General features: G+C 61.0%; 48 protein-coding genes, 1 pseudogene and 2 riboswitches. Of the genes and pseudogenes, 20 read left to right on the top strand and 29 right to left on the bottom strand.

Annotated features, from left to right (window positions below):
- From JJ869_RS02625 to miaB, 12 genes are all read right to left on the bottom strand, one after another.
- Positions 1-369 (bottom strand): S1 RNA-binding domain-containing protein (locus JJ869_RS02625; protein ID WP_292264420.1); only part of this gene is annotated, 369 nt, incomplete at its 3' end.
- A gap of 271 nt (positions 370-640) precedes the next feature.
- A complete protein-coding gene (gene cmk, locus JJ869_RS02620) occupies positions 641-1255 on the bottom strand; it encodes a (d)CMP kinase (protein ID WP_292264422.1) in 615 nt (204 codons plus the stop codon).
- Positions 1255-1971 carry a tRNA (guanine(46)-N(7))-methyltransferase TrmB gene (locus tag JJ869_RS02615; protein ID WP_292264419.1) on the bottom strand — a complete coding sequence of 239 codons (717 nt, stop codon included), beginning with the start codon at positions 1969-1971 and terminating at the stop codon, positions 1255-1257. Before JJ869_RS02615 ends, cmk begins: the two co-directional genes overlap by 1 nt.
- 60 nt (positions 1972-2031) lie before the next feature.
- Positions 2032-2571, bottom strand: a complete 540-nt coding sequence (locus JJ869_RS02610; protein ID WP_292264418.1) for a histidine phosphatase family protein — start codon at positions 2569-2571, stop codon at positions 2032-2034.
- Between the two features lie 91 nt (positions 2572-2662).
- Entirely contained in the window at positions 2663-3844 is a 1182-nt protein-coding gene (gene metK / locus JJ869_RS02605) for a methionine adenosyltransferase (RefSeq protein WP_292264417.1), read from the bottom strand.
- A gap of 3 nt (positions 3845-3847) precedes the next feature.
- Positions 3848-3895, bottom strand: a riboswitch (SAM-SAH riboswitch).
- Between the two features lie 12 nt (positions 3896-3907).
- Positions 3908-5395, bottom strand: coding sequence for an apolipoprotein N-acyltransferase (gene lnt / locus JJ869_RS02600; protein ID WP_292264416.1), 1488 nt, complete (start codon positions 5393-5395; stop codon positions 3908-3910).
- 4 nt (positions 5396-5399) lie between these two features.
- Positions 5400-6341 carry a hemolysin family protein gene (locus tag JJ869_RS02595; RefSeq protein WP_292264415.1) on the bottom strand — a complete coding sequence of 314 codons (942 nt, stop codon included), beginning with the start codon at positions 6339-6341 and terminating at the stop codon, positions 5400-5402.
- Between the two features lie 35 nt (positions 6342-6376).
- On the bottom strand, positions 6377-6886 hold the full coding sequence (gene ybeY, locus JJ869_RS02590; protein WP_292264414.1) for an rRNA maturation RNase YbeY: 510 nt from the start codon (positions 6884-6886) through the stop codon (positions 6377-6379).
- A gap of 59 nt (positions 6887-6945) precedes the next feature.
- Positions 6946-7923 carry a PhoH family protein gene (locus JJ869_RS02585; protein ID WP_292264413.1) on the bottom strand — a complete coding sequence of 326 codons (978 nt, stop codon included), beginning with the start codon at positions 7921-7923 and terminating at the stop codon, positions 6946-6948.
- Positions 7924-7998: 75 nt separating this feature from the next.
- Positions 7999-8295 (bottom strand): hypothetical protein, encoded by a 297-nt coding sequence (locus JJ869_RS02580; RefSeq protein ID WP_292264412.1) that lies wholly within the window; start codon positions 8293-8295, stop codon positions 7999-8001.
- Between the two features lie 11 nt (positions 8296-8306).
- Positions 8307-8837, bottom strand: a complete 531-nt coding sequence (locus JJ869_RS02575) for an OmpA family protein (protein WP_292264411.1) — start codon at positions 8835-8837, stop codon at positions 8307-8309.
- Positions 8838-8966: 129 nt separating this feature from the next.
- Positions 8967-10307, bottom strand: a complete 1341-nt coding sequence (gene miaB / locus JJ869_RS02570) for a tRNA (N6-isopentenyl adenosine(37)-C2)-methylthiotransferase MiaB (RefSeq protein WP_292264421.1) — start codon at positions 10305-10307, stop codon at positions 8967-8969.
- A gap of 113 nt (positions 10308-10420) precedes the next feature.
- On the opposite strand from miaB, the gene JJ869_RS02565 reads away from it, so the two are divergent.
- Entirely contained in the window at positions 10421-11287 is an 867-nt protein-coding gene (locus tag JJ869_RS02565) for a hypothetical protein (protein ID WP_292264410.1), read from the top strand.
- A gap of 6 nt (positions 11288-11293) precedes the next feature.
- On the opposite strand, the gene JJ869_RS02560 is transcribed toward JJ869_RS02565, so the two are convergent.
- The 4 genes from JJ869_RS02560 to JJ869_RS02545 form a co-directional block, all read right to left on the bottom strand.
- Positions 11294-12304 (bottom strand): PAS domain-containing protein, encoded by a 1011-nt coding sequence (locus JJ869_RS02560; RefSeq protein ID WP_292264409.1) that lies wholly within the window; start codon positions 12302-12304, stop codon positions 11294-11296.
- 115 nt (positions 12305-12419) lie between these two features.
- A complete protein-coding gene (locus JJ869_RS02555) occupies positions 12420-13094 on the bottom strand; it encodes an FAD-binding oxidoreductase (RefSeq protein ID WP_292264408.1) in 675 nt (224 codons plus the stop codon).
- A 58-nt stretch (positions 13095-13152) separates the two neighbouring features.
- Positions 13153-13944 carry an enoyl-ACP reductase gene (locus JJ869_RS02550; RefSeq protein WP_292264407.1) on the bottom strand — a complete coding sequence of 264 codons (792 nt, stop codon included), beginning with the start codon at positions 13942-13944 and terminating at the stop codon, positions 13153-13155.
- A 2-nt stretch (positions 13945-13946) separates the two neighbouring features.
- A complete protein-coding gene (locus JJ869_RS02545) occupies positions 13947-15176 on the bottom strand; it encodes a beta-ketoacyl synthase N-terminal-like domain-containing protein (RefSeq protein ID WP_292264406.1) in 1230 nt (409 codons plus the stop codon).
- 272 nt (positions 15177-15448) lie between these two features.
- Between JJ869_RS02545 and JJ869_RS02540 the strand changes: the two genes are divergently transcribed.
- A complete protein-coding gene (locus JJ869_RS02540) occupies positions 15449-16111 on the top strand; it encodes a dimethylsulfonioproprionate lyase family protein (RefSeq protein WP_292264405.1) in 663 nt (220 codons plus the stop codon).
- A 26-nt stretch (positions 16112-16137) separates the two neighbouring features.
- Here JJ869_RS02540 and fabA read toward each other — a convergent pair whose 3' ends face one another.
- On the bottom strand, positions 16138-16647 hold the full coding sequence (fabA, locus tag JJ869_RS02535; RefSeq protein WP_292264404.1) for a bifunctional 3-hydroxydecanoyl-ACP dehydratase/trans-2-decenoyl-ACP isomerase: 510 nt from the start codon (positions 16645-16647) through the stop codon (positions 16138-16140).
- Positions 16648-16820: 173 nt separating this feature from the next.
- Between fabA and irrA the strand changes: the two genes are divergently transcribed.
- The 3 genes from irrA (at position 16821) to JJ869_RS02520 (ending at position 22007) form a co-directional block, all read left to right on the top strand.
- Positions 16821-17237: an iron response transcriptional regulator IrrA gene (gene irrA, locus JJ869_RS02530; protein ID WP_292264403.1), complete on the top strand. Its 417-nt coding sequence runs from the start codon at positions 16821-16823 to the stop codon at positions 17235-17237.
- Positions 17238-17567: 330 nt separating this feature from the next.
- Entirely contained in the window at positions 17568-21176 is a 3609-nt protein-coding gene (locus JJ869_RS02525) for a DUF4214 domain-containing protein (protein ID WP_292264402.1), read from the top strand.
- Positions 21177-21409: 233 nt separating this feature from the next.
- A riboswitch (cobalamin riboswitch) is annotated at positions 21410-21604 on the top strand.
- Between the two features lie 100 nt (positions 21605-21704).
- On the top strand, positions 21705-22007 hold the full coding sequence (locus tag JJ869_RS02520; protein WP_292264401.1) for a hypothetical protein: 303 nt from the start codon (positions 21705-21707) through the stop codon (positions 22005-22007).
- Here JJ869_RS02520 and JJ869_RS02515 read toward each other — a convergent pair.
- The 12 genes from JJ869_RS02515 to JJ869_RS02460 form a co-directional block, all read right to left on the bottom strand.
- On the bottom strand, positions 22002-22661 hold the full coding sequence (locus JJ869_RS02515) for a transaldolase family protein (protein WP_292264400.1): 660 nt from the start codon (positions 22659-22661) through the stop codon (positions 22002-22004). The genes JJ869_RS02520 and JJ869_RS02515 overlap by 6 nt on opposite strands.
- 4 nt (positions 22662-22665) lie before the next feature.
- Complete coding sequence (locus JJ869_RS02510) at positions 22666-23619, bottom strand: carbohydrate kinase (protein WP_292264399.1); 954 nt, start codon at positions 23617-23619, stop codon at positions 22666-22668.
- 23 nt (positions 23620-23642) lie between these two features.
- A complete protein-coding gene (locus JJ869_RS02505; protein ID WP_292264398.1) occupies positions 23643-24365 on the bottom strand; it encodes a peptidase in 723 nt (240 codons plus the stop codon).
- 31 nt (positions 24366-24396) lie between these two features.
- Positions 24397-25194, bottom strand: a complete 798-nt coding sequence (locus JJ869_RS02500) for a transglutaminase family protein (RefSeq protein WP_292264397.1) — start codon at positions 25192-25194, stop codon at positions 24397-24399.
- Positions 25195-25215: 21 nt separating this feature from the next.
- Positions 25216-26157: an alpha-E domain-containing protein gene (locus JJ869_RS02495; RefSeq protein WP_292264396.1), complete on the bottom strand. Its 942-nt coding sequence runs from the start codon at positions 26155-26157 to the stop codon at positions 25216-25218.
- 4 nt (positions 26158-26161) lie between these two features.
- Complete coding sequence (locus JJ869_RS02490) at positions 26162-27586, bottom strand: circularly permuted type 2 ATP-grasp protein (protein WP_292264395.1); 1425 nt, start codon at positions 27584-27586, stop codon at positions 26162-26164.
- 218 nt (positions 27587-27804) lie between these two features.
- Positions 27805-29115, bottom strand: a complete 1311-nt coding sequence (locus JJ869_RS02485; protein WP_292264394.1) for a TRAP transporter large permease — start codon at positions 29113-29115, stop codon at positions 27805-27807.
- Positions 29115-29621, bottom strand: coding sequence for a TRAP transporter small permease (locus tag JJ869_RS02480; RefSeq protein ID WP_292264393.1), 507 nt, complete (start codon positions 29619-29621; stop codon positions 29115-29117). The genes JJ869_RS02485 and JJ869_RS02480 overlap by 1 nt, the downstream gene beginning before the upstream one ends.
- 56 nt (positions 29622-29677) lie before the next feature.
- Positions 29678-30691 carry a TRAP transporter substrate-binding protein DctP gene (gene dctP / locus JJ869_RS02475; protein WP_292264392.1) on the bottom strand — a complete coding sequence of 338 codons (1014 nt, stop codon included), beginning with the start codon at positions 30689-30691 and terminating at the stop codon, positions 29678-29680.
- 41 nt (positions 30692-30732) lie between these two features.
- Positions 30733-31380: a 3-isopropylmalate dehydratase small subunit gene (gene leuD / locus JJ869_RS02470; protein WP_292264391.1), complete on the bottom strand. Its 648-nt coding sequence runs from the start codon at positions 31378-31380 to the stop codon at positions 30733-30735.
- A complete protein-coding gene (gene leuC / locus JJ869_RS02465) occupies positions 31377-32777 on the bottom strand; it encodes a 3-isopropylmalate dehydratase large subunit (RefSeq protein WP_292264390.1) in 1401 nt (466 codons plus the stop codon). The genes leuD and leuC overlap by 4 nt, the downstream gene beginning before the upstream one ends.
- Complete coding sequence (locus JJ869_RS02460; RefSeq protein WP_292264389.1) at positions 32774-33634, bottom strand: GntR family transcriptional regulator; 861 nt, start codon at positions 33632-33634, stop codon at positions 32774-32776. Before JJ869_RS02460 ends, leuC begins: the two co-directional genes overlap by 4 nt.
- 63 nt (positions 33635-33697) lie before the next feature.
- Here JJ869_RS02460 and JJ869_RS02455 point away from each other — a divergent pair, with 63 nt between their 5' ends.
- The 15 genes and pseudogenes from JJ869_RS02455 to JJ869_RS02385 all read left to right on the top strand — a co-directional run.
- Positions 33698-34258, top strand: a complete 561-nt coding sequence (locus JJ869_RS02455; protein WP_292264388.1) for a tautomerase family protein — start codon at positions 33698-33700, stop codon at positions 34256-34258.
- A complete protein-coding gene (locus JJ869_RS02450; RefSeq protein WP_292264387.1) occupies positions 34255-35949 on the top strand; it encodes a hydantoinase B/oxoprolinase family protein in 1695 nt (564 codons plus the stop codon). The genes JJ869_RS02455 and JJ869_RS02450 overlap by 4 nt, the downstream gene beginning before the upstream one ends.
- Positions 35946-38003, top strand: a complete 2058-nt coding sequence (locus JJ869_RS02445; protein ID WP_292264386.1) for a hydantoinase/oxoprolinase family protein — start codon at positions 35946-35948, stop codon at positions 38001-38003. Before JJ869_RS02450 ends, JJ869_RS02445 begins: the two co-directional genes overlap by 4 nt.
- Positions 38004-38006: 3 nt before the next feature.
- Entirely contained in the window at positions 38007-38612 is a 606-nt protein-coding gene (locus JJ869_RS02440; protein ID WP_292264385.1) for an isochorismatase family cysteine hydrolase, read from the top strand.
- Positions 38609-39478 carry an isocitrate lyase/phosphoenolpyruvate mutase family protein gene (locus JJ869_RS02435; protein WP_292264384.1) on the top strand — a complete coding sequence of 290 codons (870 nt, stop codon included), beginning with the start codon at positions 38609-38611 and terminating at the stop codon, positions 39476-39478. The genes JJ869_RS02440 and JJ869_RS02435 overlap by 4 nt, the downstream gene beginning before the upstream one ends.
- A 3-nt stretch (positions 39479-39481) precedes the next feature.
- Positions 39482-40873, top strand: a complete 1392-nt coding sequence (locus tag JJ869_RS02430) for an FAD-dependent oxidoreductase (RefSeq protein ID WP_292264383.1) — start codon at positions 39482-39484, stop codon at positions 40871-40873.
- Entirely contained in the window at positions 40866-42080 is a 1215-nt protein-coding gene (locus JJ869_RS02425; RefSeq protein WP_292264382.1) for an acyl-CoA dehydrogenase, read from the top strand. Before JJ869_RS02430 ends, JJ869_RS02425 begins: the two co-directional genes overlap by 8 nt.
- The gene (locus tag JJ869_RS02420; protein ID WP_292264381.1) at positions 42080-43234 is read left to right on the top strand and encodes a CaiB/BaiF CoA-transferase family protein; all 1155 of its coding nucleotides are present in this window, start codon (positions 42080-42082) and stop codon (positions 43232-43234) included. The genes JJ869_RS02425 and JJ869_RS02420 overlap by 1 nt, the downstream gene beginning before the upstream one ends.
- Before the next feature lie 245 nt (positions 43235-43479).
- The gene (locus tag JJ869_RS02415; protein ID WP_292264380.1) at positions 43480-44610 is read left to right on the top strand and encodes an ABC transporter substrate-binding protein; all 1131 of its coding nucleotides are present in this window, start codon (positions 43480-43482) and stop codon (positions 44608-44610) included.
- Between the two features lie 54 nt (positions 44611-44664).
- Positions 44665-45585, top strand: coding sequence for a branched-chain amino acid ABC transporter permease (locus JJ869_RS02410; protein WP_292264379.1), 921 nt, complete (start codon positions 44665-44667; stop codon positions 45583-45585).
- Positions 45582-46565 (top strand): branched-chain amino acid ABC transporter permease, encoded by a 984-nt coding sequence (locus JJ869_RS02405; protein WP_292264378.1) that lies wholly within the window; start codon positions 45582-45584, stop codon positions 46563-46565. Before JJ869_RS02410 ends, JJ869_RS02405 begins: the two co-directional genes overlap by 4 nt.
- Complete coding sequence (locus JJ869_RS02400; RefSeq protein WP_292264377.1) at positions 46558-47307, top strand: ABC transporter ATP-binding protein; 750 nt, start codon at positions 46558-46560, stop codon at positions 47305-47307. The genes JJ869_RS02405 and JJ869_RS02400 overlap by 8 nt, the downstream gene beginning before the upstream one ends.
- Positions 47304-47990, top strand: coding sequence for an ABC transporter ATP-binding protein (locus JJ869_RS02395; protein WP_292264376.1), 687 nt, complete (start codon positions 47304-47306; stop codon positions 47988-47990). Before JJ869_RS02400 ends, JJ869_RS02395 begins: the two co-directional genes overlap by 4 nt.
- A gap of 163 nt (positions 47991-48153) precedes the next feature.
- Entirely contained in the window at positions 48154-48630 is a 477-nt protein-coding gene (locus tag JJ869_RS02390) for a hypothetical protein (protein WP_292264375.1), read from the top strand.
- 111 nt (positions 48631-48741) lie between these two features.
- Positions 48742-48958, top strand: a pseudogene (locus JJ869_RS02385) (transposase); the annotation flags it as partial.
- Positions 48959-49188 lie beyond the last annotated feature (230 nt).

The following is a 49188-nucleotide window of genomic DNA, read 5'->3' as shown; positions in this document are numbered from 1 at the left end:
GCCTTTGACACGGCCGAAGATCGCGCCATCGACGCGGGCGTCGTCAGCATATGCCTTTTCAAGGCGATCCCATGCTTCTTCACGACGCGCCATTTCGCGGGAGATGACCGCTTCACCGCGCGCGTTTTCTGCAGAGCGCAGAAACACCTCGACTTCGTCGCCGACAGCCAGGTCGGGCGCTTCGCCGGGGTTTGCAAATTCCTTGAGATCAACGCGGCCTTCCATTTTGTAGCCGACGTCGATGATGGCCTGGCCCGCTTCGATTGCGATGACCTTGCCTTTGACAACGGACCCTTCGTCCGGTGTGTCCATTTCGAGGCTTTCATTCAAAAGCGCTTCGAATTCTTCCATAGATGCGTTCATAGCCATGTGGCGTCTGTTTCCTTTACACGTATCATTTTTCTGGCCGAGCGGTTGTCTCCGCCGGTCTGGGGTGGTGTCCGCACTTGCGGCGAACGGGATTGGTCAAGGCGTCCGCAAAACAAAGAGGGCCGGTGTGTGCCGACCCCTGCTCGATCTTCGTCTGCGGCATTGTTTGCCTTCTAGCGACGCGCGGGCCATAGCAGAGCGTGTGATACAGCGCAAGACCGGAGCGCATTTGCCGCCCAGGATTGACACGGTTGAACGCTTCTTTGTGGACTCAGTCTGCTTTGCGGTCACCCACAATCGAGATGGCCGCAGCGATGGCCGCATCCACATCCAATTCAGACGTGTCGATGGTTTCCGCATCCTCGGCCGGTTTCAGCGGCGCGTCGGCGCGGTTCATGTCGCGGTCGTCACGGGTTTTGACATCGGCCAGAACGGTCTCGAAATCGGTCTCGAACCCGCGTTCGGCCAGTTCGGCCAAGCGGCGCTGCGCCCGCACTTCGGCACTGGCGGTGACAAAGAGTTTGACCTCGGCCTGAGGGCAAATGACCGTACCGATGTCGCGCCCATCCAGAACCGCTCCACCAGAGCGGCGCGCAAAGGCGCGCTGAAAATCAAGAAGGGCTGCACGGACCTCGGGGATGACGGCAACCTTGGAGGCGGCTTGCGCCACATCAGCGGTGCGCAGATCGGGGTTTTCAAGATCCCCCGCCACAAGGCTTTGCGCGGCTGCAATCGGGTCTTCGCCCAGCAACATCCGCGCACCGACAGCACGATAAAGCAGCCCGGTGTCCAGATGTGCCAAGCCGAAATGCGCCGCAACGGCCCTGCTGATCGTGCCTTTGCCGGCAGCAGCAGGGCCATCAATGGCAACTGTAAACGGGGCCATCATGCCGGTTTCCGGAAGGTCAGGTAATGGGGCATCCGACCCTCGCGCAGTGCTTTCATCTCATACCGGGTCGAATACCAATCATCCCACGGGTGCCGCCAGTCGCTTGGCCCTTCGGCCAGCCAGTCGAACCCGGCTTTGGGCACTTCGATCAGGGTCTGACGCACGTAATCGGGAATATCTGTGGCGACACGGAACTCTGCGCCGGGTTTGAGAACCTGAAAAAGTGGCTCCAAATGCTCTTGCGTGACAAAGCGGCGGCGGTGGTGGCGTTTCTTGGGCCAAGGGTCGGGGTAGAGCAGAAACGCCTTCTCGACAGAACCGGCGGGCAAAACGTCAAAAAGGTTGCGCGCATCGCCGGGATGAACCCGCAGATTGGTTACACCTGCATCGCGGATCTTGCCCAACAGCATCGCAACGCCATTGATGAACGGCTCGCACCCGATGATGCCCACATCCGGATAGGTCTGCGCCTGATGCACAAGGTGTTCACCCCCGCCAAACCCAATCTCGACCCAGAGCGGCTTGTCCCCGAAGATCGCGGTCAGATCGAGCGGCTCTCGCTCCGGGTTTTCCTCCCAAGACACGGCACCGGGGCTGAGCGCGTCAAGGTCATGTTCGAGGTAATCCTTCTGGTTCGGTCGCAGGGTCTTGCCCCTGAACCGGCCATAAAAGTTGCGCCAGGGCGCGCCTGAGGGATGTTTGGTGTCAGTCATGGCGCGCGGTTTAGCGATTGCGTCGGCCACTCGCAACGGAGGTCTGCGAATTTGTCGGGGCTACGGGTCGATCAGGATTGATCCCAGCACGTCGAGCGTGTCGCCCGCATGGCGCACGATCAGGACTTCGCCGGATCGGGTGGTCTGGCCGGTGAGGGCCCGAATGTTGACCTGATGGGTGACGATGAACGGACGGTCCGAGCGATCCGCCAGATGGGTCAGCGCCTCGGCTGTCTGGCTGTCGCGAGTCGAGAAATCCTGAAAGAAGGAATTGAAGGCTGGCACCTCTTCCACCGGGCCAAGGTTCAGAAGCTCTGCCGTGTCGCGGCAGCGGCACCATTGGCTGCTTAGCACGATGTCAAAGCGATGGCCGCGATCCCGGAACGCCTGACCGATGCGGGTGGCCTGATCCCTGCCCTGCTGGCTTAGGTTCCGTTGGGTGCTGCAATCGCCAACGGTCAGATTGGCGGGATCACCGGTGCCGGGGGCCAGCGCGTGGCGCATGATGGCAAATGCACCGGGGGTGTCGAGCGCCTCCCAATCATTGGCAAGTGCTGCACCCGGCAGCATCAGGATCAGAAAAAGAAGATGTTTCAGCATGCCCTGCCCCTGTTGGTGAACTCACCTCGGGACATAGGCCTTGGTCGCGAAAGGGAAATCGGGCCGGGCTATGGCACCCGGCCCGAATGCCTTAGACAGACGCCTTGAGAGCATCCACCAGATCGGTGCGTTCCCAGCTGAACCCACCATCCGCTTCGGGTGCGCGGCCAAAGTGGCCATAAGCCGCCGTGCGTTCATAGATCGGCTTGTTCAGTTGAAGGTGTGTGCGGATGCCGCGTGGGGTGAGGTCCATCACCTTGGGGATCGCCGCTTCGATGGCGGCGGCATCGACATCGCCTGTGCCATGGGTGTCAGCATAGATCGACAGCGGTTTGGACACACCGATGGCATAGGACAACTGGATCGTGCAGCGGTCGGCCATGCCTGCCGCCACGACGTTTTTCGCCAAATAGCGCGCTGCATAGGCGGCCGAGCGGTCCACCTTGGTCGGATCTTTGCCGGAGAACGCACCGCCACCATGCGGGGCCGCACCGCCATAGGTGTCAACAATGATCTTGCGGCCCGTGAGACCGGCGTCGCCATCAGGACCGCCAATTACGAACGTGCCGGTCGGATTGACCCACCATTCGGTGGCGTCGGTGATCCAGCCATCGGGCAGGACTTCGCGGATATAGGGTTCGACAATCGCACGGATGTCGGCAGAGCTTTGGCTTTCGTCGGCGTGCTGTGTCGACAGAACGATCGAGGTCACGCCCACCGGCTTGCCGTTTTCGTAGCGGACAGAGATTTGCGATTTCGCATCGGGGCGCAGCAGCGGTTCCTGACCCGATTTGCGCACCTCTGCCAGACGACGCAGGATGGCGTGGCTGAACTGGATCGGCGCGGGCATGAGCGCGTCTGTTTCATTCGTGGCGTAGCCGAACATGATGCCCTGATCGCCTGCACCTTCGTCCTTGTTGTCGCTGGCATTCACGCCCTGCGCGATATGAGCGGATTGCTGGTGCAGCAGATTGGTGATCTCACAGGTGGCGTGGTGGAACTTGTCCTGCTCGTAGCCGATGTCCTTGATACAGGTACGGGCGATGTCCGGGACCCGGTCCATATAGGTGGCAAGACGGTTCTGGTCCGACAGCCCCACCTCTCCACCGATCACGACCCGGTTGGTCGTGGCAAAGGTTTCGCAGGCGACCCGCGCTTCGGGTTCTTCGGAAAGAAAGGCGTCGAGGATCGCGTCCGAGATACGGTCGCAGACCTTATCCGGGTGGCCCTCGGACACGGATTCCGAGGTGAAGATATAATTCTGTCGGGACATAAGTGCTCCATTAGGGTCTGCCGTCACGTCAGGAAGCCGTTGTGACGGGAATGATGGTTTGGGTTACGCGCCCAGCGCGTCGCGGTCAATGGAGTTGCGGCGTTTCCGTATGAGCAAAGTCGCAAATGCCACGATCAGCGCCGCAAAGGCGAACCAATCACCCGTGCGACTGTAGAGCGTCGGCGCGCGTTTGGACGGCAGCGGCACATCCAGGAACCCCGCCCGACCAAGCGGGATCGCGCCAACAGTCCGGCCCGCCGGGTCGATCATTGCCGAAATGCCGGTATTGGCGACGCGGATCATCGGCAGGCCCTGTTCGATGGCACGCAGACGGGCTTGCGCAAGGTGCTGTTGTGGACCGGCATTGATGCCGAACCAGGCATCGTTGGTGATCTGGAGCAGCATGTCCGGACGCGTGGGCGCGCCATTTACATCCTGCGGGAAAACCGCCTCGTAACAGATCAGCGGCAATGCTCTGCCCACGGTGCCAAGGTCAATGAGCGCAGGACCGGGGCCTGAGGAATATCCCGCTTCGGCACGTGCGGCGAGGCCAAGAATGTTGAACCGCGCAAAGAACGATGCGGCAGGCATGTATTCCCCAAAAGGCACGAGGTGGTGCTTGTCGTAGAGATCACCCACCTGCCCAGCGGCATCGAGCGTGATCAGCGAATTGTAGTAGCGCCCTTCTTGTTCACGCTGGATGCCAAGAACCACTGGCGTGCCAGCCGCGGCGTCCGCAATCACTTCGAGCGCCGGCCCCGCATTGTCGAGCAGGTTGGGCACCGCAGTTTCCGGCCAGACAATCAGATCCGGCTTGGGCAGCTGCGCGGTGAAATCGACCTGACGGTTGAAGAAAACGGGGATGAAGTCGCGGTCCCATTTCTGGTGCTGCGGCGCGTTTGGCTGGATGAGGCGCACGATGGGGCGACCGGTCAGGTCTTGCACCGGCGGGGCCATGGCCGAGCCGCCACCCCACATACCGACGATCCCGGCCAAAGCGATCAATCCGAATTTGACGGTTCGCGCCTTGGTCACCCCTGCTGCCAGTGCTGCGAGCAAAAGGGTCAGCAGCGTAAGCCCATGCGGTCCAATGAGGGAATGCCATTGGGCCACGGGGGTCGGTGCCCAGACATATCCCACCAATCCCCACGGAAAGCCCGTGAGGATATAGGCGCGCGCAAGTTCAATCCCCGCCCAGCAGAGCGCGATTCCGACCGGACCGGGGTGCATGCGGCGACCTGCCCAGAATGCAACGGCCCAGAGCAGCGCCAGTCCGGCTGCCAGTCCAACCAGCGCAAAGGGCGCCATCCAGCCTGTTGTGGCGGCGTCCACCTGAAACGGCTCAAGAATCCAGTGCATCGACACGGCGAAGTATCCGGTCCCGAAGAACCAGCCTGTCCAACCCGTGGATCTGGCACTGGTGTCCAACCGCACCAGACGCAGGACACCGACAAGGGCAACAAGCGCCAGCGCCCAAAGGTCGAACGGGGCCTGCCCCAGCGCAAAGATCGCGCCAAGACAGAATGCGCCAAGACGGCGGGCCACCAGCATTGGATCAGGCTGAGCGCGCGGCGGCTGTTGCAGCCTCGGCAAGTTCGCGGGCGCGGGCGGCATCGCCGGCAGCCGTCGCCTTGAGGCGCACGCGCATACGCTTGATGCGTCGCGGGTCGGCGTCGATCACCTCGAACTCTGGCCCTTCGGGATGGGGCACGACTTCGCCGCGTGCTGGTACGTGACCGGCCAGCATGAAGACCAGACCGCCCAAGGTGTCGATTTCCTCACCATCAATGTCGTCATGATCGGTGAGGTTGAGACCGATTTCCGCCTCGAATTCCTCAAGCGGGGTGCGGGCGAAAGCGAGATAGACGCCCGGCTTTTCGCGTGAGAAATTCGTACCTTCGTCGAGGTCGTGTTCGTCCTCGATTTCCCCGATTACCTGTTCGATCAGGTCTTCGATGGTCACCAATCCGTCGACACCGCCATATTCGTCGATCACCAGCGCCATGTGCCGCCGTTCCGTCTGCATCTTGGCCAGCAACACGCCAATGGGCATGGATGGCGGCACAAAGAGCAAGGGGCGGAGCATCTGTTTCAGGTCGAAATCGGCACTCTTGCCGTTAAAGCCATGTTTGAGAGCCAGATCCTTGAGATGCGCCATGCCAATCGGCGTGTCGAGCGTCCCGGTATAGACCGGCAAACGCGTCAGGCCGCTTTCGCGGAAGACGTTTACAAGCTCGGCTTTGGTGATGGTATCCGGCACGGACACGATATCGGCACGCGGCACGGACACATCGTCCACACGCATGCGCCGCAGGTTCATCATGCCATCAATCGGAGACAATGACCGAGTGACTAATTGCGGTGCCGTTGTATCCTCCGCCTGTGCGGTTCCGCCGAACCAGCTGCGCAGACGGGATAGCAGCCCACGTCCCGGTTGAGTATCTGTCGTCTCGTGCGCGCGATGCGCTGCGTTAGACGAGTCGTCGTTGTCGCCCATTTTTTCCTGTTCCGGTGGTGGCCAATTGGCCCGTACTAGCCCTTATATGGGTCCGCAATACCCATTTTGCCAAGTATCTTCGTCTCCAACCCTTCCATCAGCGTGGCATCGCGGTCACGAACATGATCATAGCCCAGAAGATGTAACACTCCGTGAACAATCAAATGGGTGACGTGATGGCTCATGTCTTTGCCCGCAGTCTCGGCCTCGCGCAGGCAGGTGTCATAGGCGATGGCGATGTCACCAAGGCTTTCGCCCATCATCGGATCGGGGGATGGAAGGGGGTGGGGTGTCGCCCCGTCTTCGTCCGCCGCGAGATCATAGCTGGGCCAGCTGAGCACATTGGTCGGCGTCGGTTTGTCGCGGAATTCAGCGTTCAGTTCGGCAATTCGCGCATCATCGCAGGCGAGGATCGCGATTTCGTAGCCTTCGACGGGAACATCCAGATATTCCAGCGTGTTGGCCGCAGCAAGTTCGGCCAGCGCGTCAAGCCCCGCCTCTTCCCAGCGGGGGTCTTCGATCACGATGTCGGTCAGAGTTGTCAATGCTTAATCATCGGGGGCTCTGCCCCCGAACCCCCGGAGTTTATTCGGCAAGATGAAGATCAGGGCGTTTCCGTGTCTTTTTCGTAGGCTTCGATGATCGCCGCGACAAGCGGGTGGCGCACCACGTCCTTCGATGTGAAGTAGTTGAAACTGATCTTCGGGATCGTCTTGAGCAAGCGTTCCGCATCCGCAAGCCCCGAGGCGACACCGCGCGGCAGGTCGATCTGGGTGCGGTCGCCGGTGATCACCATGCGCGATCCTTCGCCGAGGCGGGTCAGGAACATCTTCATCTGCATGGAGGTTGCGTTCTGCGCTTCGTCGAGAACGACAAAGGCATTGGACAGCGTGCGGCCGCGCATGAAGGCCAAAGGCGCGATTTCGATCACCTTTTCCTCGATCATCTTGGCCAGCTGCTTGCCCGGCAGAAAATCGTTCAGCGCGTCGTAAAGTGGCTGCATGTAGGGATCGACCTTGTCTTTCATGTCGCCCGGCAGATAACCCAGCTTTTCACCCGCCTCGACCGCGGGGCGGCTGAGGATGATCTTGTCGACCTGACCGGTGATGAACATGTTCACGCCGACGGCAACCGCAAGATAGGTCTTGCCGGTGCCAGCCGGGCCAATGCCAAAGGCCAGTTCGTGTTCGAAGAGCGACCGGACATAGGCCTTTTGCGCGTCGGTGCGCGGCTCCACCAGTTTCTTGCGGGTCTTGATTTCGACCGGGCCGCCTTCGAACATTTCGATCTGCGCGTCTGGGCCGACATCGTCCGGGGCCATGCGGAATTCGCGGTCGATGTCGCCTGGTGACACGCTGCGCCCCTGCTCAAGCCGCTGATAGAGTGCCATCAGCACACCGCGCGCTTCAGACTGCGCCTCGGGTTCGCCGTGGATGGCCAACAGATTCCCACGGCGGAGAATCTGAACCCCAAGGCGGGTCTCGATTTCGGTGAGGTTGCGGTCGTATTCGCCGCAAAGGTCGATGAGTAAACGGTTATCTGGGAATTCTACAAGCGCTTCTGACAAGGTGTCTGTGGTCACGCGGGTCTCCGGTGCAAGGGTGTCAAGAACAGGGTGTCAAGTTCCATCACGCAGTGCAAGCGGTCACCCTTTCCGTCACAATACGTCCCCAAACGAGGAGCCACCTTTGAAGTCACCTATCGCGGTATTCCGCTCATCTGCATTGCCGGAGCAGACAGGCGTCCCATTCGGGTTCAGCCGCGGCGAGAGATAGCCTTCGACGCCATCGTCGATGATCCAGTGATCGCAGCCATTGGGGTCAATCCAGATGCCTGCCTGAAGCTGGCTGAGCGGTTTGCTGTCAATGCCCCGATCAAAGCTTTTGTCGTCGCCGACGGCTTCGCATCCGGCAAGCGCAACGCAGAGTCCGGCAAGAGCAACAACACGGATCATGGCGGGTCTCCTCAGCGCAGGCACAGGATTTCCACCCGGCGATTTTCGGCCATTCCGGCGGCGGTTGTGTTGGTCGCGACAGGTCGGCTTTCGCCGAAACCCCGCACCGAATAAATGCGTGCACCGGCCTGCTGGGCGACCTGAGCGACCGCGCGGGCGCGGCGTTCGCTGAGCGCCATGTTCGACGCGGCGGACGCACGGCTGTCGGTGTGGCCTTCGATCACGAAGCCATTTGAGGGATTGGCGGCAAAGAAACTGCGCAGGCTGGCTGCGCCACCGGGCGCAATTGCCGCGCTGCCGGTGGCGAACATCGTGTCTGTGGGCACAATCGCACAGCGGCTGACCTTGTGGCATACGGGCGTGCCGTTGCGGCGCAGATGCGGGCTCATGAAGCCTTCGGCGCCATCATCCATAACCCAGTGTTCGCACCCGTCGGGGTCGATCCAAATGCCCGGAACATAGCGTTCGCTTTGCTGGGCCGATGCCCCTTGCGTCATGGCCAACGCGATACTCACCACCAATGCGGACAACCGCCCTATCATTCCCGCATCCCCCGGCTGTGGCGACGCCTCATCCTGGGAAAGGGCGTCCGATTCATTTCATACTACCAAAGACTGCGGTTCAGGAAAGACCAAACCTCTATATATCGCGGCATCCCCGTAGATGATGTGTCATTCGACCAACGCCCCCTTAAGAGAATTACGCCCGGAGTCGATGATCCTGACGCGGCGCAGGTCGCCTGGGGTCAGTCCGTCAGCCTCGACATGGACTGCGTGAAGATGGTCGGATTTGCCCACCATCTGGCCCGGCAGGCGGCCCGGCTTTTCGAACAGAACGCCGACCTCTTTACCGACCATGGCGTCCTGCGCAGCCTTCTGCTGCTCGGTGATCAGCGCTTGCAGGCGTTGCAGGCGGTCATCCTTGACGTCTTCTGGCAGTTGGTCGCGTTCCGCCGCCGGAGTGCCCGGACGGGTGGAGTATTTGAAGCTGTAGGCATAGCCGTAATTCGACGCGCGGATGATATCGAGCGTTGCCTGGAAATCTTCCTCGGTCTCTTCGGGGAACCCGACAATGAAGTCTCCAGAAAGAAGAAGGTCGGGCCGGGCCGCGCGCAGTTTCTCGATGATGGCGAGGTAGCTTTCGGCGGTGTGCTGACGGTTCATCCGCTTGAGGATGCGGTCTGAGCCGGACTGCACGGGCAGGTGCAGGTAGGGCATCAGTTTCGGGCAGGTGCCGTGAGCCTCGATCAGGTCATCGGTCATGTCGTTGGGATGGCTGGTGGTGAAGCGGATGCGTTCCAGCCCGTCGATATCGTTGAGCGCCCAAATCAGGCGGGCAAGCGACCAGTCACCACCCTCCCCGTTCGTCCCCTTCGGGGCCGAACCATGATAGGCGTTCACGTTCTGGCCGAGAAGGGTGATCTCGCGCACACCGCGTTCCACCAGATCACGCGCTTCGGTCAGGATGCGATCGGCGGGGCGGCTGACCTCGGCACCGCGCGTATAGGGCACGACACAGAAGGCGCAGAACTTGTCGCAGCCCTCCTGTACCGTGAGGAACGCCGTCGGGCCGCGCTTGGCCTTTGGCCGGTTCTTGAGAACCTCGAACTTGTCCTCTTCGGGGAAATCGGTGTCGAGCGCCTTTTCGCCGTTGCGGGTTTTGGCCTCAAGCTCGGGCAGGCGGTGATAGCTTTGCGGACCGACCACCAGATCGACCATCGGCTGGCGGCGCATGATCTCTTCACCCTCAGCCTGCGCGACACAGCCCGCGACCCCGATCTTGAGGTCGGGCTTGGCCGCCTTCAGACCCTTGTACCGGCCCAGTTCGGAATAGACCTTTTCCGCCGCCTTTTCGCGGATGTGACAAGTGTTGAGCAGGATCATATCCGCGTCATCGGGCGACTGCGTTTCGACATAGCCCTGCCCGCCCAGCGCTTCGGCCATACGTTCGCTGTCATACACGTTCATCTGACAGCCATAGGTCTTGATAAAGAGCTTCTTCGGTTCGGACATGGGCCAATCCTCCGGGGCAGGGTTCAGGGCGTGGCGATAGCGCATGTCACCCCCATCTTGCAATGCACGGTTTTTTCACCGACTCTGTGCAAAACACCCGCAGAGGGCCCCTCATGCGTTACACAGGTATCACTGAACTTCTTTCCCAAGCGCCAGGCGCATTGGCCAAGGGGCCGATTGCATTGGTGTTTGTGGAGGACGCGATCGAGATTGACACGACACTGCGCCACAACATTCATTTGGGCTTCAAATCCAACATTGTCTTCATGCCAAGCGAATTCGACCTTGCCGGCGATATCGCGGAAAAGGTCATTCGTGTGGACAGCGAGATCACCCGAAAAGGCAATCGAGAAGAGATCGTAAACAGCATCATCGCCAAGGCTCCGGGCGTGTGGATCTATGTATGCTACAACGCCGAATACCTGTTCTTTCCATTCTGCGAGACGCGCACCATCGGTGAATTGCTGGCCTTCCACACCGAAGAGCGCCGTGATGCGATGCTGTGTTATGCCATCGACCTCTATGCTGGCGATCTTGAGGCCCATCCCAATGCTGTCAGTATCGACGACGCGTATATGGACCGATCAGGATATTACGCGCTGGGGCGCAACGATCCCGCAACGAACTATCCCAAGGAACGGCAATTGGATTTCTTTGGCGGGTTGCGGTGGCGCTATGAAGAGCATGTTCCGCCGGAGCGCCGAAAGATCGACCGCATCGCGTTGTTCCGTGCGAAGCCCGAACTTGAGCTGCGACCGGATCACACGTTCAACGATGAGGAATACAACACCTATGCCTGCCCGTGGCACAACAACCTCACGGCGGCGGTTGCAACGTTCCGCACGGCAAAGGCGCTGAAGCGCAATCCGGGATCGGCGTTTGAGATCGAAACCTTCCGATGGCACAATTCGGTGCCGTTCGAATGGCATTCGCGGCAATTGCTGGATTTGGGGCTGATGGAATCAGGCCAGTGGTTCTAGGCGGGGTCAATCCGCGACGGGAACGTCCAATGTGACGATGGTTCCCACGGCGCCCCGTGTGACCTGAAGAGTAGCCTCCAGACCCTCGCAGAGTCCTTGTACGATGCGCCCTCCCAAACCGTCCGAATTGGGCCAAGTCACACCTACTGGAAGACCAACCCCGTCGTCCGTGACCATTGCGCGCATCCCGCCATTGTCCGTGCGCATCACCCGCAATTCAACCAGACCGGACTTCTGATCCCGGAACGCGTGTTGCATCGCGTTGGTCAGAACCTCTGACAGGATCAACCCGATCCGCACAGCGGTTTCCGTGTCCACCATGAGCGGTTCGACATGGATGTTCATGCGCACGCCGGGACGACTGTCGAGATAGGCGATCGCGTTGGCGACACGGCCGAGATACGCACCCAGCTTGATCTTGCCGTCATTGCGTTCCAGCGTCGCCGCCGACATTTCCTCATAGAGCAATTGCAGGCTTTCGATCCGGCGGGACAGGTCTTTGTATTCCTCAGGCGCTTTGCTTTTGCGCGCCTTCATTCGGATGAGGCCAAGGATCATCGACAGGTGGTTTTTAACGCGGTGCTGAATCTCGGCCATGACGGTTTCGAACTGCTTGAGCCGTTCCGCCTGTTTGTCGTTGGCGACTTCGCTTTGGAGCCCCACAAAGTACACCAGCTCTCCGGTGTCATCGACGACCGGCGAAATCAGAAGCGCGTTCAGGAACGGCTCACCATTTGCGCGGATGTTCGTCAAAACGGTCGAGATTTCCGCGCGCTTCTCGATAGCGTTTCGCAGGTCCTTCACCGCCGAAGCAGAGGTTTGCTCGCCCTGCAGAAATCGGCAATTGCGGCCCAGCGCCATGTCTGACGTGTAGCCGGTCAGCCGTTCGAACGCGCGATTCACGTATACAATCGGATTGTCGGGCAAACGGGGATTGGTCAGAACCATGGAGACTGTGGACGAGCTGAAGATCGCAGTCGCATCCTCATTGCTTATGTCGCCCGGTTGAAAAGACACTTCTCGGTCCATCGTGACTTACCTCATTGCGCCTGTGGTCCTGCCCACAGCGCACTCGTGTGACGAACGCCCGCCGAACGGTTCGGCGGACGATCTTAAATTTTCTGGTGACGGTTCAGTTCAGGTCTTCGGTGACAATCCGCTGCTCGGACACGTCCAAGTCCCGGAGACATTTGGACATGTCGTCGATCATCGGTTCCGGCCCGCAGATATAGATCGGGCCATCCGTCTGGGTGACGATCGGGGCAAGGTATTCCGAGTCGATCTGACCCCGTGACAATTCACTTTCGGGTTCATCTGTTACAACAAAGTGGCAATTCAGACCGGACATCGACGTGAAAGCGTCACGCAAGATGATGTCTTTCTCGGTCTTGTTGGAAAAGACCAGGTGGCAATCGGCCAGCGATCCATGAGTCTGCAAACGGCGTTTCAGCACGGCGATGAACGGTGTAATTCCAGCCCCGCCCGCGATGAACACACCCGGACCCTTATCTTCGATGGCGCCCCACGGATCGCTGATCTCAACCTGATCTGCCATCTGCATCTTGGCGATCTGTTCGGTGACGCCATCGTGGTCGGGATAAGACTTGATGACAAATTCCAGCGTCGAGTCAGTGGGCAAACCGGTAAAGGTGAAGGGACGCTGCTGATCGCGCCAGCCATCTTTGGCGAGCGCAAAATCGCAGGCCTGACCCGGTGTGTAGTCGTAACCATCGGGTTTGTTGAACACCAAATGGTGCGTGTCATGCGTTACGGCTTCGATGCTTTGCAGCGTCAGCGTGTATGTCATTTGACGTGTCTCCTTTGCAGGAAACAACGGTCAACTCAGGGCAGAGTTCCCGACTGCGTCAAAGATGCTCGTACTGCGGCATGCCCAAAACATGGAACCCACCATCGACGCGAATGATCTCGCCCGTGGTGCAGGCACCGGCATCCGACGCAAGATACACCGCTGTCCCACCAACTGCCTCGAGCGTCGCATTCGACCGCAGAGGCGCGTTCATGTCCGTGTGCTTGTACGTCTTGCGCGCGCCGCCGATGGCCGCGCCTGCGAGCGTCTTCATCGGACCCGGGCTGATCGCGTTGACGCGGATCCCTTCGGGACCAAGATCGTTCGCCAGATAGCGCACAGAGGCTTCCAATGCGGCCTTGGCCACGCCCATGACATTGTAGCTGGGCGTCACGCGGGTCGAGCCCATGTAGGTCAGCGTCAGAAGCGTGCCGCCGTTCTCCACCATCAACGGGTGCGCCCGGCGCGCCACGTCGATGAAGCTGTAGGCCGAAATATCCAGCGAATTCTTGAAGTTGGCGCGGCTGGTGTTGAGGATCCGCCCCTGAAGTTCAGACTTGTCGGAAAACGCGATGGCGTGGACAAGGAAATCAATCGTCGGCCAGCGCGCGGCGAGCTGTTCGAACGCGGTATCGAGTGACGCATCATCGGTCACGTCGACATCGACCATAAAATCCGACCCGACACTTGCCGCCAGAGGCTCCAGCCGCTTGCCGAACGCTTCGCCCTGATAGGTGAAGGCAAGCTCTGCGCCCGCTTCGGCCATCGCTTTGGCGATCCCCCACGCGATGGAGCGTTCATTGGCGACGCCCATGATAAGCCCGCGTTTGCCCTGCAACTGTCCCGACATCTTCAACCTACGTACTTAGACAACAACATCGACCCGTTGGTGCCGCCGAACCCGAAAGAATTGGTCATCACCGTATCAAGCCCTGCGTTTTCCACCAATTCCGTGGCGATCTCTTCCGGTTTCAGCGCCGGGTCGAGTGTTTCCACGTTGATCGACGGAATGATGAAATCGTCCCGCAGCGCGAGCAGGCAGTAGATTGCCTCCTGCGCACCCGTCGCACCTTGGCTGTGGCCGGTCATCGACTTGGTGGAGCTTACCGGGGGTGTGCTGCCCTCGCCAAAGACACGCCGCACGGCTTCGATCTCACCAACATCGCCCACAGGTGTCGAGGTGCCATGTGCGTTGATGTAGCTCACGTTGCGCCCCCCTGGCAGCGTTTTCAGAGCGCCACGCATCGCCCGTTCGCCGCCTTCGCCCGATGGCGCCACCATGTCAGCGCCGTCCGACGTGGCCGAAAACCCGGTAACTTCAGCATAGATCGTGGCACCGCGCGCCAAGGCCCGTTCCAGCGGTTCCAGCACCACGATTGCGCCGCCGCCCGAGATCACAAAGCCATCGCGACCGGCGTCAAACGCGCGCGACGCTTTCTCGGGCGTGTCGTTGTATTTCGACGACATCGCACCCATCGCGTCGAACAGACAGGACAGCGTCCAATCGAGTTCTTCGCCACCGCCTGCGAACATCACATCCTGCATGCCCAAAGCCACCTGCTGCGCCGCCATGCCGATGCAATGCAACGAGGTCGAACAAGCCGAGGTGATCGAGAAATTCATGCCCTTAATCTGGTAGGCCGTCGCAAGGTTGGCGCTGACCGTCGACGACATCGTCTTGGGCACCGCAAACGGCCCGATCCGCTTGGTCGCCCCGGTGCTCAGTACAGACTGATGCGCGGCCAGCATGGCGCTGGTCGACGGCCCGCCCGATCCCGCGATCAGGCCTGTCATGGGGTTCACCACCTCGTCCGGTGTCAGCCCCGCATCGGCAATCGCCTGACCCATCGCGATATGCGCATAGGCCGCACCCGGCCCCATGAACCGTAACGTACGCTTGTCGACATGGTCGGCCACGTTCAGATCGATGGCCCCGGCAACCTGCGACCGGAACCCATGTTCGGCCATATCGGCATTTGCGGTGATCCCCGAGCGGCCTGCCTTCAGACTCGCGGCCACCTCTTCGGCATTGTTCCCGATCGATGAAACAATCCCCAATCCTGTCACGACAACACGGCGCATCACGGCTCCTTACAATTGTTGCATGCGTGTGTAGGGGAAGGTGGGGGGAAGGAGCAAGCAGATTGGACACAGTGGATGGCTTCCGGTGACGGCCCACGGCAGATCAGAAACTGCCACGATAGGCGGCAGAAGAGCGCCCATCGGGCACAAAATGCGAAAAACCTTTGGATTATGCGCCTCTGCGAGCTACCGCCGGGACAGTTCGGGCTTGAACCCGTCGCCCTGAATCGCGACACAGCGGCAAAATCGCCCGCGCCAGACAGGATACAACCATGCCAGACCAACCCCGTCTTCAGGACCGCCCGGACTGGCTTTACCTTCTGCGCGACTACTACGAGCTCTACCGGCGTCTGTCTGCCGGAGGCAGCGCCAAGATCCGCAGCCACCAGAAAACCGTCCGCGACGGGATCAGTCGGGTGATCAAGGCAAATGCCGAAGTGCATGAACATGACCCCGTGTCCAAGCCAGTCACAGCCCATTGGCGCCGTGCGCTCGACAACGGCCGGATGGAACGCCACGCGCCGTTCATTCGCGCGTTGGAAAGCGTGCAGGCCCATCTGGTCTGGCAATACGGCTACGAAAAAGTGCCACGCGGACTGGAACGGACCTATGCCTATGCCGAACTGGTCGGTCCCACCGGACCTGTGATCACAGACGAAGTGATCCTCGGGCTCGTTCTTTTTGCGCCGGGCTGTACCTATCCGGCCCATGCGCATGACGGCATTTCCGAAAGCTATATCTGCCTGTCAGGCGCCGTGTCGGAAAACGATCAGGGCGTGTATGCGCCGGGATCGCTGATCTTCAACCCGCCCGAGCAGCGGCACCGTATCACGGTCGTAGATCAGAACCCCGCGCTTTTGTGTTACGCGTGGACCGGTGCGCGGGACAAGCAGGCGAACCAGAAAATGGTCTTCAGCCCCGGCCCTAAGAAATAGCTCGGTCGTGCCAATGGCGCGCGCTATCAGCTTTCCGACAGAGCGACCTTCATGTCCTTGACGACATAGATGGTTTCGCCATCCGCCTCGACCCGGCCGTCGGCAACACCCATCGTCAGGCGTCGCGTCTGGATCGCCTTGGTGAAATCGACGTAATAGGTCAGCATCCTGCGATCCGGACGCACCATGCCGGTCAGCTTGACCTCGCCCACACCCAACGCATAGCCGCGTCCCTGCCAGCCGCGCCAGCCCAGGTTGAAACCGGTCAATTGCCAAAGTCCATCAAGGCCCAGACAGCCCGGCATGATCGGGTTTCCGGGGAAGTGGCAGTCAAAAAACCACAGGTCCGGCGTGATATCGAACTCGGCCACAACATGGCCTTTGCCATGTTCTCCGCCATCGCCAGAGATATCGGTGATCCGATCCATCATCAGCATCGGCGGTTCAGGAAGCTGTGCATTTCCGGGTCCGAACAGCTCACCACGCGCACATTTCAAGAGATCGTCACGGTCGAAACTGCGAGGAAATTCGGACATGGTGGACAAGGCTCCCGGTGTGATTGGCAAAATCCTGCCCCCTCTAGCACCCTGCCCGCCGCGCGTGCAAGCCCACCGGGCCGCAGCGCCTGAGACAAGTTGTTGCAAGAAATTTAATTGAACTGCGCGCGTTTCGCACCCTATATACACAGGTATCAAGGAGCGAAGTTGGCATGTCTTCACAATCCATCGACCGCGGAACGGAATGGCTGACCAAGGGTGGCGTGCGCCCCACACGGCAACGTGTCGCGTTGGCATCTCTGCTGGTCGGCGATGGCAAGAACCGCCATGTCACCGCTGAAAGCCTGTTTGCCGCCGCGCAATCCACTGGCGAACAGGTGTCGCTAGCAACTGTGTACAACACCCTTCGCGCATTCTGCGAAGCCGGTTTGATGCAGGAAGTCACGGTCGATGGCGCACGCAGCTACTTCGACACCAATACCCATGACCATCCGCATTTCTTCTGGGAAGACGAAGGGCGTCTGACGGATGCACCTGCGGACGAACTTGAAATCGCCCGTATTCCCGGTCCGCCGGAAGGGGCAGAGATTTCCAGTGTCAACGTCGTGATCAAGCTGCGCCGGACCTGAACTCCGTCATTCAGCTGGCGCGCGTAGGAAGCAAAGTCGGCGACATCCTCGCTTGCCTTGCTCCGCACGCGCGTTCCACCGCTTTGGACCGATCGCCTAAAATTCTAGCCATTTCGCACCCCGTCAGGTCCGCGAGCTTTGCGCATCGTACCTGACGGGCATAAGACCTTGGATTTGCACGGTTCCTTCTTCACCTATCCGCCCTTTGCCGACATCAACACAAGCCACTCAAAACAATAGATTTTTCGGAAAATTGGCCCTTTAAGACCGTGTTCACTCCTGTCCTGCCATCCCCTTTCGCGGGGGCGTTTTGGATGAATGGAGTGGGGTATGGAACCTTTGGTTGATGTATTCGGGACGCAGACGTCTGCGGCGGGTCTTTCGTTTGGGTTGCGGGGGATTGTTGACTGGAGTGTGCAGCAGCCGTTTCTGGACGTGTTCAAGACGGCGCGGGCGTGGCACGCGCATACCGAGAGCCAGTGGGGCGCCTATATGGCCGAGGATCTTGAGGCGATGGGTGTTCTGGATGCCAATGGCTGGATCACCGATCTGCCTGCGGGTGTCGACCGGGTCGAGACCTTCATCCTGACCGAGATGCCGGCGGAGGCGCTCTATACGGCGGGCACCTACCGGCTGAGCTATGACGGCGCGGGCGAGATTTCCGTTTACGGCGCCGAGATCGTGTCGCAATCCGATGGCGAGATCTGGTTCAACTACACCCCCACCGGCGAAGGCATGGTCGTCGTTTCCATCTCCGCCACCGATCCGCAGAACACCGGCGACTACCTGCGCAATATCGAGGTGGTCAAACAAGAGTACATCCCCGCCTTCGAGGCGGGCGCGCTTTTCAACCCGCTCTGGCTCGAGGTCATCAACGACGCCCAGGGTCTGCGCTTCATGGATTGGCAGGAGACCAACGAATCCACCATCCGCAGCTGGTCCGACCGCCCCACACCCAGCACCTACACCTATTCCGAGGGTGTGCCCCTCGAGGTCATGGTGGCGCTGGCCAATGCCACCGGCACCGAGCCCTGGTTCAACATCCCCTGGAATGCCGACGAGACCTATATCCGCAACTTCGCTACCTATGTGCGCGACAATCTCGACCCCGATCTGCGCGCCCATATCGAGATGTCCAACGAGGTCTGGAACTGGATGTTCGAACAGGCCCGCGAGGCCGTGACCGCCGCAGAAGCGCGCTTTGGTCAGGACCTTGGCGATGGCTGGATGCAGGAATACGGCGCCCGCTCCGCCGAGATGGCCCGCGTGCTCGACAGCGTCTATGCCGGCAACGAGGATCGACTGGTCAAGGTCATCGCGACCCACACCTACTGGCCCGGTCTCGAGGAGTCCCTTCTGGACGCCCCGGCCTGGCAGGCCCTCAGCCCGGCCAATGATGCGCCCTATCTCTCCTTCGACACCTATGCGATCACCGGCTATTTCGGCAACAGCCTCGGCACCGACGAGAAAGCCCCCGCCGTGCTCGACTGGATCGCCCAGAGCGAGGCGCAGGCCCGCCAGGAGGCGCAGGCCCAGGGGCTGAGCGGGACTGCCGCCCAGGCCTATGTCGCCCAGCACCGCTTCGCTCTGGCCGTGCGCGAGCTGCGCGACGGCTCCGTCACCGGCAATGCCGAGGATTCCCTGCAGGGCATGTTCGAGCTCTTCCGCTATCACAAGGCGGTGGCCGATGCGCATGGCCTCGATCTGGTGATGTACGAGGGCGGCACCCATGTGGTCGGTGTCGGGTCCTGGGTCAACAACGACCTGCTCACCGAGTTCTTCACCCATCTCAACTATTCCGCCGGCATGGGCCAGCTCTACACCGAGCTGCTCGCGGGTTGGGAAACGGCCGGTGGCACGCTGTTCAACGTCTTCGTCGATGTCTCCGAGCCCAGCCAGTGGGGCAGCTGGGGGTCGCTGCGCCACCTGCAGGACAGCACCGCGCGCCATGACGCCGTGGTGGCGTTCATGGACAGCCATCCCGCCCCCGCCACGATGAAGGACGGGATCACGGGCAATGCCGATTTCGACTTCGGCACCGCCCCCGCGCCCGCACCGCAGGAGGACGAGGACGACGACGCTCCGGTCGTCACCCCCCAGCCCCGCCCGGAGCCGCAACCCGAACCGACACCGCTGCCTGAGCCGGACCCCCAGCCAGAGCCCGAACCGGACGTCACGCCGACCCCGGCACCGCAGCCGGTGGACGCGGTCCGCGAATATGTCTTCGGCAATGATCTCTTCGCCTGGGGCAATGGCGATCCCGAAGCCTCCGTGCCCTACTGGACCGATATGCTGGCCGAGGCTGCCGGCACCTCCTATGCCGTCGACATCCAGACCGGCATGCTGACCCGGCATGACGACCTGCCGCCGAACCCGCATCTCTGGCTCGATGGAGTCGACTCCGTCTGGGACCCGGAAAGCGGCCAGAGCTTTGCCGAGGCCGGCTTCACCCAGATCACCCTCTCGGCGGTCAACTTCGTGCAGGACCAGTCCCCCGACAGCCCCTATTGGCACGAGCCCGCAACCTCGCCGCTGGAAGCCGCGCTGCGCATCATCGACTGGACCCAGGCCCGCGCCCCCGGCGCTGCCGTCAACATCTACGAGACCTGGCCCGAAATGGATGGCTTCCCCTCCAGCCCGGCCGCCTTCGCCGCATGGACCGATCTCATGACCGGCGACTGGCACGGCTGGTGGGTCGACCTCACCGAGATGATCCAGCAGGCCCGCCCCAACCTCGACGTCCGCCTCATCAGCGTCGGACCCCGCATCGCCGACATGCTCGACACACCCGAGATTGGCCTCACACGCCTCTCCGCACGCGACCTCTTCCTCGACGACGAAGGCCACGCCACCCCAACACTCGCCTTCCTCGCATCCCTCCTCCACTACACAACACTCACCGGAACAACACCCCCGCAAAACATCCAAATCCCAAACACAATCCATCCAACCGTCGCTCAAAACTACCAACAGATCGTCGAGTGGGTGGGAGAGCAGATCGGGCTTGGATTGCCCAAACCACTGGTTGGACCATTTACGGAAAGGTCCGGCGATCGGGTGCAAGACGATGGACCGAGCCCCACACCAGGGGCCACCAGTGGCGACGATGTGTTCAGCCCGCAGACAGGTGAGGTTCTGATCGACGGGGGAGACGGGTTCGATACTGTATTTTTGAATGGTGATCAAAGCAGCTATTCGTTGCGGTTTTCCGGAGACGAGATCCGGATCGAAAACCGCGTGGCGGGCGCAACGCCGCTGCAATTGAGAAGCATAGAACAGGTCGATTTCGAGCGGGAAGTGCACCCATTTTCGACCACCGGCATCTCGATTGACATGTTCGATGGCATGGCCCGGCTGGACGGCGAAGCAATGGAAGCCTTGACCGAGCTTTACATCGCCTATTTCAACCGCGCGCCGGACGCAGTCGGGCTTTACTTCTGGGGCAACCAGCTTGCCGATGGCATGAGCCTGCGTGAGATCGCAGGGTATTTCTTCGACCAGCCGGAAACCCGCAACTTGTACGGTGCTTTGGAGGACATGCCGTCCTTCGTCACCGCGGTCTACGAAAATGTTTTGGGGCGCGCGCCGGATGCGACGGGCATGGCATTCTGGTTGGACGCGCTTGAGGATGAGGCCGGGCTGGCGCCGTCGCAGTTCATTCGCGCCATTCTGGAAGGGGCGAAGGCGGAAACGGGTGGGCCTGCGGACGCCGCATATCTGGGCAACAAGGTGCTGCTGGGTGGTCATTTTGCCGTGACGCTTGGCCTGTCGGACCTGCCCGCCGCGCATATCGTGATGCAAAGTTTCGACGGATCGGACAGCAGTCTTGAGGCCGGGCGCCTGCAAAGCGACAATCTGCATGCCGATATCGTTGGTGGCACGCGCGACGGCTTCCTGATGCAGTTGGTCGGGGTCGCCGACCAGCCCTTTGTCATGTGATGATCCCGCACGGGCCGCGTCACCGCACAAGACATCAATCGAGCAGTGCCAGAGCAGTCGAAACATGGCGGCTAGGAGCATCGGACAGGGCCCATTCCAAGTGAATTGGGCCATACCGCCCAAGTGCTGCCCTGTTCTGGCACCGAAGTCTTAACAACCGGTGTGCCGTTACCGACGATTGCATCGAATTGGAGATATTCCCACAATGTAGATTGATTGGACTCGCATGATCTGTGACAGTGAATTTTGATGGTGGGCAGCGTGTGATGCGCTGTCCGAATAGGGAATACGGTGAAAATCCGTGACTGCCCCCGCAACTGTAAGCGGTGAGTGCTTCGCGCAAAACCACTGGACCGTTTGGTCTGGGAAGGTGCGAGCCGCACGATGACCCGCGAGTCAGGAGACCTGCCATCTTACGTGAACTGAACCCGGGCGGGGTGCACCGGAGGTCGAGATGCCTTGCGCCCGAAACGCGCAAAACATGCGTGCGGCCTCAATGCGACCCGTCCCAGCGCGGAGGGCGCTTTTATGTCTATCGAACGAACACTGACCCAGTTGCAGGTCAATCCCCGCACGGCAGAACGGGCGCGGGAAATCGGGCAATTGGGCTACATGCAATGGCTTGGAAGCTTGCCGGCGCAAGCCTGTTACCTGACCGAAGCCACCTGTGCCTATATGGCTGCCACGCCATTTCGGGAGACCGATCCGGCGGTTGCAGAATTCTGTGCGCTGTTGAAGGCGTCGTTGGACGCGCCGCTCACACCGCTTGAACTGGCGCTGCCGAAGCCACGCCGGAGAGGTGGAGCAAAGGAGCGACGGCTGTCTTTATAGATCGCGTCCCGCCGCCGCGGCTTCGAATGCGGCGGTCGCCTGTTCGGTCATCGGATCGGAGAGGAGACTGCGCGCAATGTCCGGGGCCAAAGTAAAGCAGTCGAGACCCAAGGCGGCGAGGGACACCATCTGGTCGCTGGTCCTCAGGGATGCGACAAGGATGCGGGGGGTCCCGCCAACGATCGCCTGCATCTTGGACAGGTGGTCAAGGGCGGGCAAACCTGCCTCCTGCATCCGCCCGAAATAAGGGGCCACGAAATCGGCGACCAACGCCTTGGCGACGATCACCTGTTTGGGGTCATAGACGGCTGTCAGGAGGATCGGACCACCCAGCGCCCGAACAGCAGGCACCGCCTTCAGAGCATCGGGTGTCATCGGGATCTTGACGACGGTGCGCAGCCCTGCAGTAGCTCCAGCTTCGTAAAGGCGGCTGGCCCAATCGAGATAGGTTTCCACCGGGCCAAAGACCTGCGCGTGCAGCTCTTGCGCGCCCAGGTCACGGGCGCGGTGCGCCATGTCGGCCCAGTTGATCGTCGGATAGGTCAGACCCGCGCGGTGGGCGAGCAGCGGGTTGGTTGTGATGCCCCGGAAAAGACCGCTGGGCATAAGGTCTGCCCAAGCGTCCTGGTCCGCGGTATCGAGATAGAGGTCCATTGGTTCAGGCCGCAGATGCCATTGCCGCGTCAAGCTCTTGCAGAGTGGGCGGGTTGCATCCGGCGCGGCTGCAATTGATGGCAGCGGCCATACCTGCGCGGCGGATCAGGGCCTCAACCTGCGCGGCATCGAGATGATCCAGTGCGTCGGGCGCAAGTGCATCGGTCCGTGCCAGACCGGCCAGCAGAGTTGCCATGAACGTGTCACCTGCCCCGACCGTATCAACAAGACCCGGCACCGGAGGCGCTGGGATCGTGACAGTCTGATCGCCACGCATCGCGATGGCGCCTTCGGGACCTTTGGTCATCACCAAAAGGGATGCGGATGTCTGGCTGCGCACATGGGCGAGTGCTTGGTCCTGCGGCATGTCAGGACACAGACCTTCGAGGTCTTCATCACTGAGTTTCAGAACATGTGTGGCTTTCATCATGCGGAAAATACGCGCACGGTAGGTGTCGATGTCGGTGATGACGGACAGGCGCACATTAGGGTCGAGCGAGACCAGCGTTCCAGAGGCGTAGGCCCCTGTGCAGGTCTCTTCCCAAGCATCGGCATCGGCCCCATCGGTCAACGCCAAAGACCCGTTGTGCAAGGCACGGGTGGCTCCGGGCATGGCGGCGGCGAGCGATGCGGCGGTGACGCTGCGCTCTGCGGTGCCATCACGTTCGAACACGTAGGACGGAATGCCTTTCGTCACGGTCACGCGGGCAATGGTTGTCGGCGCATCGACACGGCCACCGGCGAGCGTCACGCCGGAGGCGATCAGCGTATCGGCCAGAATATCGCCCCAGGAATCGGTCGAGATCGGCGTCAGGTAATGCACGTCGGCCTGTTGCCGCCCCAGCGCCATGGCGACGTTGAACGGCGATCCACCGGCAAGGGCCGAGATCTCTCCATCCCGGGTGACGTGATCAATGAGGTTTTCACCGCCGACGCAGATAACGGGGCTCATGGGCATGACAGGACTCTCGGCTTTTTGGTTCAGTTCGTGTTCAGATGAACGTCGGGCAACGTATCAAGCGCCTGCTTAAGCGCATTGCCCCATTGAGTCGAGATCGCCTGAAACTCCGGGTTGTCGGCTTCGACACGACCGACGTGCTTTTTCTCAAGGCTGTCCGTCTTGTAGCAAAAGTAATCGAGCGGCGCGCCCACGGACAGGTTCGCTTTAAGCGTGGAGTCGAAACTGACGAGCAGCAGCTTCAATGCCTCGGCAAAGGTGATATCGGGATCATAGGCCCGGACAAGGATCGGGCGCCCATACTTGATCTCACCGATCTGGAAGAACGGCGTGTCTTCCCCTGCCTCGATGAAATTGCCCTGCGGGTAGATCAGGAACAGGCGTGGCGGGTTTCCGGCAATCTGGCCGCCAAGGATCAGCGTTGCCTCAAAGCTGGTTTCCGCGCGTTGCCCGCCATCGCGCAGCCCCTTGATGACCTCGCGCAGCGTGTCGCCGACCATGCAGGCGGCCTGAAACATCGATGGGGCCCGCATCAGCGACGGCGTACGGTCCTCGGGATGTTTGCTGCGTTCGTCCAGAAGACTGACGACAGCTTGCGTGGTCGCAAGATTGCCCGCGGACATGAGGGTCAGAACGCGCTCGCCCGGTTCTTCCCAGATGGTCATCTTCTTGAAGGTCGAGATGTTGTCCAACCCGGCATTGGTGCGCGTGTCCGACATGAACACCAGACCGCTGCGAAGCATCATTCCAACGCAATATGTCACTTGAGGCGTGCCTTTACTGCTGAACCACGTGGATGCTGACGTGCAACTCTTCGTTCACTCCGCCAATCCGCGTACCAGTTATCGGCGCAGCATCGGAATAGTCCAGCCCTGTTGCGACGCGCACATAGCGTGTGTCAGGCGAAACACCGTTCGACACATCGAACCCGACCCAACCCAGTCCTTCCACATGCACTTCGGCCCAGGCATGCATCGCGTCCTGGATCGTAGTTTCGTTCAGCATCAGATAGCCACTGGCATAGCGCGTCGGCAGTTTCAGCGCGCGGGCGCAGGCGATCATGATGTGGGTGTGGTCCTGACACACACCCTGCCCTGCCGCGATTGCGTCTTCCGCGCTCCAGTCCGGGGCAGACGCGCCGAGGGTATAGGGCACCTGCGTGCGGATGCGATCGGACAACTCGTGAAGTTCAGATATCCCCGCGTCGGCGGTCATCCCCTTGACCAGAGCCCGCGTTCCCGGTCCGGCTTCGGTGAGGGATGTGTTCATCTGATAAAGCCAGAGTGGAGTCATACCGTGATGCGGCCCCAGAACACCGGCGTTGTCCGTGATCTCGACCTCACCCGCGCTTGAAACCGACAATTCGGTAATGTTGGGATCAAAGCTGATCAGTTCGGTCGTGTTATGGTGATGATCCTCAAACGTGACTTCCTTGCGGCCACCTTCAATGCGGGTATCCCATCCAAGAACTGACTGATTGTACGACGATTTCGGCGTTTTGCGCAGTTGCTGCAAACCGTAAACCACCGGCGTTTCGAACCGATACACCGTCGTGTGGTCGATCTTCAGGCGCATGCCGTGCAGTCTTGGTATGGCCTAGGCATAAAACCGGAAATCCTGTTCGATCTGGCGCGAGATGCTTGACAGTTCCTCAAGGGTTTTCTGGAGGAACTCGTGCAATCCGAAGTCGAAGATATCATCAATACTCTGGGACAACAGCCCGTTTTCCAATGCACCAACCCGTGCGCGGGAAGCCGCTCCTGCATCTTCCTCGTTTGCCAGATAGTTGAGGTTGTCACTCAGCTTGCCCGCACAGAACGCAAGGGACCGGGGCATACGCTTGTCAAGGATCAGGAACGCAGCGATTTCTCTTGGTCCACCTCCTGCGCCGTATTCCATGCGAAACCCGCCGCGCGCCGAGACAGACCGCAGGATCGATTCCCACTGCACATTGTCGAGTGACGTTCCGACGGCACGCGCCGACGGCAGCAGGACATAGTATTTCACGTCAAGGATACGGGCGGTGTTGTCCGCACGTTCCAGGAATGTGCCCAGACGCGCGAAGTCGTAGATGTCGTTGCGCAGCATCGTGCCGTGGGTCACACCGCGCACCAAGGCCGCATGATGGCGGATCAGGCGCAACGTGCTGGGCAGATCGCGCTCTGATACCTTACGGGCCAGTGCCGTTTTCAGCGCCATGTAAGCCGAGTTCACGGCCTCCCAGACTTCGCCGGTTATCGCCGTCCGCACCAGACGCGCGTTCTGACGTGCGGCATTCACGCTCGACAGGATCGACGACGGGTTGTCCTTGCTGCGCAGCATCCAGTCGACGGCCAGATCGCGGGACATCTCGTCATGGGCTGCGCGAAAACCATAGAGACAATCGGCGGACTGCAACACGGAAGCCCATTCGTCATCGGTTTGGTTGAGCCGTGTCAGCGCAATCCGTTGCCCCGTTTCGATCAGACGCGCGGTGTTCTCGGCCCTCTCCATGTAACGGTACATCCAGAAGAGGCCATTTGCGGTTTTTCCCAGCATGCCGCTATTCCTCCAGAACCCAGGTGTCTTTCGTGCCGCCGCCTTGCGACGAGTTCACCACCAAGGACCCCTTCTTGAGTGCTACCCGCGTCAGGCCACCGGGCGTGATCTTGATTCCTTCCGGGCTGACCAGCAAATAGGGACGCAGATCGACATGGCGCGGGGTCAGACCCGCCTTGGCGAAAATCGGAACAGTGGACAGGCTGAGCGTGGGTTGCGCGATATAGTTTTTCGGACGCGCTTTGAGCTTCTTGCGGAAAGCCGATATCTCTTTCTTCGTCGCAGTCGGACCGATCAGCATGCCGTAGCCGCCTGACCCATGCACCTCTTTCACGACAAGGTCTTCAAGATTGTCGAGGACATGAGCCAGCGAGTCGGGCTCCGAACACCGCCATGTCGGGACATTCTGCAGCAATGGCCGTTCGCCAGTATAGAATTCGACAATTTCCGGCATGTAGGAATAGATCGCCTTGTCGTCGGAAATCCCAGTGCCCGGCGCGTTGGCGATGGTGATCCCACCGGCGCGGTAGACATCCATGATCCCTGGCACACCAAGCTGGCTTTCGGGATTGAAGTTCAGCGGATCGAGGAAATCATCATCCACGCGACGATACAGAACGTCGATGGGTTTGTACCCGTTCGTCGTGCGCATCGCGACACGCCCGTCCACCACGCGAAGGTCATGCCCTTCGACAAGTTCGACGCCCATCTGATCGGCAAGGAACGCGTGTTCGAAGTAGGCCGAGTTGTAGATCCCCGGTGTCAGCACGGCGACGGTTGGCTCTGCATCCGTCATGTTCGGTGCGCAGGCGGCCAGCGACCGACGCAAGTCAATCGGGTATTGCTGCACGGGTTGAACCCGGTTCTTCGAGAAAAGTTCGGGGAACATCTGCAACATGGTTTCCCGGTTTTCGAGCATGTAGCTCACACCCGACGGGGTGCGGGCGTTGTCTTCGAGAACGTAGAACTCCCCCGGTCCGGTGCAGACAAGGTCGATGCCAACGATATGGGTATAGACTCCGCCCGGCACGTCGACGCCGATCATCTTGGGCTGGAATGCTTCGTTCTGTGAGATCATCTCACGCGGGATGCGCCCGGCCTTCAGGATTTCCTGGGTATGGTAGATGTCATGCAGAAAGGCGTTGATCGCCCGTACCCGCTGTTCGATCCCGCGAGACAGTTTGGCCCATTCGGAGCCTGAAATGATCCGCGGGATGATGTCGAAGGGGATCAGACGCTCTTCGGCTTCGGATCGTCCATAAACGTTGAAAGTGATGCCCGTCAGGCGGAACAGGTCTTCCGCCTCGCGGTTTTTTGCGCGCAATCGCTTGGGATCTTCCTGATCGAACCAATCGAAAAAATTTTGGTAGGGTGCGCGAAGCTGCGCATCACGGCCCCACATTTCATCGAAGACAGAGTGTTCAGACATGGCTCAAGCTTGCGCAGCGCCGGTCGGAGTGCAAGGCACAGCAACGCTTCCCGCGCCTCACCGCACAAAAATCTTGCCAAATGCCCATTTATTAGACGATTGATGTCCCTGCTGATCATCCGGAACTTCACAACACCGATTGCGGTTGCCCAAAAGTACAGCCGTCGGTGCTTTGTTCAGCCCAACAGCACTCTGCTTTTCGGGAAGGACCAGCGCCTCTAACCGAGTCCCGGCAACCATGTCGCCAGATGCGGGAAAAGGATCAGCAGCGCAACGACCATCAGCGAGCACAGGATGAATGGAAACGCGGCGCGGTAGATCTCGCGCATCGTCGTATTTGGCGGGGCCACGCCCTTCATCACGAAAAGCAGCAGACCAAACGGCGGCGTCGTAAAGCTAATCTCGAGCGAGAGGAGCATGATCAGTCCGAACCAGATCGGATCGAATCCCAGCGTCTGCGCGAGCGGGAAAAAGATCGGCACGGTCAGTAGCATGATCGAGATCTGCTCCATGAACATGCCAAGAAGCAGGAGCACCCCGAACATCACCAAGAGCATCAGCGTCGGGTCGAGGTCAAAACCTGTCGCCCAGTTAATCAGGCCTTTCGACGCCCCGGAAAAAGCCAGAAGCTGGCTGAAGGTCGCGGACCCGAAAACGATCAGATAGGCCATCAGGGTCACACGCAGCGCGCCACGGACGGATTTCTTGATCGAGTCCCATGTCAGACAGCGATACAGCGCGGCAAGGATCAGCACGCCCAGCGCCCCAAATGCAGCGGCTTCCGAAGGGGTGACGATGCCGTTGATCATCATGATGACAATGACCACCATCAGACCGATCATCGGCACCACGTCGCGCATCAGAATGCCGATTTTTTCGCCAGCGGTCATCGGCTCCACGTCATAGGCGGGAGCCGCTTCGGGGTCGATCCGGGTCTGGATGTAGATTGTCGCAACGTAAAAGCCGGCAAGGATCAGACCGGGGATCACGCCCGCGATCAGCAACGCGCCTACGTCGATCTTGGCCAGTGTCGCCAGCAGCACCGCCAGCGCAGAGGGTGGAATGATGATCGCCAGGCCGCCAGTCCCAAGGATCGGACCAATGGACATGTGGCTCTTGTAGCCGCGGCGGTTCATCTCGGGCACCATCAATGACCCGAGCAGCGCGGTAGATCCCATCGACGATCCAGACAGCGTCGAAAACCCGGTGCCGCCCAGAACGGTGACATAGCTCAGACGCCCCGGCAGCCGCCCCAGCAGCTTGTCGATGGCAGAGAACATGCGACTGCCCAAGCCCGTCTGGAAAAAGATCTCGCCCATGAGCAGGAACAGCGGGATCGGCACCAGCGCAAAGATTGTCAGCGCGCCCCACCCGTTGTTCAAGAGCGCGACAACCCCACGGTCGCCCCCCATGAACACCCATGCGCCGATGATATTGGCGGCAAGGAAAGCCAGCGCGACGGGCATGCCGATCGCCATAAGGAGCATGATGCTGCCAACCAGCAGACCAAGCGCTTCGAACCATTCCATTATTCGTGAATCCCCGCTTCACCCGAGTGCATGAGGTCAGACCCGAACACGAACCGCGAGAATTCGATCGCCATCACCGAAAAGGCGATGGGAAAGGTCACGGTCAGCAGCCAACGGGGATAGTAATAGGCGCGCACATCGTAGTTGTTGCGCTCGATATTGGTCAGGAAAAGCTGCAGCCCGTACCAAGCAAGAATCACGCAGACCAGCACACATAGTGCCGCCACCATTCGGCTCACGAAGCGTCGCAAGGCAGGCGGCAGGGCGGCGGTGACCAGTTCGATATGCACATGCCCCTTTTCGCGCACCAGCCACGGCGCGCCGAGCATGGTCATGTAAAGAATGCCGTATTCGGCTGACGTGAACAGCCATGCAAAGGGCTGAAGCCCCAGATTGCGCATCAGCACGGACACCACCACCGACACCATCAGCCAGACCAGCGTCACGGCTGCGATGAAAGCCATCGTGTAAAGCAGAGCGTCATAGACGCGGATCACGGCGCGCATGGGGTCATCCGATTCAGAAAGGTCGGCCGGGAGTCCAAACACCCGGCCCTTTGGTCTTAGTTGTCTGCGGCCGGATCGTAGAACTTCGCGATCAGATCGTCATAGCTCGCCACCGACTGCGGCTCGGCTTCCATCAGTTCTTTCATACGCGCCCATGTGGTTTCACGGGCAGCGGCAAGGTAGTTGGCTTTCGCCTCCCCTTCGAGCGAGACGACCTTCATCCCAGCAGCATCAAGCGCAGCGAAATCTTCGTCCCGCTTGGTGCGCAGCGCGTTCACGCTGTCGATCTCGTGCTGGATTGCGGTGTCCTGAAGGATGGTCTTGGCCTCGTCGCTCAGCCCGTCCCATGTTTCCTGGTTCACGATCACCCCAAGGTCAGTCGAGAAGAAGCAGGGTTCGATCCGGTAGTTCAGGAATTCGTTCCACTTGAGGTCGATCAGACCGATCTGGGTCCAGCCGGTCGCGTCCACCACGCCGTTCTGAAGCGCCGAGTAGACTTCGCCTGTCGGCAGGTCGATCACCTGAGCCTGAAGGTAGTTGGTGAAGAACGCGTTGTAGACTGCGTTGCCGCGCAGGCGCAGGCCGTCCACTTCGAGGTTGCCATCCGCGTCAAAGGACGGCTCATCGCGGGTCCAGAGGTTGTAGCAAACACCGCTGTCGAACCAGCCGAGATACTTGAGGCCCATGCGTTCCTGATGGATACGGTCGATCAGTTCGATCCCGCCGTTTTCGCGAGTCTCGACCGCTGTCAGGTTCGACGCCACAAGCGCATCTTTCTCGGGCAGCGCGCCGCCGTAAAACGATCCCGGCGTATAGACCATGTCCACGATGCCGTCGCGTACCGCGTCGGGTTGCTGGAACATGCCGATGGCTTCGGGGCCGCCGCGCACTTCGATCTGGATCACGCCTTCACCCGCCGCATTCACCTTGTCCACGAAGGACAGAAAGCTTTGCGTGTAGATCAGCGTTTCGGGAAACGCGTGCACCGCCGTGATCGTTTCCTGCGCCTGCGCCACTGTACCCAGCATGACGCCACCGGCGACGCAGCCTTTCAAAAGATTGATAGTCATGGATAGTTCCTCCTACACCCTTCGGCCTGTCATGGCCTGTGTTACTGCGAAACGGTGTCCCGCCCCGCGCTCCTGAAGTCGTTCTGTTGGACTGGTATGGCCCACGGCATGCCCGCCACGTGTTGCGCGCGGAATGCCAAGATGGCCTGTTGGTGGTTTTGGGTCAGGTCGATATCGTCCCAACCGTTGATAAGTTTCTGCTGCCAGACATCATCCAGCGTGAACTCGATTGTGGTGTTGCCCAGACGAATTGTCTTGTCGGTCAGGTCAACCGTCACCTCTTTTGCGCCGACCGCCAAGGTGGCCATGGCCGCATCGACCTCTGCCTCTGAAACGCGGGCGGGCAGAAGGCCGTTGTTTACCGAGTTGCTCGCGAAGATGTCGCCAAAGCTGGGGGCGATGACGACGCGGATGCCGAAATCGACCAGTGCATAAACCGCCGCCTCGCGCGACGACCCGCTACCGAAATTCCGGCGTGAGATCAGGACGCTGGCGTTCGGAACGACGTTCAGTGGGAAGTCGGGCACAGGTGTGCCGTTGCTGTCCTTGCGCATGTCGTGCAGCAGGAAATCGCCATAGCCTGCAGACCGGGGCGTGGACATGAACCGCGCGGGGATCAACTGATCCGTGTCCACGTTCTCGCGGTCCAAAGCGACGGCAAGACCGCTATGTTTGCGCCATCCGCTCATGCGACCTCCCGCTCTTTCAGAAGCTCACGCACATCGGTCAGATGCCCCGTCACCGCCGCTGCCGCCACCATCGCGGGCGACATGAGATGCGTCCGCGCCCCGCGCCCTTGACGCCCTCGGAAATTGCGGTTGGTGGTCGAGGCGCATCGCTTGCCCGGCTCTACAAGGTCGCCGTTCATCGCAACACACATCGAACAGCTAGACCCGACCCAATCAAGGCCTGCATCGATGAAGATGCGGTCCAGACCTTCGGCTTCGGCATGAGCTTTGACCAGTTGCGATCCGGGTGAGACGATCCCCGGAACCTTGGCCCGTCGCCCGGCCAGAACCGCCGCCGCCGCACGCAGGTCTTCGATGCGGGCATTGGTGCAGGATCCGATAAATACCTGATCCACAGCGATCTCGGTCAGCTTGCGACCCGGTGTCAGGCCCATGTAGTCCAGCGCATTGCGCGCGCGTTCCGCGGCGCTGCCTTGCATGCGTGCGGGGTCGGGAATGGTGGCTGTCACCGGCAACGCGTCTTCCGGCGTTGTGCCCCACGTCACGATGGGCGCGATCTCGGACGCGTCCATCGTCACTTCGGTTTCGAACTTCGCATCCGCGTCCGACGGCAGTTCGGACCAAAGGTCGACTGCCCGATCCCAATCGTCTCCGCTGGGCGCGAAGGGACGCCCTTTGACATAGGCAAAGGTAGTCTCATCCGGCGCGATCATCCCGAACCGGGCTCCACCTTCGATGGAGAGGTTGCAAAGCGTCATGCGCCCTTCCATCGATAAGTAGCGCACCGCAGGCCCGGTATATTCGATGGCATGCCCCCGCGCGCCATCCGCGCCCAGCTTGGCAATCCAAGCGAGAGCAAGATCCTTAGCGCCAACTCCCGGCCCAAGCCGCCCGGTCACGTTAATCCGCATCGCCTTGGGCTTCTTCTGCCAGACCGTCTGCGTCGCCAGCACGTGGGCCACTTCGGTCGCGCCGATGCCAAAGGCCAGGGCCCCGAAAGCCCCGTGGGTGGACGTATGGCTGTCACCGCAATTGATCAGCAGCCCCGGGAGCGTCAGCCCCTGCTCCGGTCCGATCACATGCACAATGCCCTGACGCGGATCGTCGAGGCCAAAGCAGGTGATCCCATGCTTCTCGGTGTTTGCCGCCAGCGTCGCGATCATCCGCGCAATCGCGTCCGTCGCAGGCGCACCGCGCGTCGGCGCGTAGTGATCGGCCACACCAAAGGTCAGGCCAGGTTCCGCCACCGGCACACCCCGCTCTACGATCTTGGCAAAGGCGTGGTGCGAGCCTTCGTGGACCAGATGGCGGTCGACCCACAGAAGGCTTGTCCCGTCTTCGCGGCGCAGGATTTCGTGGCTTTCCCAAAGCTTGTCGAGAAGACGGCGGGCGCTCATTTCGATGCCCCTCCGATCACCGGTTCCCAATGCCGCGCTTCACCTGCACCGACCCGCGCGAGGCTCATTTCGAGCCGGAACAGATCAGGCCGGTAGAGCGCTGACAGGTGTTCGACCCCCTGCCCGTTTGCATCGCGCACGATGCGCTGCACGAATAAGAGCGGCGATCCGACCGAGACCTCCAAGGCGTCCGCCACATCGGGCGTGGCAAGAGCTGCGGTCACCGTCTGGTGGGCGCTGCTGACGCTCACGCCGCTGCGTTCGAGCAGACGGAAAAGCGGCTGCGTTGCAAGGTCAGCTTCGTCGTAGCTGACGGCGATTTCTTTGGGCACATACGTTGTGAGGTGCGAAAACGGCTGACCGCCCGACGAGCGGACCCGCACCGCCTTTTGCACATCTGCACCTTCGGGGATGCCCAACGCCTCGGCAACGGCAGCAGGCGCGCTGTCGTAGGAAAAGGACAACAGCCGCGCGGTAGTCTTGCGGTCCATCTCGACCAGATGCGGGATCAGAGTTGCGAAATCGGCCGACAGGCGATGACCGACCTGCTCCTGCGCGCGCACGACCGAGCCGGCACCCGTCTTTTTCTCGATCCAGCCATCAGCAGCCAAAGCCTCAAGCGCGCGACGGATGGTGATGCGGGATACGTCGAACTGTTCGGCCAGCCTATGCTCGCCGGGCAGGCGCGATCCGTCTTTGAAAACGCCATTTGAAATTTCGTCGCGCAGCAACAGGTAAACCCTGCGGGCCTTACCGCCTTCTGGAAGTCCGGAATGCGCGTTCAATGTCACGGCAGCGCGGCCCCTGTTGGTTGGCGATCCTCGCGGCCAGTGGATGATCCGGCGAAGATTCTTCATTTGTTGGTCTTTCAATATACCAAAACCTGTTATATGAAAAGTGCAGATTTTGGGGAGGGTCATATGCCAATCGTGGAAGCGCACATCCTTCAAGGATACAGCCCCACCGAGAAATCCCGCCTGACTTCGGCCCTCACGGACGCGATTCGTTTTGTCGTTCCCGCTCCCGATGAAGCCATCACCGCGATGCTGCACGAATATCCGTCCGAGGCCTATGCCCGTGGCGGCCAGCACCGCCAACCTGCCCCCGCGCTGCCCGATCCCGCTCAGGTCGTGCGCGATTACCTTGCCGCGATGGAAGCCCGCGATCTGGACACCGCTCAAGGGATGCTGGGCGACGGATTCCAGATGGTGTTCCCCGCGACCCAGCCGATGACGCAATTGTCCGAACTGATCGACTGGTCCAAGGGCCGCTACAGGTTCGTCAAAAAAACCTATGACGGGTTCGATGCGATGCACAGCGGCGGTGTTTCGGTCGTCTACGCGCGCGGCACGCTTTACGGTGAATGGATGGACGGTACCCCGTTCGAGGGCATCCGTTTCATCGACCGTTTCGAAATTTCCGGAGGCAAGATCGTGCGTCAGGACGTCTGGAACGACATGGCAGAGGTGCGCGCGAAATGAGTGCCGCCATCGACCCGATCACCCTTGCCGTTCTGGCTGGACGGATGGAGCAGATCGCCGACGAGATGGACGCGACCCTGTTCCGCGCCGCGTTCAACCCGATCATCGCCGAGGCGCATGATGCCTCGCACGGTTTTTACCACGCCACGTCCGGCGACACGCTGGTGCAGGGCAAATCCGGTCTGCCGATCTTTGTCGGGGTCATGGCCTTTGCCGTGAAGGCAGTGATCGACAAGGCCGCCGAAGCCGGTGATCTGGCGGATGGCGACATCTACATCTTCAACGACGCGCATCTGGGCGGCACGCACCTGTCCGACATGCGGCTGGTGCGCCCGTATTTCCGCGACGGGGAACTGTTCTGCTACCTCGCCAGTGTCGGCCACTGGCACGATGTCGGCGGTGCCGTTCCCGGAAATTACAACCCCTCTGCCACCGAAGCCTTTCAAGAGGCGTTCATCCTGCCGCCGGTCAAGCTGGCGCGTGCAGGCGTGATCCAGCAGGACATCATCGACATCCTCTTGCGCAACACCCGCCTACCGCAATCGGCAATGGGTGATCTGAACGGGCAGTTGGGCGCTTTGGACCTCGGTGTGAAGCGACTGGACGAATTGCTGGACGAATACGGAGCCGAGACCGTCTCTGCGGCCCTCGACGCATTGGGCGACCGGGCCGAAACGCTGATGCGGTCGGAACTGTCCGGTCTGCCGGACGGGCGCTGGGAGGCGGTGGACTATCTCGACAATGACGGGATCACTGACAAGGCCCTGCCGATCAAGGTTGCGCTCGAAATCACCGGCGACCGGATGGCGCTCGACTTCGAAGGCACGGCCCCTGTGACCGCTGGCCCGGTCAACATCGCCTACCCGACCGCTGTGGCGACTGCCTATGTCGCGATCAAACATATCTTCCCCGACCTGCCCGCCAATGCAGGCGTTATGCGCCCGATTGATGTGCGCGTGCCGGACGGGTCGCTGCTCTCTGCCGAATTCCCCGCACCGGTCGGCGGCTATACCGAAACCATCCTGCGCATGATCGACGTGATCTTCAGCGCCGCGTCGCAGGCCGCGCCCGACCGCGTCGTCGCCAATGCCTATGGCACGATCAATGCGCTGTCGATTGCAGGCAAGCGGGCGAACGGCCAGCGCTGGGTGATGTTCAGCTTCTACGGCGGCGGGCATGGCGGCAGCAGTGAATCGGACGGCCTCAACCACGGCAACGCACCGATTTCCACAGCAACGATCCCGCCGATGGAGATACTTGAAGCCGCCTATCCGGTGATGTTCCGTCAATGGGCGCTCCGCCCTGACAGTGCGGGCGCGGGTGCGCATCGCGGCGGGCTGGGCGCGACTTACGAGATCGAAGTACTGGAGGAAAACGCCGAGGCGTTCCTCTTTGGCGAACGCGGTCGGTTCGCACCGCAGGGTGTGCAGGGCGGCGGCACAGGTGCGATGAACGTGTTTCACTACGAACAGGCGGATGGGTGGAAGACCCCGCCGCTGGCGTCGAAAATGCTCGGGATCAAGCTGACCAAAGGCCAGGCGGTGCGCCTCGACACCCCCGGTGGGGGTGGTTACGGCGCGGCGTCGGACCGGGATGCAAGCGCGGTCGCCCGCGACGTGGCACTGGGATACCTGACACCGGACAAAGCGACCGAACTTTACGGCCCCGCATGGAAAGAGGTCGCGGCATGAGCAAGATGATCGGCGTCGATGTCGGCGGCACCTTCACCGACGTGTTCGTGCTGGACGAAGCCACCGGCACTGCGACCGTCGCCAAGGTGCCCACGACCCGTCCCGACCAGTCGGGCGGTTTTTTGGATGGGATCGGCCAGCAGGTCGAAGACCTTTCTACCGTCGCGGCGGTTGTGCATGGCACCACCGCCGGAACCAATGCTCTGCTCGAGCGCAAAGGCGCAAAGATCGGCGTGATCACCACTCACGGACTCCGCGACGTTCTTGAAATGCGCCGCCGCGACAGGCCCCGCACCTGGGGCCTGCGCGGCGATTTCGAGCCCGTTGTCCCGCGCAATCTGCGCCTTGAGGTGCCGGAACGGACGCTGGCCGATGGCACGATCCGCACGCCCGTCGATCTGGACGCGGTCAGGGTCGCCGCCCAACAGTTGATCGACGAAGGCTGTCTGGCCGTCGCGATCCTCTTCGCGAACGCCTATGCCAATGCCGAGAACGAGGCCAAGGCTGTTGAGGCGGTCCGCGCCATGTGGCCCAATGACCATGTGAGCTGTTCGTCGCAAATCCTGCCGGAGATCCGCGAGTTCGAACGTTTCTCGACCACCGCGCTGAACGCCTACCTGCAACCCGAAGTGTCAGGCTATATCAACCGCTTGGACCAAGCCCTGACCAAAGGCGGGTTCGGCGGTGAGTTCATGATCGTACAGTCCAACGGCGGCGTCATGGGCACCGACACCGCCTGCCGCCTGCCCATCCGCACGGCCCTGTCCGGCCCCGCTGCTGGCGTGATCGCGGCTGGTCATATCGCCACGACAGCGGGGTTCGAGAACGTGATCACTGGCGACATGGGCGGCACCAGCTTTGACGTGGCGCTGATTGCCAAGGGGCAGTCCATGCTGTCGCCGCAGACCTCCATCGATTTCGGCATGGTGGTGCGCAACCCGATGATCGAGATCACGACGATTGGTGCCGGTGGCGGCTCCATCGCATGGGTCGACAAGGGTGGCCTCTTGAACATCGGCCCGGAAAGCGCCGGATCGACACCCGGCCCGGTGGCCTATGGTCAGGGCAATGACCGCCCGACCGTGACCGATGCGAATGTCGTGCTGGGCCGCATCGACCCCGACAATCCCATTGGCGGCAAGCTCGACCGTCTGGATGTGGACGCGGCTGCCAAGGCCATCGACATCCATGTCGGATCAAAGCTTGGCCTGACCACCATCGAGGCCGCCGAGGCCATCCTGCGCGTCGCCAATTCACGCATGGCGGGCGCAATCCGTCTGGTCAGCATCGAACGCGGGTTCGATCCTAAGCGGTTCGCCTTCATGCCATTCGGCGGCGGTGGCGCTTTGCACACTAGCGCGATCCTGAAAGAGGTCGGCATCGGCAGCGCGATTGTCCCGCGCTATCCCGGTGTGACCAGCGCGATGGGTTGTGTGATTGCCGACATGCGGCAGGATTTCGTGCAGACGATCAACTCTCTGACCGCAACGCTCGACACCGACGCGCTGCGCGAGGTGATGCAGAAACATATCGACGACGGGATGGTCCTGCTCGATGCTGCGCAATCCCGGTTCGAGGCGCGCGATATCTTGGTCGAATTGGACATGGCCTATGTCGGACAGACCCATACCGTCGCTATGCCCCTACCGATCAAGGTCGAAGGCACCACTGTGACAGCGCCCACGATTACCGAGGTCGAAGCCGCGTTTGATGCGGCCTACCAAGCCACCTATGGGCGGCTCCTGAAGAACGGCACGCGCCGGGTGATGAATCTGCGCACCGCCGTGATCGGGCGGCGGCCCAAGTTCGATCTGACCACGCTGGCCCCCAAAGGCGGGTCCGTCGAGGCCGCCCATACCGGAAGCCGCAAGGTGCATTTTGGCGATACGTGGTTCGGCACCGCGATCTTCAACCGCCTTGCCCTGCCCGTCGGGGCCGAGATCAAAGGCCCGGCGATCCTTGTACAGCCGGACACGACCGTGCTGGTCGATCCCGGCCTGACCGCCAAGGTCGACACCTGCGGCAACACCATCATCACACGGGACGAGGACTGAGACATGGCACACTCCATCGATCCAAACCGCACGGCCCTTCTGACCATCGACCTGCAGAACGACTTTCTGCACCCCGAAGGTGCCTATGGCCGCGCCGGACAGACGGCCGAGGCGATCACCGCCCTGCCCGCCCGGATCAAGCCCGTTGTGGACGCGCTCCGCGCCAAGGGCGGCACCTATATCAGCGCGCAGTTCACGCTGGTGCCGGGGCCGAATGATGAACCGCTTATCGCACCGCACCTGAAAGAATTACGGCCGTTCCTTGGCAAAGGGGATTTCGCTCCCGGCAAGTTTGGTCATGGTTTGGTCGATGCTCTGGCGCCAGCGGATTATACCATCGAAAAGGTCGCCTATTCCGCGCTCTACCAGACGCGGTTGGAATACATCCTGCGCGCGCTGGATATCGACACGCTGATCATCGGCGGGATCGTAACCAATGGCGGGGTCGCCAGCACGGTGCGTGACGCACATCTGCGGAACCTGCACACGATCCTGCTGTCCGATGGCTGTGCCGCCTTCAAACAGGAGGTGCACGACGCCACGCTGTTGTCCCTTGCGTCGGTCTGCCCGAATGTGACCTGCGCCGAGATGCTGGAAACCCTGACATGAGCCTGAAAACCCGCCTTGCCTCTGACGAGATCCTTGTCGCGCCGGGTGTCTACGATGCCCTGACAGCGGCGCTTGCGGCGCAAGCCGGGTTTGAAGCCTTGTACCTCAGCGGTGCGGCGGTCGCCTACACGCGGCTCGGTCGCCCGGACATTGGCCTGACCTCGGTCAGCGAGATGACCGACACGATGGCCCTGATCCGCGACCGCGTGAACATTCCGGTCATTATCGACGCTGACACTGGGTTCGGCAACGCGTTGAACGCGCAGCGGACGATGCGGCTTTACGAACGCGCGGGGGCCAATGCGTTGCAGGTCGAGGATCAGACCTATCCGAAACGCTGCGGGCATCTGGCCGAGAAGTCCATCATCCCGACGACCGAAATGGTCGGCAAGATCGCCGCGATGGCGGATGCGCGAACCAGCGATGAGACCCTGATCATTGCCCGCACCGATGCGGTGGCTGTCGAAGGGTTTGAGGCCGCCATCGACCGGGCCGAGGCCTATGTCGAGGCTGGGGCCGATGCGCTGTTCATCGAAGCGCTGCGGTCGGTGGACGAGATGAAAACCGTGACAGAGCGGTTCGAGGATCGTGTGCCGCTGTTGGTCAACATGGTCGAAGGCGGCGCGACACCGATCCAGAATGCGGCTTTCCTGAACGACCTTGGGTTCTCCATCGTGATCTTCCCGGGTGGGATCGTGCGCGCCTTGGCGCATACGGCGGAAAGCTATTACCAAAGCCTGATGGCTACTGGCAGCAACCGTGCTTTTGCCGACCGAATGTTCGATTTCGGCGGGCTGAACGACCGCCTTGGCACGGACGAGATGCTGGCCTTGGGAAAACGCTACGAAACTGGCGGGCGCGACTGAGCCATGTCGATCCTGCCGCCCCCCGCCGCCGGATTCGATCTGGAGGTGCCGATCCTGATCGTCGGCGCGGGTGCCTGTGGGCTGGTTGCAGCCCTGACCGCCAACGATGCCGGAGCCGAGGTTCTGGTGGTTGAGGCAGATGCCGCACCCTCGGGCTCTACCGCTCTGTCTGCCGGTTTGATCCCTGCAGCGGGCACGCGGTTTCAGCGGGAGGCTGGGATCGAGGACACTCCGGAGTTGTTCGCACAGGACATCCAGAAGAAGGCCATGGGTGAGAACCCGCAGGATCTTGTCGATCTGCTGGCAGAAAAGTCGGGCACAGTGATCGAATGGCTGGCGGACAAGTTCGACCTTCCCTTCTCGGTCGTCACCGATTTCGACTATCCCGGCCATTCCCGCAGGCGGATGCACGGGCTGCCCACCCGCGCAGGGCGCGAATTGATCGACAGGCTGCGCACCGCCTGTGAGGCGCAGGGGATCGACATCATCTGCAACCGCCGCGCGACATCTCTCTTTGCGGAGTGCGACATCGTCAAAGGCGTACGGTTGGAGGGGCCGAACGGTACGGAAGATGTGGGCTGCGGGGCGCTGATCCTTGCCTGCAACGGCTATGGCGGCAATCGCAACATGGTGCGCCAATTCATGCCAGAGATCGAAAACGCGGTCTGGTTCGGGCATGACTACAATCAGGGCGATGCCGTGACCTGGGGCGTGGCGCTAGGCGCAGAGACGCTGCATCTGGGTGCGTATCAGGGCCACGGGAATGTCGCGCATCCGCAGGGCATCCTGATCACCTGGGCGGTGATCACCCAAGGCGGGGTGCAGGTGAACCTGAACGGCGCGCGGTTTTGGGACGAAAGCCAGGGCTATTCCGAGGCCGCTCGTGCGGTGTTGGCCCAACCCGAGGGCATCGCCTGGACGATCTTTGACAGCCGCATCGCAGGCATCGCGCGGCAGTTTCAGGACTTCAAGGATGCCGAGGCCATCGGCGCAATCCGCACCGCCGACACTTTGACTGAACTGGCCGAGGTCACGGGCCTGCCGAAAGACGCGTTGACGCAGACGATCACCCGCATGCCCACCGACGGGCCTGACGTTTTTGGACGCAGCTTCCTTGGCGAACCGCTCAAACCGCCTTACTGTGCGGTGAAGGTGACCGGAGCCTTGTTCCACACGCAGGGTGGTTTGCGCGTCGATCAAGACGCCCGCGTCTGCAAAATCGACGGTGGCGTGTTGAAAAACCTCTTTGCGGCAGGAGGTGCTGCGGTGGGTGTTTCAGGTTCCGGTGATAGCGGTTATCTATCCGGCAATGGGCTGCTGGCAGCGACGGTTCTGGGGCATATCGCCGGATCGGCTGCCGCCAATGACATGAAAGAGGAGCATGGACATGCTTGATGCGTCACACGCGGGTCACGGACCCTCACTCGCCAAATTCGACTGGCAGGACCCTCTGGGCCTGAGCGCGGCTCTGTCAGAGGAAGAGCGCATGATCGCGGACAGCGCTGCGGCGTACGCAAAAGACAAGCTGCTGCCGCGCGTGACGGACATGTATCTGAACGAAGGTGTGGCGCCCGAGATTTTCGCCGAGATGGGCGAGATGGGTCTGTTAGGTGTGACCATCCCTGAAGAGTTCGGCGGTCTGGGTGCGGGCTATGTGAGCTATGGTCTTGTTGCCCGCGAAGTCGAACGCATCGACAGCGGGTATCGGTCGATGATGAGCGTACAAAGCTCCTTGGTCATGTATCCGATCCACGCCTATGGAAGCGACGAGCAGCGCAAGAAATACCTGCCGGGTCTGGCTGCAGGCGCGCTGATCGGCTGCTTTGGACTGACCGAACCCGATGCCGGATCCGACCCTGCGGGCATGAAGACCATCGCCAAGAAAACCGACGGCGGCTACCTCATCAATGGCGCCAAGATGTGGATTTCGAACAGTCCGATCGCGGATGTGTTCGTCGTCTGGGCCAAGTCCGAAGCGCATGGCGGCGCGATCCGGGGCTTCGTCCTTGAGAAAGGCATGAAAGGTCTCAGCGCACCCAAGATCAACGGCAAGCTGTCGCTGCGCGCGTCGATCACCGGCGAGATCGTGATGAAGGACGTTGAGGTTGGTGAGGACGCATTGCTGCCGGGCGTCGAGGGCCTGAAAGGTCCGTTCGGCTGTCTGAACCGCGCGCGCTATGGCATCGCTTGGGGCGTGATGGGGGCGGCTGAGGACAGCTGGCACCGCGCACGTCAGTACGGTTTGGACCGGACGCAATTTGGAAAGCCGCTCGCGCAGACGCAGCTTTTCCAGAAGAAACTCGCCGACATGCAGACCGAGATCACGCTGGGCCTGCACGCGGCGTTGCAGGTGGGCCGAATGCTCGACGCCGGCACCGCAGCGCCCGAGGCGATCAGCCTGATCAAGCGCAACAATTGTGGCAAGGCTTTGGACATCGCGCGCAATGCCCGCGACATGCATGGCGGTAACGGGATCATGGCCGAGTACCATGTCATGCGCCACGCACAGAACCTTGAAACGGTCAACACCTACGAGGGCACGCATGACGTGCACGCCCTCATCCTTGGCCGGGCACAGACAGGGTTGCAGGCGTTCTTCTGATGTCAGCACCGCTGGAAGGTTTGAAAGTTCTTGAATTGGCCCGCATCCTTGCCGGGCCAATTGTCGGTCAGACGCTGGCCGACCTTGGCGCAACCGTTATCAAGGTGGAAAGCCCCAAGGGCGACGACACCCGCACTTGGGGGCCTCCGTTCATTGAACGCGAAGGCGAGGACACGCCGTCAGCGGCGTATTTCTACAGTTGCAACCGGGGCAAATACTCGGTCACGGCGGATCTGACGACCGAGGAAGGCCGCGCCTTTGTGCAAGACCTCGCCCGCGAGGCGGATGTGCTGATCGAGAACTTCAAGGTGGGCGGGCTGACCAAGTACGGGCTCGACTATGCTAGCCTGTCTGCGGCCAATCCCGGTCTGATCTACTGTTCAATCACCGGCTTCGGCCAAACCGGTCCCTACGCCGAACGCGCAGGTTATGACTACCTTGTGCAAGGGCTGTCCGGACTGATGTCGATCACGGGCGACCCCAAGGGAGAGCCGCAAAAGGTGGGCGTCGCGGTCACCGACATTTACACCGGGCTTTATGCAGTAATAGGTATTCAAGCGGCTCTGCGCGAACGCGACAAGACGGGACAGGGCCAGCATATCGACATGAGCCTGCTCGATGCGGGCACCGGGTGTCTGGTCAATCAGGCGATGAATTTCCTTGTGACGGGCGAGTCCCCCAATCGCATGGGCAACCAGCACCCCAATATCGTGCCTTACGAGGTCTTCCCGGCTTCGGATGGCGACATCATCATCGCGTCTGGCAATGACCGCCAGTTTCAAGGTCTGTGCGAGATCGTGGGGCGACCGGACATTGGCGAGAACCCGGAGTACCGGACCAACGCCCAGCGCGTGCAGCACCGCGACGAGCTGATTGCGGTGCTCAAAGCCGAAACGGCGAAGATGACCAAGGCGGATTTGCTTGAGGCCTTGAAGGCCAAGCAAGTGGCGTCATCCCCGATCAACACCGTTGGCGAAGTATTCGACGATCCTCAGATCATCCATCGTGGGATGAAGATCACGCCTGAAGGTGTTCCGGGGGTGCGCACACCCATCACCTTCAGCACGTCAGAGCTTTCGCTGGAACGGACCGCACCCAAGCTTGGTGCACATACTGAACAGGTGCGGACATCCGGGTGGTCCTTCAAGGACTGACCACCCGGTCATTTGCCGTTGATCCCAAGTCGCTATAGCCAGCGGCCCGATTTCTTTGCCTCCAGCGATCGTTCCGGCGCGCAATTAGCATCGGCACGACGCAAGTTATTCGCTCTGCTGTCTTGTTTTTCGGTGCGCTTTGTTCAACACATTTAAGAATAAAATGTTCTGGATCAGACGTGCACCGCCAATACGGCGGACAGAACGCGTCGTTCAAACAGAGCGATCACAACGGGGAGAACCACATGAAAAAGCTATTGATGGCCACAGCGGCCTTGGCAATCGGCGCGACATCCGCCTTTGCCGAAACGAAGATCGGCATGATCACCACCCTGTCCGGCGGCGGCGCGGGCCTTGGCATTGACGTTCGGGATGGCTTCATGCTGGCCATCGGCCAGTCGGGCCGGGATGACATCGAAGTCGTGATCGAGGACGACCAGCAAAAGCCCGACATCGCCGTGCAACTGGCCGACAAGATGGTCCAGTCCGAACGCGTCGACATCCTGACCGGGATTATCTGGTCGAACCTTGCCATGGCCGTGATCCCGAGCGTCACCGCACAGGGCAAGTTCTACCTGTCCCCGAACGCGGGGCCCTCGGCGCTCGCGGGACAGGGCTGTCATCAAAACTATTTCAACGTGGCATGGCAGAACGACAACCTGCACGAAGCGGCGGGCGCTTATGCGACATCCGCAGGCTTTTCCAACACCTTCATCCTTGCGCCCAACTACCCGGCGGGTCAGGACGCGCTGACCGGGTTCAAGCGCATGTTCAAGGGCGAACTGGCGGGCGAGGTTTACACCCAGCTTGGTCAGACCGACTATGCCGCCGAGATCGCGCAGATCCGCGCCTCCGGTGCCGACAGCGTGTTCTTCTTCCTGCCCGGCGGGATGGGGATTTCCTTCCTCAAGCAATATGCCGACAGCGGTGTCGATCTGCCCGTCGTGGGCCCGGCCTTCAGCTTTGATCAGGGCATCCTGCAAGCGGTGGGCGATGCGGCGCTTGGCGTGGTGAACACGAGCCAGTGGAACAAGGACATCGACAACCCGACCAACGCTGCCTTTGTCGAGAGCTTCCAGGCGGAATATGGGCGTTTGCCGTCGCTTTACGCGAGCCAGGGCTTTGACACGGCGAACTTGATCCTGTCGGCGCTTGAGAAAGCCGAAGTGTCAGACGCCGATGCCTTCCGCGAGGCGCTTCGGGCTGCCGATTTCGACAGCACCCGGGGCGCGTTCAAGTTCGGGCCGAACCATCACCCGATCCAGACGATCTACGCCCGCGAAGTCATCAAGGAAGGCGATGTCTTCACCAACAAGATCATCGGCACCGCCCTTGAGAACCACGGCGACGTCTACGCCGCCGACTGCAAGATGTAAGACATCTCACGGCGTGCCGGGGTCCTGCCCCGGCACATCGGATTTCGGGCAGGCATGTCGACACTTCTGATCATCGAGCAGGTCCTCAACGGACTGCAATTCGGCGTCATGCTGTTTCTCATGGCAGCGGGGCTGACGCTGATCTTTGGCGTGATGGGTCTGATCAACCTCGCGCACGGATCGCTCTACATGATCGGCGCGTTTGCTGCCGCCGCTGTGGCGGGTGCGACGGGATCATTTGTGCTGGCTCTGGGTGCCGCTTTGGCTGTGGCGGCCATCGCGGGGGCGCTGATCGAGATGACGGTGATCCGACGGCTTTACGGCAAGGCGCATCTGGATCAGGTGCTGGCGACCTTCGCGCTGATCCTGATCTTTTCCGAAGGCACACGGTGGCTCTTTGGCTCTTTCCCGCTGTTCCTCGACATTTCGGATTACCTCTCTGGCCCGGTCACCCTGCCCGGCGGAATCCAGTATCCGCTCTACCGTCTGACGCTGATTGCCGTCGGGCTGTTGGTTGGGCTGGGTCTGTGGCTCTTGATCGAACGCACGCGCATCGGCATCCAAATCCGCGCGGGCGAGAATGACCGCGAGATGATCGCCGCATTGGGTGTCGATATCCGGCTGCTCTACACGCTGGTCTTTGCCATCGGCGCTGCACTCGCGGGGTTGGCGGGTGCATTGGTGGGTGCGATCCAGTCGGTTCAGGTGGGCATGGGCGAACCCGTGCTGATCCTAGCCTTCGTGGTGATCGTGATCGGCGGCATCGGGTCGATCAAAGGCGCGTTCATCGGCGCTTTGCTGGTGGGGCTGACCGACACGCTGGGCGGGATCTTCCTGCCGGAACTGTTCAAACTGTTCATGGAGCCGGGGGCTGCCACACAGACCGGATCTGCGCTGGCCTCCATGGCGATCTACATCCTGATGAGCCTTGTCCTGATCTGGCGGCCCACCGGCTTGTTCGGAGCGCGCGCATGATCCCCGAACGTCTGGTCAACTGGGTCGTGTTCGCGGGTCTTCTGGCGGTGCCTCTCTGGGCCATTGTCGTCGACGAGCCGTTCACAATCACCCTTGTCACCCGCGCCGTGATCCTTGCGATTGCCGCCGTGGGTCTGAACATCGCGCTTGGCATCGGCGGGCTGGTCAGCCTTGGGCATGCGGTGTTCTTCGGTCTGGGCGGCTATGCGATGGGCATCCTCGCCTACCATGCGCAAACCTACACGTCGCTCGATCTCTTCGGGATGAGCCTGGCGGGAACCAAGTCCATGCCAATCATCTGGCTGGTGGCGGTGGTCATGTCCGCCCTTGCCGCGTGGATCATCGGGCTGCTGAGCCTGCGCACCTCGGGTGTCTATTTCATCATGATCACCCTCGCCTTCGGGCAGATGTTCTACTACTTCGCCATTTCCTGGAGCACTTATGGCGGCGAAGACGGGCTGTCGATCTATGTGCGCAACGGCTTTCCCGGACTGAACACGCTGGTGCCAATCCAGTTTTTCGGACTGTGCTTTGTGCTGCTCTGCATTGTGCTGTTCCTGAACGCGAGGCTCCAGAACGCGCCTTTCGGGCTGGCGTTGAACGCTGCCCGACAGGTCCCGACGCGGGTTGAGACGGTCGGCCTGAACCCGATGCGGCTCAAGCTGGTCGCGTTTGTGATCTCGGGCGCAATTACGGGGCTGGCGGGGGCGCTTTTTGCCGATCTCAACCGGTTCGTGTCGCCGACCATGTTCAGTTGGCAGCTTTCGGGCGAATTGATCGTGTTGATCATCATCGGCGGGGTTGGGCGGCTTTATGGCCCCGTGGTCGGCGCTTGTCTCTTCGTGGCGCTGGAGCATTGGCTGGGGGCGCTGACCGAGTTCTGGCACATCTATCTGGGCCTGATCCTGCTCGCGATCGTGCTGTTTGCCCGTGGTGGGATCATCGGTCTATTGACCGGCAAGGAAGGCGCGCATGTCTGAGCTAATCCTTGCCACACGCAATCTGCGCAAGAATTTCGGCGCTTTGGCCGCAACAGACGATGTGTCCATCGACCTGCGCGCAGGGGAAATCCACGCCATCATCGGTCCCAATGGCGCGGGCAAGTCGACACTGATCGCGCAGATCTGCGGGGGGCTCAGGCCAGATTCAGGCTCGGTGCACCTTTTGGGGCGCGACGTGACGCAGGACAGCACGCAGGCGCGCGCGCAAGCCGGATTGGGACGCACGTTCCAGATCTCGGCACTGGCGATGGAAGACAGCGTTCTCGAAAACGTCGTGTTGGGGGCTTTGGGCGCGTCAGGCAATCCGTGGCGGTTCTGGTCGCGGGCGCTCTCGGACACGTCGCTGACCGCCAAGGCCGAAGCGGCGTTGGAGCGTGTCGGGCTGATCGAACAGCGACACACCCGCTGTGCCGAGCTGTCACACGGGCAACGCCGCCAACTTGAGGTCGCAGTGGCCCTGACCCTGTCGCCCAAGGCCTTTGTCATGGACGAACCAATGGCCGGGCTTGGGGCGGAAGGATCAAAGCTGCTGACCGGGTTCCTTGACCAACTGCGCGCTGAAGCCCCGATCCTGCTGGTGGAACACGACATGGATGCGGTCTTTGCCCTCGCCGACCGGATCAGCGTGCTGGTTTACGGGCAGGTGATCGCGTCCGGAACTGTCGAGGAGATCAAGTCGAGCCGCGCCGTGCGCGAGGCCTATCTGGGGGAAGAGGCGTGACGCTGCTGTCGGTCGAAAACCTGACCGCCCGCTATGGCGTGGCACAGGTGCTGTTCGGTGTGACACTGGACGTGGCTGAAGGTGAGGTCGTCGCACTCATGGGCCGTAACGGCATGGGCAAGACGACGACCGTCAAGGCGATCTGCCGGATGATCGCGTCCGACGGCGAGCTGAGCTTTGCCGGGCAATCGCTACACGGACTGCCCAGCCACAAGGTGGCGCGGTTGGGAGTCGGCCTCGCCCCCGAGGGACGGCGCTGTTTCCGCGATCTGACGGTGGAGGAAAACCTTATTGCCGCCGCCCAACCAGGCGATTGGACCCTCAAGACCATTGCGGACCTGTTTCCGCGCCTTGGGGAGCGCCGCACCCAGCGCGCCGCGTCCCTGTCCGGCGGCGAACAGCAGATGCTGGCCATAGGGCGTGCGCTTATGACCAACCCACGCCTGTTGATTCTTGACGAGGCGACCGAGGGTCTTGCCCCGATCATCCGACAGGAAATCTGGGCCGCCATCGCACGCCTGAAACGAGAGACCGGAACCGCAATCCTGCTCATTGACAAATCAGTGCGCGAACTGGCGCAGGTGTCGGACCGGGCGGTGATCCTTGCCCGTGGCGAAACCGTGTGGTCGGGCGCGTTCGCAGACATGACACCGGACGTGTCGGAAACCTATGTCGGCGTCTGACGCCGGGCATATCCGCCAATAATGGAGCGATTTGAATTTTTCCGAGTTTAGGAAAATTCAATTCTCAACCCGCTTTTAACAACCCGCTGTTTTGTTGGGCGCGTGGTGGGCGGGCTCAGAAGAGCACGCCTTGGTGATGAATATCGAACATTGAGGTACTCCAATGGCTCTTTTGCCAAATGCGCAGCCATGCCTGCGCAATAAAATCCCTTTGGCCTTTGTCTCGGCTGCATTTTTTGCCTTTCTCGCACAACCGTCCGCGGCTCAGTCCGCGGCGCTCATTGTCGGCAATGATCGAGGTGGTGTGATCGGGACTCGAGCGCAGGAAGTGCTGCAGTTAAAGGCCGAAAACAGACGTGTCGAAATCCGCGGAGGCATTTGCCTGTCGTCCTGTACGATGTATCTTGGCGCTGGCAACGTCTGCGTCAGCCCCGAGACCCGGTTCGGGTTTCATGGCCCAAGCTATTATGGCCAACCCCTCTTGCCCGTCCACTTTGACTACTGGTCAGAAGTTCTGGCATCGCATTACCCGCCCGCGGTGCGGCAATGGTTCCTTGATCGTGCACGGCACAGAACGAATGGCTATCACACCGTTCTCGGGAAAGAACTCATCCGGCACGGGGTCGCTGCGTGCAATTAGCGCAGGATGCTCTTAGCTCAGGACCCGTTGATCTCGGGCTGACAGCGAGATTCACGGTTCGAAAACCGAGCGGTAACCATGTCTGATCTTTTCTGGCTGACTGAGACGTAGATGATTCGTTTTGGGCCTTTCGTTTCGAAGTCCCACGGCAAGCCACGCGTCGATGACCGATCGGCATTTGGTGAGCGGGATTATCTTCATCAACTGCAATGACTTAAGTTGGCGTAACGCACCTGCTGCCTATGGCCCGCACAAGACGCTCTACAATCGCTGGATGCGGTGGAGCGATACGGGCGTCTCCGCCCGGATGATGGCGGGTCTAACGGCCGCGCACGACGAACAGAAGGGGAGCACTCCCGCAACACCCTTTTCACCCGTTCTGGTAGGGGTCTTGTTTCTACCTGTCAGCGCTCTCGTTCTGAACCGCGCCGGGTTTGCCGGAGGCTTCAACTCATGAGTAGGATGGAGCATTATGACGAAGACAACGAACAAGTATTCACCAGAAGTGCGCGAGCGTGCCGTGCGAATGGTATTGGATGGCGCAGGTCAGCATGAGAG

Source organism: Marivita sp. (assembly GCF_017643905.1).
Classification (GTDB): domain Bacteria; phylum Pseudomonadota; class Alphaproteobacteria; order Rhodobacterales; family Rhodobacteraceae; genus Marivita.
The sequence above is the reverse complement of the archived record's forward strand: the minus strand, read 5'-3'. Positions and strand labels throughout refer to the sequence as shown.

Bases quoted from the DNA above. Each gene is read 5' to 3' on its own strand.
- JJ869_RS02405 (WP_292264378.1), top strand. From the start codon at position 45,582: ATGATCCCCGAACGTCTGGTCAACTGGGTCGTGTTCGCGGGTCTTCTG.
- JJ869_RS02455 (WP_292264388.1), top strand. From the start codon at position 33,698: ATGCCAATCGTGGAAGCGCACATCCTTCAAGGATACAGCCCCACCGAG.
- JJ869_RS02415 (WP_292264380.1), top strand. From the start codon at position 43,480: ATGAAAAAGCTATTGATGGCCACAGCGGCCTTGGCAATCGGCGCGACA.
- JJ869_RS02525 (WP_292264402.1), top strand. From the start codon at position 17,568: ATGGAACCTTTGGTTGATGTATTCGGGACGCAGACGTCTGCGGCGGGT.
- JJ869_RS02575 (WP_292264411.1), bottom strand. From the start codon at position 8,837: ATGATAGGGCGGTTGTCCGCATTGGTGGTGAGTATCGCGTTGGCCATG.
- JJ869_RS02430 (WP_292264383.1), top strand. From the start codon at position 39,482: ATGTCGATCCTGCCGCCCCCCGCCGCCGGATTCGATCTGGAGGTGCCG.
- dctP (WP_292264392.1), bottom strand. From the start codon at position 30,691: ATGACTATCAATCTTTTGAAAGGCTGCGTCGCCGGTGGCGTCATGCTG.
- JJ869_RS02425 (WP_292264382.1), top strand. From the start codon at position 40,866: ATGCTTGATGCGTCACACGCGGGTCACGGACCCTCACTCGCCAAATTC.
- JJ869_RS02545 (WP_292264406.1), bottom strand. From the start codon at position 15,176: ATGCGCCGTGTTGTCGTGACAGGATTGGGGATTGTTTCATCGATCGGG.
- JJ869_RS02490 (WP_292264395.1), bottom strand. From the start codon at position 27,586: ATGTCTGAACACTCTGTCTTCGATGAAATGTGGGGCCGTGATGCGCAG.
- JJ869_RS02390 (WP_292264375.1), top strand. From the start codon at position 48,154: ATGGCTCTTTTGCCAAATGCGCAGCCATGCCTGCGCAATAAAATCCCT.
- JJ869_RS02450 (WP_292264387.1), top strand. From the start codon at position 34,255: ATGAGTGCCGCCATCGACCCGATCACCCTTGCCGTTCTGGCTGGACGG.
- JJ869_RS02435 (WP_292264384.1), top strand. From the start codon at position 38,609: ATGAGCCTGAAAACCCGCCTTGCCTCTGACGAGATCCTTGTCGCGCCG.
- JJ869_RS02580 (WP_292264412.1), bottom strand. From the start codon at position 8,295: ATGATCCGTGTTGTTGCTCTTGCCGGACTCTGCGTTGCGCTTGCCGGA.
- JJ869_RS02565 (WP_292264410.1), top strand. From the start codon at position 10,421: ATGCGTTACACAGGTATCACTGAACTTCTTTCCCAAGCGCCAGGCGCA.
- fabA (WP_292264404.1), bottom strand. From the start codon at position 16,647: ATGTCCGAATTTCCTCGCAGTTTCGACCGTGACGATCTCTTGAAATGT.
- JJ869_RS02400 (WP_292264377.1), top strand. From the start codon at position 46,558: ATGTCTGAGCTAATCCTTGCCACACGCAATCTGCGCAAGAATTTCGGC.
- JJ869_RS02550 (WP_292264407.1), bottom strand. From the start codon at position 13,944: ATGTCGGGACAGTTGCAGGGCAAACGCGGGCTTATCATGGGCGTCGCC.
- JJ869_RS02410 (WP_292264379.1), top strand. From the start codon at position 44,665: ATGTCGACACTTCTGATCATCGAGCAGGTCCTCAACGGACTGCAATTC.
- JJ869_RS02615 (WP_292264419.1), bottom strand. From the start codon at position 1,971: ATGACTGACACCAAACATCCCTCAGGCGCGCCCTGGCGCAACTTTTAT.
- JJ869_RS02540 (WP_292264405.1), top strand. From the start codon at position 15,449: ATGCCAGACCAACCCCGTCTTCAGGACCGCCCGGACTGGCTTTACCTT.
- JJ869_RS02495 (WP_292264396.1), bottom strand. From the start codon at position 26,157: ATGCTGGGAAAAACCGCAAATGGCCTCTTCTGGATGTACCGTTACATG.
- JJ869_RS02510 (WP_292264399.1), bottom strand. From the start codon at position 23,619: ATGCCCATGAGCCCCGTTATCTGCGTCGGCGGTGAAAACCTCATTGAT.
- JJ869_RS02610 (WP_292264418.1), bottom strand. From the start codon at position 2,571: ATGCTGAAACATCTTCTTTTTCTGATCCTGATGCTGCCGGGTGCAGCA.
- JJ869_RS02520 (WP_292264401.1), top strand. From the start codon at position 21,705: ATGTCTATCGAACGAACACTGACCCAGTTGCAGGTCAATCCCCGCACG.
- JJ869_RS02485 (WP_292264394.1), bottom strand. From the start codon at position 29,115: ATGGAATGGTTCGAAGCGCTTGGTCTGCTGGTTGGCAGCATCATGCTC.
- cmk (WP_292264422.1), bottom strand. From the start codon at position 1,255: ATGGCCCCGTTTACAGTTGCCATTGATGGCCCTGCTGCTGCCGGCAAA.
- JJ869_RS02500 (WP_292264397.1), bottom strand. From the start codon at position 25,194: ATGCGCCTGAAGATCGACCACACGACGGTGTATCGGTTCGAAACGCCG.
- JJ869_RS02420 (WP_292264381.1), top strand. From the start codon at position 42,080: ATGTCAGCACCGCTGGAAGGTTTGAAAGTTCTTGAATTGGCCCGCATC.
- JJ869_RS02440 (WP_292264385.1), top strand. From the start codon at position 38,007: ATGGCACACTCCATCGATCCAAACCGCACGGCCCTTCTGACCATCGAC.
- irrA (WP_292264403.1), top strand. From the start codon at position 16,821: ATGTCTTCACAATCCATCGACCGCGGAACGGAATGGCTGACCAAGGGT.
- leuC (WP_292264390.1), bottom strand. From the start codon at position 32,777: ATGAGCGCCCGCCGTCTTCTCGACAAGCTTTGGGAAAGCCACGAAATC.
- JJ869_RS02505 (WP_292264398.1), bottom strand. From the start codon at position 24,365: ATGATGCTTCGCAGCGGTCTGGTGTTCATGTCGGACACGCGCACCAAT.
- JJ869_RS02445 (WP_292264386.1), top strand. From the start codon at position 35,946: ATGAGCAAGATGATCGGCGTCGATGTCGGCGGCACCTTCACCGACGTG.
- JJ869_RS02595 (WP_292264415.1), bottom strand. From the start codon at position 6,341: ATGGGCGACAACGACGACTCGTCTAACGCAGCGCATCGCGCGCACGAG.
- leuD (WP_292264391.1), bottom strand. From the start codon at position 31,380: ATGAGCGGATGGCGCAAACATAGCGGTCTTGCCGTCGCTTTGGACCGC.
- JJ869_RS02515 (WP_292264400.1), bottom strand. From the start codon at position 22,661: ATGGACCTCTATCTCGATACCGCGGACCAGGACGCTTGGGCAGACCTT.
- JJ869_RS02480 (WP_292264393.1), bottom strand. From the start codon at position 29,621: ATGCGCGCCGTGATCCGCGTCTATGACGCTCTGCTTTACACGATGGCT.
- JJ869_RS02555 (WP_292264408.1), bottom strand. From the start codon at position 13,094: ATGACATACACGCTGACGCTGCAAAGCATCGAAGCCGTAACGCATGAC.
- lnt (WP_292264416.1), bottom strand. From the start codon at position 5,395: ATGCTGGTGGCCCGCCGTCTTGGCGCATTCTGTCTTGGCGCGATCTTT.
- metK (WP_292264417.1), bottom strand. From the start codon at position 3,844: ATGTCCCGACAGAATTATATCTTCACCTCGGAATCCGTGTCCGAGGGC.
- miaB (WP_292264421.1), bottom strand. From the start codon at position 10,307: ATGTCCGAACCGAAGAAGCTCTTTATCAAGACCTATGGCTGTCAGATG.
- JJ869_RS02460 (WP_292264389.1), bottom strand. From the start codon at position 33,634: ATGAAGAATCTTCGCCGGATCATCCACTGGCCGCGAGGATCGCCAACC.